The following is a 56,358-nucleotide window of genomic DNA, read 5'->3' on the forward strand; positions in this document are numbered from 1 at the left end:
AGCGGAGCTGCACACCAAGATCCTACTACAATTGGTCTCATGGATGGTCGGAACGATTATAGACGTGGCAGGCATGTTGTTTCGGCGATGCATGTGCATTTGGTCTTCGTGACGAAGTACCGGCGCGGGGTGTTCAACGACGAGATGCTGACGCGCTGCGAAGAGATCATGCGCAAGGTCTGCGAGGACTTCGAAGCAGAGCTGAAGGAGTTCAACGGCGAACTCGATCACGTCCACCTCCTGGTGCACTACCCGCCCAAGGTCGCCGTCTCGAAGCTGGTCAACAGCCTCAAGGGCGTCTCCGCTCGCCGGATACGGCAGGAGTTCACCGGCCGGACCAACCGCGCCATCATGCACGGGCACCTGTGGTCGCCCTCGTATTTCTCCGCATCGTGCGGCGGAGCACCGTTGGCGATCGTCCGCCAGTACATCGAGCAGCAAAAACGTCCGCTCTAAAGTGCACGTCAGAGCAGCCTTGAGATGCATTCATCCCTGATCGCGGCGGTCCGGTAGGTTGATCTTGTGACCTCGCCCCCGCTGCCGCCCTCGTACGAGGAGTTGGCCGCGCTGGTCGGGCAGTTGAAGCTTCTTGTGTCCGCCCAGGCCGCGACGATCGAGCGGCTCGAAGCCCGGATCGTTGAGCAGGAAGCCGAGATCGCGGAGTTGAAGCGGCGGTTGACCACCGACTCGCACAACTCGCCCAAGCCGCCCTCCGGCGACGGCTTGCGGAAGAAGCCGACGCCGATGTCGCTGCGGAAGGCCACCGGCCGCAAGCCCGGCCGCGCCGAGGGCGACCGGGGCAGCCGGCTGGAGTTGGTCGCCGACCCCGACGTGACAGTCGATCATCATCCGGCCGCCTGCGGCGACTGCGGCGACGATCTTTCCGGGGCCGTGAGCACGGGCTATCGGGCCCGACAGGTCTTCGATCTGCCCGAGATCCGCCCCCAGGTGACCGAACACCGGCTGCAGCAGGCCGTCTGCGACTGTGGGCACACCACCTCGGCGACGGCTCCGCACCAGGTGACGGCCCAGGTCGTGTACAGGGTGGGAGTGCGCGCCGTGATCGCTTACCTGTCGGCCTACCAGCATCTCCCGGCCAAGCGCCTGGCCGAGGCGATGGAGAACCTGTTCGCCCTGCCGATCTCCACCGGCACCGTGCTGTCCGTGCTGGGCCGCGCCCACGAGCACCTGGCCGACTTCGAGGAGCAGGTCAAGGAGCACCTGTCCGCGACTCCCGTCGCACACGCGGACGAGTCCGGGGTCCGGGTGGCGGGCAAGCTGCACTGGCTGCACGTGATGTGCACCCACCTGGTCACCTACTACGGCATCCAGGCCAAACGCGGCCGGGAGGCGATGGACGACCTCGGTGTGCTGCCCGCCTTCACCGGCACCCTGGTCACCGACGCCCTGGCCTCCTACACCATCTACGGCAATGCCCAGGCCCTGTGCGGCGCGCACGTGCTGCGCGAACTGATCGCGGTGACCGAGGACACCCGCCGCGACCCCGCCTGGGCCCAGTCGATGATCGACGTACTCCTGAAGGCCAAGGACGCGGTCGCCCACGCCGTGGCCGGCGGGCATGACGCCCTGCCCGCCGGCGTCCTCGCCGACCTCCAAGGCCGATACCGCCAGGCGACGTTGTGCGGTATCGCCGCCAACCCCTACCCCGGCACCGGGCCCCGCTCCAAGGCCAGAGCCCTGGCCGAACAGCTCAGGGACCGCACCGAGGAGTACCAGCGGTACATGGTCGACTTCACGGTCCCGTTCGACAACAACGCTGCCGAGCGCGACCTCAGAATGATCAAGGTGCAGCAGAAGATCTCCGGATCCTGGCGGACACTGACCGGCGCGAGGCGCTTCGCCCGGATCCGCTCGTACATCTCCACCGTGCGCAAACACGGCATCAACCCCCTCACCGCCCTACGCGACCTCTTCGCCGGACGGCCCTGGATGCTGCCTGCAACCACCTGAAAGCCCTAAACAGTCACCATCATCGCCCCGAACTTCTCACGGGCGTTGAGGACTTGGCCGTAGATGCTGAACACGCCGTAGAAGAAGATCTGCGGCAGCAGGAAGCGGGCGAAGACCACCGTGAGTTGGAACGCCTGGTGACTGTGGGGGGTGTCCCGCATATAGAGGCCGACGATCTGCGGCGCTGCCCACACCACCAGCGCCGCCCCCACGCCCAGCACGGAGACCACCATGGTCACAAGACGCTGCTCGTACGCCCGGCCGCCGTCGGGATGCGTGGCCCGGGCCCGTACCATCTGAGGCACCAGGACGGCATTGAGCGCACCGCCGATCAAGAGGGTGTACAAGCTGGTCGGCACGGTGTTCGCCGTGTTGTAGGTGCCGGCGAACAGGCCCGTGCCCAACGCGGTGGCCTGTAAGACCTGACGGATGAGGCCCGTGGCTCTGGACACGACGGTGCCGAGCGCCATCAGCAGGGATGACCGGGCCAGCCCTCCTCCTGCCGGGTTCATCCGCCGAGCGGCGTGGCGCCGCCCCGCTGCTTCCCGACCCGATGACGCGGCCCCCGTCATGGACTTCGCCCCCTCCATCATGTGCCCAACCTACGCCGTCGTGATCTTCGATCCCGCTTCGGGAGTGTGCCGCCGCCGTCGGGGCGCTCCAATTCCTCTGATTTCGTGGGAGGTTCGACGTCGTGTGCGCCATTTCAGCGGGCTTTGCGCGGAGTTCTCGACTCATGTCGATGACGGTGGGCCGGGGTGCGCCCTGGCCCTCGCCATCCTGTGGGGCCTCGGCGCGACGGTGCGCATCGACTCGGGACCGCCGCCGGTGGCCTGAGACGGTGTCATCGAACGTATGTCTACGTCATGTCCCTGACGGCAGGGGCGCTTGTATGGCCGCATACGGCGATCTGGCTGATCGAGGATGGGGCCGACCGGGTTACTTTTCGTCCTGGAGGCACTCGGAGGGAGTACGGGCTCGCTCCCTTTCCGTGTCCTTCAGGGGTGCGAGGCGGGGGTCGGGTTGAGGGTAATCACGTTGCTGCTGCGATTCCGCTGTGCCGGCGTGGTGCCGGCCTTCGCGGCGGCGGCGAAAGGACGACCTCATGCGAGTGACCCGGACCATGTTCGCCTCCGCGGCAGTTGCCGCGGCCGTCGCGTTTTCCGCTCCCGCCGCGCACGCCACGTCGCCGGCCGGGCTTCGGGTTGCGGACGGCGGTACTTCGTACGGCAGCCATCAGCACGACCCCAGTGGGGACCACCGCGGCGGCAAGCGCCACGACGAGGGCGAGGACGCCCAGGGCGAGGCCCAGGGCGGATCCGAGGCCGACAGCGACGCCCAGGGCCAGGGCGGCGCCGAGGACGGCAACTCCGAGCAGGGCGAGCACGGCGAGCAGGGCGGCCGCCACCACGAGGCAGGCGGCCAGGAAGCCGGCCAGCAGGCAGGCGGGCAGGAAGCCGGCCAGGAGGCCCGGCAGGCGCCCCGCGGCGGCGTCCGCGCCGGCGGCGGGTTCCTCGCCCTGGCCAGGGACCACCACGGTGACAAGCACGGGGGCAAGCACCACGAGGAGGGCGAGGACGCGCAGGAGGACCCGCAGGGCGGACCCCAGGAGGACGCTCAGGGTGGCGGGCCTCAGGAGGACGCGCAGGGCGGGCCCGAGGCTGACAGCGACGCCCAGTCCCAGGGCGGCGGCGAGGACGGCAACTCCGAGCACGGCGAGCACGGCCAGCAGGGCGAGCACGGCTGGCAGGGCGGCCGCCACCACGAGGCAGGCGGCCAGGAAGCCGGCCAGCAGGGAGGCAGGCAGGGAGGCGGGCAGGAAGCCGGCCAGCAGGCCCAGCAGGCGCCTCGCGGCGGCGTCCACGCCGGCGGCGGCGCCCTGGCCCAGACCAGCAGCAGCACCGGCCTGGCGGCAGGATGGATCCTGCTGCTCGGCGGCCTCGGGGCGGGCGCCTACATGCTGCGCCGCCGCAACGCCTCCGGCATCGCGGGAGCGTGACCGGCTGACCCCCACCGGCAGTCGTGCGGTCGCGGTCGCGGGCTGCTGTCGCTTCGGGAAACGGCGACAGCACCCGCGGCCGTCCTGCCGCTTCGGGTGCCGGTGCCCGTGCCGACCGGCGGTCGACCCGCCGGTGCCTGACCGCCGCCCCCGCTGATGAACAGGCGCGCTGCCATGACCCCCTCACCGCCGGCCCCGACGGCCCAGCCCTCCGCCGCACCCGCCCGTACCGCCAACCGCGCCCTGCTGTGGCCGGCCGCGGCCGTCGCGCTGGGCGGCCTGCTCATCCACCACTCGCTGGCGCCCCCCGCCGATCCCAAACCCCCGACCCCGCCCGCGGCCGCTCTCCAGCCGGCGGCCGGTCCGCCGCCCGCGGCCCTCCCTCCGGTCCAGCCCGCTCCCCGCACGACCGTGCCCTCCGTCCTGCAGACGCTGCCCCGGTCGGCACCGAAACGGATCGTCATTCCCCAGATCGGGGTCGACGCCCCCTTCACCGACCTGTCCCTGGACGCCTCGGGACATCTGAAGCCGCCGCCCGCGGACAACCGGAACCTCGCGGGCTGGTTCAAGGACGGTGCCTCACCCGGTGAACGAGGCACGGCGATCGTGGCCGGCCATGTCGACACCACCACCGGTCCCGCCGTCTTCGTCTTCCTGCGCTTCCTCAAACCCGGCAGCACCATCGACATCACCCGCGCCGACGGCACCACGGCCCGCTTCCAGGTCGACTCCGTCGAGACCTTCAGCAAGGCCCACTTCCCCGACGAACGGGTCTACGCCGACGCTCCCACGCCCCAACTGCGCCTCATCACCTGTGGCGGTGCCTACAATCGGGCCGCCCACGAGTACCTGTCCAACACCGTCGTCTTCGCCCACCTGAGCATCCCCGTCCGCCCCCGGAGCACCGCCACACCCAGCGCCTCGACGGCGCCCACCGCACCGACCACGCACGGGGCGCCCACCGCGCCTCCCCCGCACAAGAAGCCCACCGCGCCTCCTCCCCACACGACGCCCACCGCGCCTCCCCCGCACAAGAAGCCCGCCGTCCCGACCGCACCCGCGGTGCCCGCCGTGCCCCTGGCGCCGAAGACGCCCACGCTGCCTGCCGCACCCGCCACCCCTGCCACGTCCCACCCGCGGCCATCGCCGCCCAAGGCGGTCCCAGGACACCCGAGCGGCCCCGCCGTGGGGTCGGTCCGGACGGTGCGTCCCGGCCGCATGGGGTTGACCATGAGCACTTGGAGGCAGACCCGGCCGTGAGGGCTACGGACCCGACCCCGGCAGCCGCGCGTTCGGGGGCCGGCCGGCTCCTCACTCCGGCGGCCGGGGTCCGGCACGGCCGTTCACCCGCCGAAGATGTTCACCGAACGCGCGACCACCAGGGCCAGGATGAGCAAGGAGATCAACGCCTGTACCCCCATCAGCAGCTTCGCCCAGCGGGACAGCGGCATGGTGTCGGTGGGGCTGAAGGCGGTGGCGTTGGTGAAGGAAACATACAGGTAGTCGGCGAACGCCGGCTCCCAGTCCGCCTGCGTCAGTTCCCTGCTCTGCATCTGGGGGAAGAGGAAGTCCGGATAGTCGGCGATGCCCTCGGCACGGGCCACGGGTCCGCCCCGGTCCCACTCCCAGTACCAGAGAGCGAAGACGATGACGTTGGTCAGCCAGATGGCCGCCGCCGCCGTCAGCAGCGTCCTCGCGTCGCTTCCCTCGGAACCGCGCACCAGGCCCCGGATCAGGAGCACCGCGGACCAGCCGTTGGCCACGCTGACGGTGCCGGCCAGCGTCAGCCCGCCGCCGCGCAGCAGTGAGGTCGTCCGTCTCTTCCGCGCCCGGGGGCCCGGGAAGAGCAGGACCAGCAGAAGCAGTTCCAGCGCGGGCAGCAGCCATTCCGGATGGAAGGCCAACCGCTCGGGGAGCAGCAGTTGCAGGGCGACCGCGCCGAGCACCGCCGCGCTGACGGCCCAGCGCGACTCACGGGACGTAGGCCGACGCCAGGCCGGCTCGGCGGGCTTCCTCTGGGCCGCGGTGAGCAGTTGCTCCAACCGCGCAAGTCGCTCGTGCAGAGATCCGACCTCTTCGTTCACACACCCAGTGTGCCGTGGGGCGACGGGAACCCTCAGGAGGCTCCGGTGAACCGGGGCGGGGCGGCGCCTGCGGAGCCGTCGGGCCGGCAAGCACCGCCCTCGTCACCTGCCGTGCGGGAGCGATGAGCGGCGGTGCGGCGTCACTGCGGCAGCGAGCCGGGGGGAAGCGCGGAGTTCGGCCGTAGGTGTGCGGGGGGAGCGAACAGATCCTGCCGGGAAGGGCCGGGTGGCTGCCCCGTTCGCATGACTCCCTCCAGCTCGCGACGTATGCTCTCGGCCGCGTCGCGAACTCGCGCGGGCACGTCACCGCGCTCTGCTACGAGCCGGTGATAGATCGGGGCATCCTGGAACACGTGCAACGGCACCTTCCTCTAGGCGGGTTTTACAACCGTATGGGCGACTGCCGAGTGTACGGGCAGTCACCGGCATCACCGGCCACGCCATGTGCCGCACGGCCGGCCCGTCCTGCGCCCCGGGACTCGGCGTCCCGACGGCCCGGCGGTGCAGGGTCCCGGTGTTCCTCTCCCCCGTCCGGTCACGACAGGTCCAGGCCCATCCTGTGGGCCAGGCCGGTGGCGAGCGAGGAGTCGAGGACCGCCAGCCGGGAGCGGAGTTGGGTGCGGTGGTGGGGGCTCGCCGGGCGTGGGTGTGGTGCCATGGTCCTCGTGGCCGCCCAGCAGGCCCGCCAAGAACGTGGTAGTGCGGACGTTGGGCAGGATCCAGCGTGCCGGTGCGCCGGGCAGGACGCCGGTGGCGGTCCGCCGGTGGGTGAGCAGTGTCTCCACCGGCGAGGTCCACGGTGAGAACGTCCGCGGTGACGCCGCCGGGCTGTTTCCGCGTGATCTCCGCATGGCCGAAGACGATCGCGGAGGGGTCCCCGTGGACTCTCAACGACCGTGCGCTCACGGGGAGGAAGAGACCGCCCGCGGGCTCCTCACCTGCCGGCGGCGCCACCGCCGACTGGGCGCACAGGTCCACCAGGAGGCCCGTTGAGGGGGCGTCACCGCCGCTCTGGTGAGACATCGTCGAGGGCGTGCATGCCGAGGGGCGTGCAGGCCGCGGCCACACTCGCGGCCCGCGAGGCACAGGCGTCACTTGGAGGCGCCGGAGCGGGCCGCGAGCGCGCCGGCCCGCGTGGCCGGCGGACACCGCACACACGGCAGCGGTCAGGGCGCGCTGTCGACCTCCCGTACCAGTTCGATCGCCCGCGCCAGCGTGGTGAGCCGGGCTTCCAGCGTCTCCCCTGCCGGGTAGAGGCGGACGGTGTCCACGCCGGCGTCACGCCATGTCCTCAGCCGCCGCCGCACCATGGACTCGGTACCGATCAGCGTCGTGCCCAGCACCATCTCGTCGGTCACCAGGCCCGTCGCACCGTCCCGGTCGCCGGCCTGCCAGCGTGCGCGGACCTCGGCGGCGACCTCGGCCCAGCCCTGGCGGCTGTAGGCGTTGTTGTAGAAGTTGGTGGACGCCGTACCCATGCCGCCCAGGCTGAAGGCCAGTTCCTTCTTCCGCCGGGCGATCATCTGGCGGAGTGCCTCCTCGTCAGGGGCGAAGGCGACCTCGGCGCCCTGGCAGATGTCGAGATCCGCACGGGTGCGCCCGCTGCGGTCCAGGCCTTCGTCCAGGTGGGCGAAGTAGGCGTCGGCCGCGCCTTCGGGTACGAAGCTGGTCCCCAGCCAGCCGTCGGCGACCTCACCGGTCAGTCGCAGCATGGCCGGCGACAGTGCGGCCAGGTAGATGGGGATCTCGTGTTCCGCCCGCGTCGACAGCCGCATCGGGATGCCGTCGCCGCCGGGCAGCGGAATATGGAACTCCGATCCCCCGTACGAGAGTTTGCCGCCCTCGAGTACTTGCCGGACGATCTCCACGGTCTCGCGCATACGCCTGAGCGGCCGGGCGAACGGGACCCCGTGCAGGCCCTCGATCACCTGCGGACCGGAGGCACCCAGGCCGAGCAGGAACCGCCCGCCGGACAGGTTGGACAGCGTGATCGCGGTCTGCGCCACGGCCGCCGGGGTGCGCGTGCCGAGCTGCATGACACCGGATCCCAGCAGCACGCGGTCGGTGAGCGCGGCGTAGTAGCCGAGTGCGGAGGGCGCGTCCGAGCCCCAAGCCTCCGCCACCCAGCAGATGTCCAGGCCCAGTTTCTCGGCCTCGACGACGAAGTCGGCCGGCTCCGACCACGATGCGCCGCCGGACGCCTCGATCGTTGTGGCAGTGCGCATCAGGCCTCCGCCCTCTCCTTGATCTTCCCCAGAGTGGAGGTGATGGCATCCTCGAACTCACGGAGCCGCACAAATACGATCTTCTGTTCCTTATCCGGCATCCGGTCGATCGCCACCGACAGACCGGAGCGGCCCGGGCCGAGTTGCATCCACTGCGACAACTCGGTCCCACCGTCCTTGGGCCGGAGCCGGAAGCGCCAGACCGCGGACGGATGGGCCGGGTCCTCCACCGCCCAGGCGAGCACCCGCCCCGGCTCGTACTCGACGACATGCGAGGTCGTCTCCCACTCCCCGAACGCCTCGTGCTTGCTGCGGCCGAGGAATCTGGCCCCCACCGCGGGTCCGGTGGCACCGTCGAGCCATTCGACCGACTGGAGTTCATCGCTCATGGCCGGCATCAGCGTGATGTCGCGGACCAGGTCCCACACCCGTTCCGGTGGGGCGTCGATCCAGGTACTCACCTCGAGGGTGGGTTTGTCCGCGTAGCGCGCGCCCGTCCACTCCAAGTCGGTCAACCTCCTCCGCATTAGGGGCTTTGAGCACCAGAGTTGCTTTATGAGACTCACATGTCAAGAGACCACGCGCTCGCGATCACTCAGGCAAGGCCGAACCGTCGCCGCACATCCGGCCGCCGCTTCAGGCGTTCCGGATAGCCGGGCCCCATCCGCATCGAGGTGTCCTCGGCCTCCAGCGGCTTGTGACACGCGGCGCACACCACCTCGGCCTGGGTGTCATGACCGCACACGTCATGGTGGAGCACCACGGGGACGCCCTCCTCCCCCGCCAGCCAGCGGTCGCCCCACCGCGACATCGCGGCGAGCACGGCGAAGAGATCCCGCCCCTTCTCCGTCGGCAGATACTCGTAGCGCCGCGGCTCGCTCTGGTAGAGCCGCTTCTCCATGACCCCCTCGTCCACCAGCCGGTTCAGCCGGTCGGTCAAGGTGTTGCGGGCGATGCCCAACTCCTGCTGGAAGTCGTCGAAGCGACGGATCCCGTAGAAGGCCTCGCGCAGGATCAGGGGCGTCCAGTGGTCACCGAGCAGATCGATGGTCCGCGCGATGGAACAGGGCCAGCCGGAGAATGAGGTCCGTTTCATACATTCACGATAGCCAGTATCGCGAAAAAACCCAGCAGATGAGCACCCAGCTGTCCGGCGGAGCCAAGGCCCATCTCGTGCCGGTGATGCTGGGCTTCGGGCTGTTCAACACCTTTATGAACCTGGGGCCCAACGCCACCACGTTCGCCCTGCCCGCCGAGGTGTTCCCGTCCGAGATGCGCGCGGCAGGACATGGCTTCGCGGCCGGCTGCGGCAAACTGGGCGCGGCCCTCGGCACCTTCCTCTTCCCGGTGATACCGGCAGGCATCGGGGAGGCCGCACTGCTCTACGCGGTGGCGGCGGCCTGTGCCTGCGGATTCCTCATCACCCTCGTCTTCCGCGTCGAGACCCGCGGCCATTCCCTCGACGGACTCTCCGGGGTCCAGGCCAGCATCCTCGCCCCCCGTGTCACCCCACCGTGACCTGCGATCCCGCGCCTGCCGGCCGCCGCTACAGGGGAGGGTGTCCAGCCGGCGGACCGTCCGGGTCGTCCCACAGGGCCATGCGGGCGCTGACGCGTTTGCCGCCCGGTTCCCGCCGCACCTCGAACCGTTGGGCGACGGCCCTCACGATCTCCAGGCCGTGCCGGCCCACTCTCCCCGGATCCGGCGCCTGGGCCACCGGCAGCACCGGGTCGCTGTCCCACACCATCACGTCCACCGCGGCGCCGACGACCCGCAGCTCCAGCAGCACGGGACCGGGAGCGTACTTGCGGGCATTGGTGACCAGCTCACTCACCACGAGCTGGGTGAGGTCCATCGCCCGGACGGACACGGGAATCCCATGTTCCGCCTGGACCCGGGCCAGGAATGCCGCGGTGAGATGCCGCGCCTCGGCGATGCACGCGCCGCCGCCATCCAGCGCGATCGTGGTCCGGATGAGGCCGTCGTCCGGCCTCGTACGGCTCTCGCCCTGCGGAAACACATCCATGCGGACCGCCTCTGCCACCCCGTTCACCCCCGGCGTCTACCCGAAGCCGGGCCGCGCACGCCCCACAGGCCCGAACAGACTTCACGCGGAGAGCATTCCCCGCCGCATCCAGGGCAGCCTTCCGCACGGAAGGACTGGCCGAGAGCGTCACCGACTGCCGGTGGGGGAAGCGTGACAGAGATCGCAGGACCAGCCGGTTCCGCCCGGCTGTCGATCGTCCGTACGACCGTCGAGGGCATCCGCGTCATCACCCTGCGCGGTGAGATCGACCACGACACCGCCGACGGGCTCCGCCGGATTCTGATTCCCGCCGGCGGCTCCGGTCCGCGGCACACCGTGGTGGACCTCGACGCCGTCACCTTCATGGACTCCAGTGGCGTCAACGCCTTCATCGCCGCCCATCACGCGGCCCATCGCGCCTGCGGCTGGCTGCGCCTGGCCAATCTCACCGAGCCCGTGAGGCGGGTGATGCAGATCGTCGGCCTCGACACGGTCATCGAGTGCTATCCCACCCTGCACAAGGCTCTGACCCACTGACCCGGGGTCGCGGAGCGATTCAGAAGCGACTCCGCTGAATCCGATGAAAAGGAGCTATTGGACTTCAGGATCACGCGGAGGCAGTGTGGGCACGTCCCCTGTCTTCCGGCGGGGCACCCCTCACCGAACCATCCGGAGATCACCCGATGAACCACGTCGCGGATCCTGAGCGTTACAACGGCACCATGCGCTACCGCCGCACCGGGCGCTCAGGGCTCGACCTTCCCGTCCTGTCCCTCGGCTACTGGCACAACTTCGGGGACGACAGGCCGTTCGAGACACAACGCGAGATCGCGCTGCGCGCCTTCGACCTCGGCATCACCCACCACGACCTCGCCAACAACTACGGCCCGCCCTACGGCTCCGCGGAGATCAACTTCGGGCGGCTGATGAAGCAGGACCTCGCGCCGTACCGGGACGAACTGGTGATCTCCACCAAGGCCGGCTGGGACATGTGGCCGGGGCCCTACGGCCAGGGCGGCGGCTCCCGGAAGTACCTGCTCTCCTCGCTCGACCAGTCGCTGCGCCGCATGGGGCTGGAGTACGTGGACATCTTCTACTCCCACCGCCTCGACGCCACCACCCCGCTCGAGGAGACGATGGGCGCGCTCGACGCCGCCGTCCGCCAGGGCAAGGCCCTCTATGTCGGCATCTCCTCCTACGACACCCAGCGCACCCGTGAGGCGGTCGCCATCCTCCGGGAGCTGGGCACCCCGCTCCTCATCCACCAGCCGTCCTACAGCATGGTCAACCGCTGGATCGAGACCGAGGGTCTGCTCGACGCCGCCCAGGAGGAGGGTTTCGGGGTCATCGGCTTCACGGCGCTGGCTCAGGGCCTGCTGACCGGCCGCTACCTCGACGGCATCCCCGAGGGCTCGCGTGCCGCGCAGGGCACGTCGTTCGACACCGCCTGGCTGTCGGAGGACATGCTGCACCGGCTGCGCGCCCTCAACGACATCGCGGCACGCCGGGGGCAGACCCTCGCTCAGATGGCCCTTGCCTGGGCCCTGCGGGACGAGCGGGTCACCTCGCTCGTCATCGGCGCCTCCCGTGTCGAACAGCTGGAGCAGAACGTCGCCGCGCTGGAGAACCCCGACTTCAGCAGCGAGGAGCTGGCCGAGATCGACAAGTACGCCACCGAGGGCGGCGTGGACCTGTGGCAGGACGCCCGCCTGGGCAATCTGCGCTGAGACCGGACCGGTGCCGGCCGGGTCGTCGCCGCGCATTCCGTGGCCACGACCCGGCCCTCGGGCCACCGGCCGCCGGGCCGCGGCCGGACGCCTCGCCGGCCTCGACGCGTTCCGAGGCACCGCGCGAGGCCACTCCTGCCGGTGCGTGTCAGATCCGCCCGCCGGTGAGCCGGGTCAGAGGGCCCTGGGGACGGTTCCCCGCGCGGCGGCCCACCGCGTACGACGCGGCGCTCAGCGCGGTCAGACCGGCCCCGACGCCCGCGGCGACGAGCTTTCGGTGGGCGATGACCGTCCAGGCCGTCTTGGCCGTCGCCGCGACCTGGCCCGAGGTCGCGATGATCGCCTGGCGGCCCACTTCCACGCCCTTGGCCGCGGCGTGCACGGCCCCGGACGCCGACTCCGCCGAGCGCTCGGCGCCGGACTTCGCCGCCGACGCCGCGTCACCCGTCGTGGCAGCGGCCTTCTTCGCGGCCCGTGAGGCCGGAGCGGTGGCCTTGTCCGCGGTGCGCCTGGCCTTGGCCGCGGGCGCCCGCCTGCTGTCGGTCTTCTGGCTTGTTCCGCTGTTCGGTTCACTCATGGACATCGCGTTACCGCTCGGGCCGACGGCAAACACCTCCGGGCGCGCGGCGCGTGGCCGACGGCTGTCCGCGGCCGGGTTCCCTCACGGGAGGTGCCCTCGGGGACGTGCGGCGCGGGATCAGGCCCGCGCCCGGGCGATGAGCAGGGCGACGTCGTCCTCGCCGCCCGGCGGGCGGAGGATCGCCAGCAGACGGTCGCAGGTCTCCTCCAAGTCCTCGTACCGGGTGGCGGTGAGGGCGTCGAGGAGGGTGTTCAGGCGGACGTCGATGGGGTCGCTCCGGGTTTCGACCAGACCGTCGGTGTAGAGGACGAGCTGGTCACCGGGACGGAAGACGATGGTGGTGGTGTCGAAGGGGATCCCTCCCACGCCCAGGGGCACGCCGGGGGGCAGGGTGAGCAGTCGCGCCGGGTGGCCGGGGCGCATCAGGACCGGTGGCAGATGGCCGGCGAGGGAGATCTCGCACTGGCCGCGATGAGGATCGTAGACGCAGTAGAGGCAGGTGGTGATGGCCCGTCCCATGCCCTCGCTCAGATGGTCGAGATGGTGGAGGGCCTCGGCGGGTGCCAGGTCGAGTTCGGCGAAGGCGCGTGTGGCGCTGCGGAGTTGACCCATGGTGGCGGCGGCGTTGATCCCGCTGCCCATCACGTCCCCGACGACCAGGGCGGTCTTGTCCCCGTGCAGGGGTATGGCGTCGAACCAGTCTCCGCCGATCTCACTGGCGGCGCCGGCGGGCTGATAGCGCCAGGCGACCTCCAGGCCGGGCCGCCTGGACGGGAGTTCGGGGAGCAGACTGCGCTGGAGGGTGAGGGCCGCGTGGCGCTGGGCCTGGTACCCACGGGCGTTGTCGATGCAGACGGCGGCGCGCGCGGCCAGCTCGGCGGCGAGGAACACGTCGTCCTCGTCGAAGGGGGCCGGGTGGTGGGTGCGCTTGAGGGCGAGCGCGCCGAGGACTTCACCGCGGGCCACGAGGGGGACGGCCAGACAGGAGTGCAGTCCGGCCGCGGCGAGGCGAGCTGCGGCGCGGGGGTGGCGTGCGATGCGCGGCAGGTCCGAGGGGGTGGTGTGCGGCAGCAGAACCGGCCGGCGGGTCTGTACGCAGCGCGTGATCAGGTGGTCGCTCTCATAGGTGACGCCCGGCCCGGGCCGGTCCTCCGGGTGGAAGGCTTCCTCGGGGCGGGCCGCGCCGACGGCGAGGACTTGGAAGCGGGCGGGCCCCGCGGGCGGTGCGGGCCGGCCGGTAAGAGCGCTGTCGAGCACATTCACCGTGGCCACATCGGCGAGGACCGGCACGACGACATCGACGAGCTCGCGCGCCGTGGTCTCCAGGTCGAGGGTGGTGCCCACGGACGCCGAGGCACTCGCGATCAGGGCCAGTCGCTGACGGGCATGGGCCGCCTCCGTGGCCACCCGGTGACGCTCGGTGATGTCAACGACGGAAAAGGCTATGCCCAGCACCCGGCCGCCCGAGTCCTCCAGCCGGAAGTGCGAGACGGACCAGGCGTGCTCATGGTCCGGGTCGGCCGGGGGATGGCACACGATGTGAAGGTCGACCACCGGCTCCCCGGTGTCGAGAACACGAAGGAGGCGTTCCTCGACGTCCGCGAGGTCGAGGAACGCCAGCACCTCGTGGATCGGTCTGCCGAGCTGCGCGGCGGCGGGCAGGCCGACGATGCGCTCCAGAGCCGGGTTCACGGTGAGGAACCGAAGGTGCGTGTCCAGCACGGCCAGCCCGATCGGGGACTGGGACACGAGGCGGGTGGACAGGGCGACGTCCCGCTCGACCCGCGCGACGGTGGCCTGGTCGGCGGCGAGGCCCAGCGCGTAGGTGTCGCCCAGGTCGTCCAGCAGCCGCATATTGCGGAACTCCACCAGGCGCGTGCTGCCGTCCTTGTGCCGGATCGGGAAGGCCCCGGCCCAGTCGGCGCCGGACTCCATGACCGTGCCGAACAGGCGGACCACCTCGTCCCAGTGTTCCTCGTGGACCATCAGCCGCGCCGCGAACCGGCCCAGCGCCTCCGCCGCCGTGTAACCGAACAGTTCCTCAGCGTGAGGGCTCCAGAAGACCACCCGGCCCTTCGAGTCCAGCACCACCGCGGCAACGCTCAGCAGGTCGAGCAGGCCACTGGGCGGCGCGGCGGGGCCCTCCGGCGACGGGCGCCGGCCGGGCCGGAAGGAGTCCGTCGTCCCCATGCACCGATTCCCCTCTTCCAGTGGGTCACGGCCTGTGCCGTGCCTCGGTGGCCGCTCTGCCTCCTTCCATAGTCGTCCCAAACCAACGCGGCACATCTGGAGCAGAAGGCGGGAGCGGCCCACCGGGACGGCTGACGCGGGCTGCCCGACAGCCCGGGGGCCCATGAGGCCGACCGCCGTCGCGCCCTCGGCGGTGCGGCCGGTGCCCCGCTGCCGGCCGTCCCCCACGGATGTCACGGGGACTCGGCCACGACGCGCTGGGTGACGGCCAGGGCCGCCGCCATGATGCTCAGCTGGGGATTCACCTCCGGACAGCTGGGCAGCACGGAACCGTCGGCGATCAGCACACCCCGGATGCCACGCAGGTGCCCGTCCGGGTCGGCCGGTGAGCGCTCGGGGTCACTGCCGGCGGCGGCCGTGCCCGTGGGGTGGAAGGCGGAGACATGGAGGCGGCTCGCGGTCACCGTGTCGAGCAGCGCCTCCAACTGGGCGGGGGTGCGAGCGCGCGGGGCGTGCGGCACTCCGGTGAGCACTTCCTCGGCGCCCGCGGCGAACAGCAGCTCCCCCATGGCTCGTTGGGCGCGCAGCAGGCGACCGGCGTCGTCCGGTGCCAGGTCGTAGCGGACCAGAGTGCGGTTCCGGCCGTGGACGCGGCCCGAGGGGCGGTCGGCGATCATGGCGCCGATGGTGGCCAGCCGCTCCGCTCCCTCCAGTTCACGGCGCAGCTCGCGTCCCACGCCGGGCAGCACGAAGGAGCTCATGCCCGGGGGCGCCGCGGTGGCTTCGATGAGGATACCGTCGGCGCGCAGGTGTTCGACCCCGACGCTCTGGAGCACGCCCTTCCAGCTGGTGACGGGCCGGCTGAAGCGGCCCGCGACACTGAGGGCCGGGTGCACGCTGAGGTTGCGGCCGAGCCGGTGGTGCCGGCCGAGGCCGGAACGGCGCAGCAGCGGCGGGGTCTGGAGGGCGCCGGCGGCGACCACGACCAGCGGGCTGAGGATCTCCAGTTCACTGCCGTCCGGGCGCCGCACCAGCACCCCCGCGGCCCGTGGACCGCCGGGCCGGTCGGGGTCGGTGAGGATCCGCCGCACACGCGCGCTCGTCACGATACGGGCGCCGGCCGCACAGGCCTGGGGAAGCACGGAGAGCTGGACGCTCTGTTTGGCTCCGGTGGGGCAGCCGACCACACACTGGCAGGAGCCCACGCAGCCCGGAGCGTTGCGGCTGAGGGGTGACGCGGCCCAGCCGAGCCGCCGTGCCCCGGCCAGCGCGAGCAGCCCGTTGGTGCCGAGGACGTCCGCGGGCTGGGGCGCCACCTTCAGGGTGCGCTCGACCTCGTCGAGGTGGGCGTCGAAGCCCTCGACGGCCGCGAAGCCATGGCGACGCAGCCAGCGGGTGAGGACGTGGCCCGGTGTCCGGTAGCAGGTCCCGGAGTTGACGACGGTGGTGCCGCCGACCGCGCGGCCCACCGGCAGGACCAGCGGCGGATTGCCGACGGCGATCGTCGCCCCGCCGTCCCGGTAGAGGTCGCCGAAGCGGTCGAGCGGGGCCCGTCGCGCGAACGACGCGGTGGTGTGGTGCTCGCCTTCCTCGAGGACGACCACGCTCAGCCCCGCGCGGGCGAGTGTTCTCGCCGCCATGGCCCCGCCGGCGCCGGATCCGATGACGACGGCGTCCGCTGTGGACCGCGTGGGCCAGTGGGCGGAGGGCGTGCAGTCGAGCGGCGGATCGTCGGGCGCGGAGTCCGCGGACCGGGTGGACACCCCCCCCGTGCCGCAGGGTCCGTTCGGTACCGGCCGCGAGCAGCAGCGGTACCTTCACCGCGTCCAGGAGGGGCAGCAGGGCCCGGTGGGAGGCGAGCGAGGCCATGATGTCCTCGCGCTGCGCGGGGCTGAGGCCGGACAGCCGCCCCCCGGCGCGGGCCACGGTGTAGGCGTCGATCGCCGCGGCCGCGCCGCGCACCGCCGTCCTTGCCGGTGCGGGCATGGCGCCGAGGAGGGTGTCGAGCCGCGCCGGCACTGCCCGTGCCCAGCCGGCGGTGCCGTCGTCCGCGAGGAACGCCGCCACAAGTCCCGTCCATGCCTGCGGTGCTGGATGCCTCATCGCCCACCGACCTCCGCGTGGGCGGTGCCGGACAGCCGCCATGTGGCCTCCGGCCGCCAGCCGCCCCACCAGCGGTCCACGCGGATGACCGCGTCCGCCGTCTCGCTGTTGCGGCAGACCGCGAGGGAGCCGTCCGGATCGGTGTAGTCGAGTGCCAGCGTCCGCTCGGGCGGCTGGGTCACCGTCACCCGTATGCGGCGCCGGCCCGCGCGGCCTTCCACCCGCCACTCCGGCAGGCCGATGTCCGCGCGGAACCGGCCGACACCCGCCCAGCCCACGGCGGAGCGCTCCACTCGCCGGGGCCAGGTGCGGCCGTCGCGGTGCAGGCGCAGGAAGACGAGCGGGGGCAGCCGGTCGAGTCCCCGGCGCATGGAGACCGCGGCGATGATCTCCAGGATGTCGCCGCCGCCCAGGTCCGCGTGGAGCCAGGCCCAGCGGCGGGCGTTGCCGTGGCCGTAGATACGGGCGCTCGCGCCGGGCGCGCCGTCCAGGGACAGTTCACCGGTGCCGTACCGCACCATGCCGGTGTAGCGGGCGCGGGTGGCGGGCAGCATCTGCGCGGCCGGCAGCCGGGGTCGGCGCCATGACCAGCGGGGGAAGGTGTGCAGGGGCGGGCCCTCGGGTGTCTCGGTGAGTGCCCAGGCGAAGGGGCCTGCGGAGCCGGTGAGCCGGCCGGGGACGGCGCTGATGCCCTCGGCGGTGAAGCCGTCGGGGCCCGCCTCCCAGGGGACGGGGCCGAAGGTCGCGTGCTCGACGGGTCCGTCCTTCGGGAAGACGGCGGCCCACCCGTGCGCGTAGGCGCCGGAGCCGTCGGTGGGCGCGACCAGTTCATGGTGCAGCCACACCCCGCTGCCGGTCGCCGGGTCGGTCACAGTGGTGTACCAGACCTCGGTCCGCCCCGGTGTGCCGTCCCAGCGTGACGCGTGATGGCGGTCGGCGTCGGGCACGCCGGCGCGGGGAAACCGGAAGCTGGTGAGGAACGGCAGCAGCCCGGTGCCGATGGGGAAGCGCAGGGTGCCGTCACCGATGCGCTCGCCGTCCTCGTACAGGGTGTACGGCAACACGGTCAGCGAGGCGATCGGGCGCCGGGGGGACACCGACTTCCAGCCGTCCAGTGTCAGGCGCCGGCCCTCCAGGGCGAAGGTGATCCGGTAGCGGATCCTGCGGCGGGCCAGGGGCGAGATCTCCAACTGCCCGACGGCCTCCGGGTCGTCGGCCCGTCCCGCGATCCGCACGCGGCCGGTCAGCCGCGCCCGTGTCGTACGGTGCGGCAGCAGCACACGGTCGGCCCGGACCGACAGATCGATCCGCATCGGCAGGTCGCTGTCCTCGGCGACGAGGCGCACACGGCCCAGCATGGTCTCCTCGAAGACCGTTCCGCGCGAGGTCACCGGACACCGTCCCGGCGTCCGCCGGTGTGTGCCAGCCCTTCGAGCATGATGCGTTCCGTGGCGGACAGATAGTCGCCCGCTGCCGTGCGGGCCGCCGCCTGGTCGCCGGCGGCCACGGCCTCGACCACCGGCGCCAGCCGGTCCCGCGCGGCCCGGGAATCCCGGAAGGGGCCGACCAGCGCCGCACGCACGGGCAGATACGCGTTGAACAGGGTGTTGGTCAGCAGCACATACACCCGGTTGCCGGTGGCGCGGGCGAGCGCCCGGTGCACCTCGGCGTCCGCGAGCTGCGCGGCGTCACCGCCGGCCGCCTCCCCGACGGCCGCCAGCAGGGCGCGCAGTTCGGCGATCTGCGGGGCCGTGGCACCGGCCGCGGCACGCTCTGCGATCAACGCGCCGACGCTGCGGCGGACTTCGAAGATCTCACCGATCCAGTCCGGACTGTGGCGTACCAGCATGGGCAGGAGGTCCGCCCCGCCGAGGCGCAGAAAGTCACGTACGCGGGTCCCGACGCCGTGCCGCGTCTCCAGCAGCCCGGCGTGCACCAGCCGCCCGAAGGCGTGCTTGAGCGAGGTGCGGGTGACGCCGAACCCGTCTGCCAGTTCGCGTTCGGGCGGCAGATAGCTTCCGGCCGGATGGCGTCCGTCGAGGATGTCCTCGCGCAGCCGCTTTTCCAGAGCGTCGACGATCGTCTCGCGTGGCAGTGGTTCCATCTGGGCCCCAGGCGGATGAGTGGTTGAGTGGCTGAGCCACTGAACCACCGGAGATGACGCTACGTCAACCGGTGCGGAGCCGGCGGGAACCACCCGGTCATCCCACCGCACCGGACACGGTGGCCGGCCCGGACCGGCGGTGATTGCGACAGGGCGACCCGGATCTTGTCACCGCCGTGTGACAGCCGGCCGGGCGGCGAACCCGCTGTCCGACAGCCCCGTCTGAACCGGCGAGTGCCGGTGCACGACCGGTATCCGCACGATCCGAAAGTCGGGGGATGTCATGCCGTACGGGAAAACTCACCGCAGAGCCGCGCTGGCGACGGCCGCGGTCGCGACCGCGCTGCTGGTGACCGCGTGCCAGCCCGGTGGTGGGCCGAAGGCCGCCGGGCCGGCGTCCGGGGCGCCGTCGAGGGCGTCCTCAAACGTGTCGAGCACGGTGGCGTCGTCAGGCGCGCCGGGCTCCGCGGCTCCGGGGGGTTCCGGTACGGCGCCGGGGGCTTCCGGTACGGGCGTCCCGGCGGCGCCCGCGGCCGTCACCTCCCCGGCGGTGAAAACCCCGGGGAGCACGGCGAAGGCCTGTACGGCGAGCGCCCTGAACGCGGCCGTGTACCCGGCTGCCCATCGCCCGTCGGGTACGGGAACCGGAGCGGTGATCGTCGAGTTCACCAACGTCACCGGGCACCCCTGCGTCCTGGAGGGCCATCCGACGGTGGCGGGGGCGGGCAACGGCTCCCCGCAGCACAGCCTCCCGCTGTCGGTGACCCGCACGGGCACGGCCTCGCCGGTGCGGATGGCGCCGGGCGGCAAGGCATGGGCGAAGCTGACCTTCGTCCAGGTCCAGGGCGAGGCCGACGGCTACTGCGTGTCGGGGTCGAAGCCCGTCGTGTACCCGACCCTGGTGGTGGGACTGCCGGGCGCCGGGGCGCACCAGGTTGCCCTGGCCGACGGCGAGTTCGCCGAATGCGACAACAAGGTGACCGTGACCGCGGTGTCGGCGGCGAAGCCCTCCTGAGCATGTCCCCCTGTGCCGGGGGGCCGTCGCACACGGCGGCTCCCCCGGCCCGGCGGCTGTCAGACGCGGTGCACCGTGTGCAGCTTCTTGGCGTACGTACCCGTGCCGTCCAGCACCGAGGCGCCGCCGAGGTCGGACATCGTGGGCCCGTTGACCGTCTTGCGGCTGGAGAGGAACCGGCGCCTGCCCGTCGTGTCCCGGCCCAGACAGATGCCCACGTGGTCGACCGTGACGGTCGGATTGTCGTCACCGGAGTCGGCGTTGAACAGCACCAGGTCACCGGGCTGAAGCAGGGCGGCGGCGGGCGGGTTGGTGCCGTCGGTCCGGTCGATCAGCACCCCCGGGCGCGTAGTCGGCCATATCGCGGGACTTGCGCGGCAGCCGCTCCTTGGAGGTGTCCTGCGCCGCGGCCATGGGCACGCCCATGTGGTAGCCGTACACCATGCGGGTGTAGCCGGAGCAGTCGAGATTGCCCACCTGTCTGCTCGAGGGCCCGGTGTGGATGCCGTCGTCGAAGGTCCAGCCCACGTCCATGTACTCGTGGAAGTCGGCGCCCTCGTAGCGGTAGCCCTGCGGATCCGGATAGCCGTAACCGGCCTCCCCCAGCACCTGCTTGCCCTGCGCGGGCCCCGAACCGGCGCTCACGGCGGGGGCGCCGCCGAGGAACATCGCGGCATACGCGAGGACATCCGGAGCCGTGGAACCGGCCCAGGCGCGGATCGTCTGCTCCAGTCGGTCGTTCCAGGTGCCGTCGAACGGCTGGGGAAGGACGCGCACCCAGTCGCCGTGGGTGACGGTCGGCGGAGCCTCCCAGTTCGCGGCGTCCACCTCGAAGCTGCTCGCGGAGAGCTTGACGGGCAGGTTGGTGCAGCCGTTGTTGGCCAGGGCGCGCACGCCCACCCGGCCCTTGGCGAAGGTGGAGTCGGTGACGTCGACGGACCACGCGGACGGCTCGGCCGAGCCCGCGCGCCAGGCCTTCGCCTGGATACGGGAGCCTTTCCGGCGCACCCGTATCGTCCAGTCGGAGCCCGCGGGCACGCCGGCGGCAAGGGTCAGGGCCGAGGCCAGCTGGGTGACGGTGTCGGAGACCTCCTTCTCCACCCGCAGTTCGACCGCGCCGGTGGTGAGGAACGACAGCCGGGCCCGGTAACTGTTGTGGGTGTCCTGGTAGCCGAAGGACAGGGCGAACGAACACGCCTGCCCGGTGGGCACCTTGTCGAAGCGAGCCACGCAGCGCACATCGACATCCGTGATGTCGTCGTCCCTGAGCGTGGCATGACGGCTGGCGAAGTCGGTCGTCAGGCTGATCACGCCGGCACCCGGGACGACCGCGTAGTCGGTGTCCGCCGGCCCGAGGGTGGACCAGCTTCCGCCCCCGGGTGAGGCCCCCCGGTACTGTCGGTTGGCGACCGGCAGGGACACATCCGGCAGGGTGCGCTGGAAGTCGTCCACGAAGGGCCGCTTGTTCTCGGCGAACGTCCGTTGCGGACCGGGCACGACGACCGTCCGGGCACCGTGGGTCAGCAGGGCGACGCGCCGGCCGCCGAGGTGACCTCGGTGCGGGCCGGGGTCCCGGGCAGCACCGTGGCGGTGAGCGGGGTGCCGAGCGTCACCGGCATGAAGTAGGAGGCGTCCAGCGGGGGCAGAGTCACCGAGGAACGGGCGGAACTCAGACCCGCCGGACCGGGGAAGGGCGGCACGGTGACGGCGGCAGCGCCGGCGGCACGCGCCGGTCCCGCGGCCAGCCCGCTGAGCGGCACGGACGCGGCCGAGGCCACGAGGACGGCGAGAAGACCGCGTCGGGAAGTGTCAGGCATGCCCCCGTGATCACGTCGACCCCGCGCGCCCAGGACACCGCCCCCGTCCGGCGGCCGCGCCGCTCCTGGGAAGCGGCGTACGCCTGTTGGCCCGCCGCGCCCCGCCGGTGGGAGCGGCGAGGCGCGGGTCACCGGGCCCGGCGCCGAGCCGGGGTGAACGAGACGCGGCACAGGGACCGTTGGAGGTCGGGGGTGAGCGTCGTGGGGATGTGGAGGGTTTCGGTGAAGAAGCTCTGCGTGGGGCCCTTGCAGACGCGCAGGCAGATCTCCGGCGAGGTGCCGTCGAGAAACCTGCACCGCTCCACCACCAGTTCGGTCGGGCCCGTGCGCCGGATCGGGCCGACGAGCCAGCGGAACAGGTGCGGTGTCACCAGGGTGAGGGTCCGGGCCGCCGCGCGGGGCGCCAGGCGCCCGAGACGGCCCATGACCCCGACCGCCCGGCGTCCGCCCATCCAGCCGGTGTACGAGCCGTGCACCGCCCTGACCAGTTCCGTGTCGGAGAGCCGCGCATGCTCGTACTCGGTCTGGTCGACGAGCGCGGCATAGCCTGTCGCGGCCGAGCGGTAGCCGATCCGGCGCGCGTGGACGCGAAGGAACCTACGGAGCAACAGACCGTCGATCATGTGCGGCTCCCCCTTCGTCACACCCCGCCGGTCAGGAGGTGTTCCTTCACCCCGGGCCACTCGGCGCGCAGGACGCTGTAGAAGACGGCGTCCCGACGGCGCCCGCCGGGCATGTAGTTGAAGCTCCGCAGGACGCCCTCCTCGGTCGCGCCGATGTTGCGCAGCCCTCGTCTCGCCTGCTCGTTGAGCACGTCCGTCTTGAACTCGACCCGCTCCGCGCCCAGTCGCTCGAAGGCATGCTCCAGGAGCAGGTACTTCACCCACCGGTTGACGCCCTTGCCACGGAAGTCGCGGCCCAGCCAGGACCAGCCGATCTCCAGCCGGGCGTCCGCCTCGGCGAGATTGCCGTAGCACATGCTGCCGGCGATCCGGCCGGAGGCCTTGTCGGTGACGACGAACACGATCCGGCGCCCGGCCGCCTGGTCGGCCAGGCAGGTGTCGAAGAAGACCTTGAAGTCGGCCTCGTTCTCCACGCGGGAGACGAAGTAGCGCCAGATGTCCGGGTCCATGGCGACCGCCTGGATCCCCTGGCGGTCGGCCTCCGTCACCGGGTGAAGGCGTACATGGTCGTTCTCCAGGACGGCTGCCGCCTTCTGTGCCCAGGTCATGTGTCAGGATCCCTCGGTCGAGTGTCGGGCCAGTGCTTCTACGACGTCACGCAGGGTTCGCATCCGGTCGAGGTCGTCCTCGGTGAAGTGGGCGAGGTCGACGCCGGTAGCCTCGCACAGCTCCGTGAGGAAAAGGACCTTGTTCAAGGACGTCAGGGCGTAGGAACCGGCCATGTCGGCGTCGAGATCGAGGGCCGCCGGCGCGATGTCATGGGTCAGTACGGCGGCAAGCTGCCGGCGGGCGGCGCTCTCCATCTCGGGCAGCGTGGATTCAGACAGCATGGATTCCCTCCTCGGGGTCGTGGACGGCGTCGTGGTAGGCGTCGAGGATCCGTCCTCGCTTCGGCTTGTACTGCGAGGTGAGCAGGCCGTTGTCGATGGAGAACGGGGGGTCCGCGACGATGGCGCGGCCGATCCGCTCGTCGGCGGCGCGTGAGGCGTTGGTCCGGGCGAGGCGGGCGGCGATCGCCCTCTCGTCGGCGGGGTCGGTGGCCGGGGAGACCACGGCCACCAGCTCGGTCTGGGCCGGGCAGAACAGGACGCACTCGGCGATGGCCGGATCGGCCTTCATGTCCTCCTCGATCGGCCGGACGATCACCTTCTTGCCGTTGTCCAGGACGATCACGTCGTCGGCCCGGCCGCGGATGAACAGGAATCCGTCCTCGTCGAGATAGCCGAGGTCGCCGGTGCGAACGGTGCCATCCGGGGCGAACACCCGCTCGGAGTCGCCCGGCCGGCAGTAGGCGTAGTGGTCGTTGACCGGATGCTCGCTGCGGACGCTGACGACACCGTCCTCGCCGATCAGCACCTCCTTGCCGGGCAGCACCCTGCCGACGCTGCCGTCGCGGTGCGCCTTGGGGTGGTTCTTGGTGACGATGCAGGTCTCGTTGAGCCCGTAGCCCTCGTAGATGGGCAGCCCCGCCTCGGTGAAGAACCGCAGCACGCTGGAGGCCGCGGGCGCCGATCCGGTCCACAGATAGCGGATGCGGTCGCCGAAGACGGCCCGCGCGGCCTGCCCCGCGGTCCGGCCGTCGCCGTCCCCGCGCATCCTGGCCTGGATCTGCCGCTTGGCGGTCTCGTAGAAGGCCGGCACGCCCATCACCACGGTCGGCCGCACCCGGCGCAGCGCCGCGAACGCGGCCTCGTAGGTGCTGACGGTGATGTCGTGGCCGTGCAGAAGCGCCGAGTACACCCAGTAGCGCTGCTGGAGCAGGGAGAGCGGCAGGAATACGAACAGGTCGTCGCCCGGGCCGTGTTCGAAGATCTCCTGCACCGCCCGCAGCGAGCTGTCGATGCTGCCCGCGGTGGCACCGAGCCCCTTGGGCTCACCCGTACTGCCGGAGGTGAACTTGATGGTGGTGACGTCCTTCGGACCCCAGGTCACCGGCGGCAGCGACGGCCCGTCCAGGTCCGCCCGCTCCGACACCTGGGCCACCTCGCCGATGGGGACCATACCGGCCGGCTGGGCCGGCCGGTCGGTGAAGAGCAGCCGGATGCCGTAACGGTCCATCAGATCGGTGGTGGGCGCGAACTTGCCCGGCTCGAACCCGGCGGTCTCGGCCTTGAGCCGCAGCGCCGCGAGGTCCAGCAGGACCCATTCCAGACTGTTGGCCGCGAGGATGCCGATCCGGTCGCCGGGGCGGATCCCCTGCTCCAGCAGCCACCGGGCCACCCGGCCGGAGCGGCGGTACAGCTCGCGCAGGGTGAGGGTCCGGGTGCCCAGCAGGCTGGCGACGCGGATGTGCCCGTCCCCCGGCTCGCAGGAGACGATGCGGCCCAGCGTGTCGTGTGTCACCGCTCCCCCTCCCCCGGTGCCTCCTCGGCCGGCCGTGCGCCCGTGCCGGATGTGTCGGCCGGCTTGAAGAACACGGTCTCGGCGAGCCGGATCTCCGTGCCCGGCGCGACCAGTTCGACCGTCTGGGGCCAGGTGGTGGGCTCCGGCAGACCGAGCGCGGCGGCCAGCCGGCCGGCGAAGCGGGGCATCACCGGCGTGGCGACATGGGCGAGCAGCCGGGCCGCGGCCAGTTCCAGCGCGATGGCGGTGCGGGCCTCGTGCTGCCAGTCGGTGCTCTGGGCGGTGAGCCCCTCGAGGGCGGAGAAGCGGACCGTGTCCTCGACCAGCCCGTGGAGCTCGGCCGCGGCCTGGTTCAGCGAGAAGCCGTCCGCGCGCAGGCTGCCGCCCACGCCGGCGAGGCGGGCGCCGAGCCGGGCGAGGAACGCCGAGTGCTCCGGCGTCCAGTTGCCGGCGTCGGGCGCCTTGCCGTCGTAGTGCTTGGCGACCCGCGCGCCCAGGTCGTGCAGCCAGCGCTGCCAGGTGCCGATCAGGGTCTCGTCGAGCGTCCTGGCGTAGTCCGCGCGCCGGAAGTTGGTGCGCTCGCCCTCGGGCCGGGTCCGGGAGAGGAAGTAGCGCACGGCGTCGACGGAGTCGGGGGTGAGGATCTCCTTGCCCCAGATGGCGTGACGCCGGCTCGTCGAGAACTTGCTGCCTTCCAGCAGATAGAACTCGTTGACGTGGTAGTCGATGTCCGGCTGCCAGCCGGGGTGGGCCAGCCGGTAGAGCACCGGGTAGAGCACGGAGTGGTAGAAGCTGTTGTCGTAGCCGAAGAAGTGGACGATCTTCCAGTCCTGGCCGGGCTCGGCGGCCTTCCAGTCGCGCCCCAGCCGCACTCCCAGGGACTGGATGCCGTGCAGGAAGCCGTAGGACATCTCGGGCCAGACCCAGATGACCTGCCCGTCGACGTCCGTCTCCGCGGGCGCGACGCCCCACGAGGAGGGGTGGGTGAGGGGGATGTCCAGGGCGGGGCGGGCGAAGAGCCGGTCGCCGAGCTCGCGCAGCCGGGCCGGGACGCGGCCGAGACGGTGGTGGGCGGCGACCTCCTCGCGGAACACGTGCAGCGGCAGCGAGTAGCGGGCCAGCGGGGCTCGCCGCGGCTCGGCGGCGGAGCCGGCGGAGCGGGGCTCGGCCAGGTCCGCCACGGTGTTGGGCTCGCCGCACTCCTCGCAGATGTTGCCGCTGGTGCCCGAGCCGCATCCGGGGCAGCCGCCCTTGACGTCGACCTCGTAGAGGTACTGTCCGCTCTCGGCGTCGAAGAGCGCGTCGCTCTCGGTGACGGTGGCCCAGCCGGAGGCGACCACACGGGAGAAGAAGTCGCGCAGCCCGTCCCGGTAGCCGGGCTCCGCGTCGGTGACGGTGTACTGGTCGGGCCTGATGTCCATCAGGTCGAGGGTGCGGGCGATCTCGGCGCTGTAGTGCGCGGCGGTCTCGGCGGGCTCCCGGCCCTCCCGGCGGGCGGCGCCCACCACATAGCTCTGGTAGTCGTCGCTGCCGGTGAGGTGCCAGGCCTCGGTGCCGTTCATGCGCTGGAAGCGGACGAAGGCGTCGGCGCCGAGGTACGGGCCGGACAGATGGCCGAGGTGGAGGTCGCCGTTGGGCGTCGGCGGCGTGGAGAAGACGAACACCGGGCGGTCGCCGAAGGCCCGGCGCTCCGCGTTGTCGGCGGACGTCAGGGCGCGGCCCGCGTCACGCCAGTACTGGGTGACGAAGATCAGGTCGGTGTCGCCGGTGTTCTCCAGGACATGGGTCTCGAAGGGTTCGAAGAGGGCCAGCGTGCCAGGCTCGGCGGGGTGCCTGCGGCCGTCCACGACGAACTCGCCCCGGCCCGCCACGATGACGAAGAACTCGGTCTCGTCGTGCTGATGACCGGTGGAGGCCTGCCCCGGGGCGACCCGCCCCCAGCCGGCCCCCACGCCCAGTCCCTCGATGCTGCTCATGCGGATGCCGAACGCGTCGTGGAGAGCACGCGCGTCGTAGCGACTGAAGATCATGTCGGTTCCTTTCGGGAGGACGTTCCGAGGGCTCGGCAAGGCCGTTCGGAAGACGCCCGGGAAGGCTTCGAGAACCGGGAAGGCTTCGCGAAGGCGTCGGTCAGGCGGCGTGTTTGGACAGCAGGCGGACGCTCTCCGCGGCGATGGCCGGTGCCAGGCGGTAGCCCGAGCCTCCTGCGGCACCCGCGAAGATCAGGCGCCCGTCCTCGGTGAGCGTGCGCACCAGCGGACCGCCGCCCGGGTTGTAGGCGTCGCAGAAGACCCGTCCCGACCGGATCCGGTCGGCCAGCCGGGGCGCGTAGCGGGCCAGCACCTCGACGGCCTCCGCCCGGTTGACGGAGGTGAGACCGGGCTCGACGGTGTCGGGGTCCACGTCCCACTCCGTGCAGGTGTAGCTGAACAGCCAGTGGCCGCGTTCCCGGTACGGCAGCAGGAAGGCGTCCTCGTCGTGGAAGAGGACCGCGCCGTCGGCGTCGGACGGGGCGTCCTCGATGTGCAGCGCCACGATCTTCTTCACCCTCGCCCCGAGGGGCGCCACCAGCTCGCGCCAGGCGGGGTGGGCGAGCCACGGCCCCGGAGCCAGCACCGCCTGCCGTGCGGTGAGCACGTCGCCGGTGCTCAGCGTCAGCCGGACGCCGTCCGTGTCCGGTTCCACGCCGGTCACCGTCACCCCTTCACGGAACTCCACGCGCGGGCGCAGCTCGGCGGCCAGGTCCTGGGTGAGGGCCGGCACGTCCGCGTACTGGCAGCCGTCCCCGGCCCAGGCCGCAGCGCCCGCCGGCAGGGTGACGGCCCCGGACGGCACCTCGTCCACGCGCCGCAGGTTCGCCTCGGGCAGGTACACCTCGCCGATGCGCCGTGCGGCCGACTCGGGCGCGACGACGGTCATCGCGAGCGGATGGATCGGCAGCTCGGGCCGCTCCGCGGCGAGTTGGGCGTAGTAGCGCTGGCTCTCGGCGGCCATCGCCCGCACCGCCGGGGTGGCGCCGCGCGGGAAGTGCAGGCCCGCGGAGCGGCGGGTCGCGCCGGAGCCCACCAGGTCGCTGTCCAGGACCGTCACTTCCGCGCCGGGGTCGGCGGCCAGCACCTCGTGAGCGGTCAGGCAGCCGATCACCCCGGCGCCGATCACGGCGATCCGCGTGCTCTGCGCCGGGCTCATGTGTCCCTCCCGGCCCGGGCGCCCATCTTGGTCGACCACTCGATGAACGACGGCAGCTGATCGTTGCTGGACACCTTGCCGAGCCGGTCCGCGATGCGCTGGCTGCGCCAGGCGTTCAGGCTCAGGTTGGGGTCGGCGAGGCCGCGCTGGCCGCGTGCCGCGTTCTGCACGAAGATCCGGCGGTCGTCCGGCCCGTCCCAGTAGACGGCGTAGTCCTCGTCGATGCGCAGTTCGTCGCCGTCCTTCTCCAGCCGGTCGGCGACGGGGTCGAGGAAATCCATCCGGGTCGGCCGGAAGCCGGTCGCCCAGATCACGACGTCCGCCTCGAACATCTCCACCGCCTCGCGGTCGTCGTTGTGCCGGGCGGTCACCTGCCATCCGCCGTACAGGCCGGTGGACACGTCGGTCACCTCACGGTTGGGGTACAGGCCCACCAGGTCGACGTTGCCCTCGACGAACCGGTGCAGATAGGCACGCTGGTAGATGTCGCGCAGGGTGCTCTCGGAGATGCCGTCGCTGGTGAGGACGTGCCGCTCGTTGAACGCCTGCCGGCTGTCGCGGTCGAGGCTGTAGAAGTACTCCGCGTGCGAGGGCATGTAGTAGTCGTTGGTGAAGGGCGAGTCGTCGATCGGGAAGTAGTTGCCCCGCCGGGAGATCCACGAGACCCGGCGCGGCAGGGCCTTGCCGGGCTGGGAGATCATGTCGAGGAAGGCCTCGGCGCCCGACTGTCCGCCGCCGATCACCACGACGCGCTTGCCGCCCAGGCTCCTGGCCTGGTGGAGGTACTCGCTGACGTGGAACTGGGTGGGCCCGAGGGCGCCTTGCACCTGCGGCGGAACCCAGGGCTCGCTGCCCACGCCGACGACCACGTTGTCCGCGGTGACGGTGCGGCGGTCCGTGCGGACGGTGAACACCCCGTCGAAACCGACCTCGCGGACGGCCTCGCCGAAGACGATGTTCTTGTTGCAACGGCTGGCCCACGCCAGGTAGTTGCGGAACTCGACCCGCGGTACGGCGTCGAACTGGGCGTTGAGGAAGTGGTACAGGCGGCCGTTGTCGTGGAGGTAGGACAGGAACGAGAACGGGTTGCGGGGGTCGGCCAGCGTCACCAGGTCCTTGAACAGGGAGACCTGCAGGGTGTTTCCGGGCATCTGCTGACCGTCGTGCCAGCTGAAGGACTCCTTCCGGTCCAGGAACAGATTGGTCACGTCCGTCCGGCCGTACAGCAGGGACGCGAGACTCAGGTTGGCCGGGCCTACGCCGACTCCCAGGCAGCGGTAGTGCGTCGGGCCGGAGCGAGTGGGCTCATGAGCCATGGGGTATCTCTCCTTCGGGCGGGTCGCCGCGCTCGATGGTGTGAAGCGGTTCACGTGCGGTGCCCGGCGGACCGCCGGACGCGTGCCGAGCGGCCGCCACCGCTCGGCGTGGGCTCGGCGACGCGGTGCCGAGAGGTGTGTGCGGGCGGGCCACGGGGGTCATGGTTCGACTCCCCGGCCGGTGGGCGGGGTCTGGGTGAACGTCGTGGGCACGCCGTGGGCCGCGAGGAAGCGCAGCCAGCGGGCGGCCTCCTCGGTGTCCTCGGCCGCGCGGTTCAGGCCCGCCGGCAGGGCGCCGTCGAGGATGCGGGTCACGCCGTGGGCGAGCGGCAGCGAGACGCAGCGGGCCATCGCGCTCTCGGTGTCGTCGCCCGTGAGGTCCAGCAGCCGTGATCCCTGCCACCGGGTGCCGCCGTCCGCGTCCTTGACGGTCAGGCCGACGGAGAGGACCACGCGGTCCCGGTCGGCCTCCGTGGTCGGATGGCGGTCGGCCAGTTCCTTGGCCAGGGACCGGATCCGGGTCTCGTCGTCGGTCAGGACGGTGTCGAAGACCTCGGTCCAGGCCGCGCGCCAGCCGGCGTTGCGCAGGGTGCCCCGGACGAAGGTCTCCAGGTGCCAGCCGTCCGGGATGCGGTACTGGGAGACGAACGGCAGACTGTCCCGGTTCGGGTAGACCTCGAACGGCTCTCCGCCGAGGACCACGGTGCGGGTGGCCTGCCAGGGGCGCCGGACCGTGCGCCGCCGGCCGCCGTCGATGTGGTGGGCGGGCGAACGGAGCGCGGCGAGGACGCCGTAGGGCGCCCAACTGAACCGGTAGCAGAAGTCGTTGGGTTCGGCGGGGATGCCGCCGCAGTACGAGGTGAAGGTCACGGACGCCGCCCGGTCACCGATCTCCTCGCGGGCCCGCTCGACCAGCAGGTGGCTCATGAGGTGGTCGATGCCGGGGTCGAGCCCGGCCTCGGTCAGGACGACCAGGCCGGCCCTGGCCGCGGCGGCCGCCTGCTCGGCGAGCGCCTCGGAGGTGTAGCTGGTGCAGGCGAAGTGGGCTCCCTGGCCCGCCGCCAGCAGGAGCAGGGCCGGGTGCTCGGTCGCGGGCAGCATGGAGACGACCACGTCACCGGGGCGCACCTGGGCCTCCAGGGCGCCCGGACGCAGGGCCCGGGACTCCGCGCGGCCGGCGAGTCCGAGGGCCGCGAGCCGACGGTCGGCGCGCTCGGCGGTACGGTCCCACACCAGCAGCCGCCCGGCACGTTCGCTCAGCAGTCCCAGACCGCTGCGGCCGGTGGACAGCCCGGTGCCGATCCAGTGGACGACGCCGCTCGCGGGCACGATCCGGTCACCGGACACGGAGGGCCTCCTCTCCGTCGGCACCGGTCGTGTCCGCCCCCGCCGCGGGGGCGGCCCCGGCGCCCTGCCCGCCGGAGCCGGCCTCCTGGCGGGCCACCGCCTCGCCGAAGACGCGCAGGCAGCGGGACCAGGGCCTGGAGTGTGCGCCGAGGCCCGGCAGATGGGGCCACAGTTCGGCGGAGAAGGAGTGGCTGGCCTCGGCGGGCAGCAGGGAGGGCAGGTTGTCGAGGGCGATGAGGTCCAGCGGACGGTCGCCCCCGCGCAGCCGCCGTACCGGATGCGCCCAGTCCGTCACGGCGTCGTAGAGGGGCAGGACGTTGCAGTCGGAGCCCACGTCGCAGGTGACGTCGACGACGACGGACAGGCGCCGCCCGGGCGCGTCGAGGTCCTCGGGGGTGAGGAACGGCCGCACCGGGCGGGTCACCAGCACGGTGTTGACGAGGATGTCGTGGTCGAGCAGGGCGTCCCGGTCCAGGGTGCGGGTCTCCGCCAGGTCCCAGCGGACCGGCTCGATCCCGGCGGTCTCCAGCGCGTCGCACGCTCCCCGGCCGCTGCGGCCCAGGGCTCCGATGACCAGAGCCGTCGCGCCGGCGCGGTCGTCGCGTAACAGGGCGTCCAGTTCCCTGCGGTGCAGGGAGCGCAGCGGTGTCCGAAGCGTGCCGCGCCGGTGCAGGACCGCCAGTGCCGCGCCCAGGTAGCCGGCCCAGTAGCCGAAGGCCGCGAGGCGCCGCCCGTCGTCGTCCGTGAGGTACTCCAGGTCGAGCAGCGCGCCGCCGCCCGCCGTGAACCGGCCGAGCAGCTCCCGGGCGCCCTGCTGGCCCTTGTAGGCGTGGCCGAAGTACACATGCCGGTGGCGCAGCGGTCCCGGCACCGGGGGCAACTCCTTGAGCCCCAGGACGTGATGGTCCTCGGGGGCCCGGGCCCAGCTGCCGGCCGGTGCGGTGGCACAGCCCGCGCGGACGTACTCGGCGAGCGGGAAGACGCGCTGCGGCGACTCCTCCACGGTGATCTGGACACCCTGGCTCACCAGGCGCGCGGCGTCGCGTGGCACCAGCGGCGCTCGGCGCTCGGTGGGGCGGCTCTCGTGCCGCAGCCACAGACGGGGCAGGTCCGACATCAGTGCTGCTCCTCGAAGGGGGAACGTCCCCCCGGCCCGGCGGACACGGGCCGGATGGGCCCGTGTGCGGGTCGGGGTGGTGGGGCTCGTGCTCCGTACGGGTGGACGCGATCCGGCGGCGGACCCGGGATGGTGGGCCCTCATCCGGCGAGGGCGGCGCGCCGTACGTCCACGGCGTCGGCGATGGCCAGGCGCAGCACATCGGTGGCGCCCTCGTAGATACGCAGCGAGCGGATCTGCCGGTAGAGGCGTTCGGGCAGGCCGCCCTTGACCACTCCGGCGGCGCCGAAGAGCTGCACGGCCGTGTCGACGACGTTCTGGGCCGCCTCCGTGGCATGGACCTTGGCGATGTGGGAGTGGCGGGCGAAGCCCCGGCTGCCCCGGTCGCAGTCCCAGGCCGCGCGCGCGACGAGCAGCTCGGCGGCGTTGATCCGCACCTCCATGTCGGCGAGCGAGCCCTTCACCAGCTGGAGGTCGAAGAGCGTGCCGCCGTAGGCGTCCCGGTTCCTGGTGTGGGCGAGCGCGGCGTCGGCGGCCCGTCGGGCGAAGCCGACGGCGGCGGCGCCGACGGTCATCCGGAACCGGTCGAGCAGGTCGGCGGCGACGACGAAGCCGCGGCCAGGCCGGCCGAGCACGGCCTCGGGGGGCACCCGGCAGTCCTCGAAGGCGAGATGGCCGAACGAGCGGGGCGCGATGGCCTCCAGCCGTTCACTCACCCGCACGCCGGGGGTGTCGGCGGGGACCAGGAAGGCCGTGAGGCCGAGCGGCCCCGGGCCTTCCCCGGTGCGGGCGATGACGACGAACAGGTCGGCGATGGTGGCGTGCGCGATCCACGCCTTGCCGCCGTCGAGGACGTAGCCGCCGCCCTCGACACGCCGGGCGCTGAGTCCCACCGCCGCGAGGTCCGAACCGGCCTCCTTCTCGGAAACGGCGAAGGCGCCGACAAGTGAGCCGTCGGCCATGCCGGGCAGGTAGCGCTTGCGCTGGTCGGCGTCGCCGAACCGGATGATCGGCGTGGCGGACAGCGACTGGATGGAGTACGCGAAGTCGGCGAGGTCCTCGGCGTAGGCGAGCGCTTCCCGGCCCAGGCACAGGGCGCGCAGATCCCCGGGCAGCCGGTGCGGCGCGGCGTGGGGGTCGAGCGCGGCGAGCCAGCCGTCCTCGCCGAGCAGGCCGACCAGGCGGCGCCCGGCCTCGTCCGGGTCCATCCGTCGCACGGCCTCCCAGAGCGGGCCGTGGCCGTCGCACCAGACGCCGATCTCCTCGGCGAAGCGGCGGTGTTCGTCGTCGTAGAAGGGAAGTGCGAGTACCTCGGGGTCGAAGCTCGTGGTGATGTCCACTGGGGAACTCCGTGCGGGTGAGGCCGGGGCCGCGGGGCGGCCCGGCCGGTTCGGATGACCGGGTCGGGCGTGGGGCCGGCCGACGGGTCCGGGCATGGGCCGCACGGACCGGCGGGCCGGTGACGTCCGTCAGGGAGCCAGTGCCGCCCGGGCGATGGCGTCGGCGTCCTCGAGGATCACCGAGCCCACCCCGGGGCGGATCCCCGCGGCCGTCGCCCAGTGCACGAACTCGGTGGGCACCCCGTAGGCGAACCGGCGCGGATGGGGTACGCCCGCGGCGTCCACCACCCGGTAGGGGCGGCGGGTGACGTCGAGTCCGCCGGTCTCGTAGGCACCGTCGGGGTCGGGGATGCTGTGCGACCGGCACTGCCCGGTCCTGAGCAGGTGCCGCAGCAGCGGGTTGCCGCTGCGGCGCAGGTCCACCTCGGGGATGCGCGCCTCGATCAGCGTGGTGGCGCGCGCCTCCGAGCCGGGTATGGCGTCGGAGCCGATGAGGAAGCCTTCCCGCCGGGGATCCGGCCGGACCCGGGTGCGGGGGCCGACGACCTGGAGCACGCCGGCCTCGACGAGGGCGGTCATCTCCTCGATGCGGGACACGGGCGGGCCGATGGACAGATACGCGTTGAGCGGCGTGAACCAGCCCACCACCTCGTCCCGGTAGGAGGTTCCCGTGATCCCGGCGTGGTCGATGGCGAGCCGGACCTCGTTGCGCAGGTCGCGCAGGACGTCCAGGGCCGCCTTGAGCGGGTTGTCCACATTGCCGCCCCGGGCCTGCCGGGCGTCCTCGCGCAGATGGTCCAGCAGCCATCGGGTGAAGTCGGAGCGGTCGGTGAACTCGCGCCGGCCCCAGGGGCGTTCGACGCGGTGCCAGTCCCACTCGTCGGCCTCGGTCACGCCGTAGCGGCGCAGCACGGCGGTCCGCCCGGACGCGGCCGCCAGATACTCGGCCAGGAACCGGTCGGCGGTGCTCCGGTCCGTGCGCTGCGCCACGAGCGCGTGGTGGTAGACCGTGCGCACCTCCGCGTCCAGCAGCGGCCAGACGTGCTGCCGGAAGGTCGCGCCGGTCATGGCGCGGATCCGGCGGACCGCGTCGAGGGTGAGGAACAGCGGTTCGTGCCTGCCGGTCGGCCCCTTCTGGTTCTCCCCCCGTGCCTGGTAGGGCACTCCGCGGCGGGATCCCGCGTACAGCACGGGCTCCTGGCCGGAGGGGAGGTACTGCAGTCCGTCGGGGGTCGCTACGAACTTGCCGCCCCGGCCCTCGGTGAGCAGGGCGAGGACGTCGAAGAACGCCAGCCCGAGGCCGCGGAGGGCGACCGCCTCGCCGGAGGCGATGCCGTCCAGGTCGAGGTCCGCGGGGTTGGCCGCGGGCAGGTAGCGCAGCCCGTGGCGGTCGGCGAACGCCGTGAGCCGGCGCTCCTCGGCCGCCGGCTCGTTGGGGCCGTGTCCGAGGGCCAGCACCACGGCGTCCAGGCCGGTCAGCCGGGTGCCGTCGTCGAGGGTGAGGCACTGGCCGATCGGGTCCTCGTCCAGCGCGACGGCCGTGGCCGCGTGCACGACGATGCGGAGGGTGTCGGGGGCGGTGGCCACGAGGTGGGCGAAGACCCACTCCAGATAGCGGCCGTACTGTGCCCGGGAGGGGTAGTCGTCGGGTCCGAGCTCCTCTGCCCCCGCCCAGTCCTTCGTGGTGCCGGCCTCGGCCCGCTGGAGCCAGTCGTACAGGCTGGGGCCCGGCCGGATGGGTCCGGCGCAGTGGACGCTGTCGTCGGTGAACTGGCTGACCTGCGAGGTCACCGTGTTCATGAGCAGATGGGGGGACTGCCGGGTGCGCCACGTGCGTCCCGGCCCGGGCGGGCAGGGGTCGACCACGTGGACCGACAACCGGCGCTCGCCGGCGTGGTTGGCACATAACCGCTCAAGGACCGCGAGGCCTCGCGGACCGGCGCCCACGACGCAGATCGTCCTGGTCGGCTGCGGCAAGGTCACATCTCCTTCCTTCGGTCCGCCCGAGCGAAACGAGCGCCGGGGCACGGTACGGTGAGGACTTCTCTACTTCGCCGCAGCGCGCCGCGCGGCTTCTTCGGCGAATTCACCGAAGGTCATCGTCGGCAGCTTTTCCATCTCCTCATCGGAGAATTCGACACCGTGGTTATCGAGCTGCATCACGAGTTCCGCTATCGAGAGCGACTCCAATTCGAGCCCACCGTCGCCCAGCGGCGTGTCGTCGGTCACCGACTCCGTGTCGAAGTGCATGTCCCGAAGGGTGTCGATCATTACTTTCCGCAGGTCAGAGGACATACTGCAAACCTCCTGTCGAGAATGTGGGGGCACCACGGGGAACGCCTCGGTTTTTCGCCGGGCACAAAGGGAGATGAACTCCGGGAAGCTCCACAAGAGCTTGGGAAGCGCACGGAGGAAGGTGGAGAGTTTTCACCTCCTCCAGCCAAACCGGCCGGTCGGTGTGCTGTCCCATCACATCACATTCCGGCGGGGATCTGAAGGGATGTGGAGCATTTTTTCGGACAGGTTCCGACCGTCCTGAAAGGACGGCAGAGCGCTAGAAATCGATTTCGAGGTCAGTGAGCGGATAGGCGACACAGCAGTGCGCGAAGCCGAACTCCCGGTCGGAGGCGCGCAGTCGGGCCTCCTCGGCGTGGAACACCTCGCCGGAGCACACCCGTACGCGGCACAGGGCGCACTCCCCCGAGCGACACGAGGCCTCCGGGCGCAGGCCGTTGTCCTCCAGTGCGTCGAGCAGCGGCCGACCACGCGGCACGCTGATGGTCCCCCGGCCCCGGACGGTGACGGTGACCTCCTCCTCCGGGTCGGCTTCCGCCGGCCAGCGGGGGTCGGCCGGTGGCGGCAGGGCAACGCTGTTGGCCTCCAGGCGGATCCGGCGGCGCGGGTGCCCGAGCGACTCCAACTGCCGTACAAGATAGGCGTACTTGCCGGGCGGCCCGCACAGATAGGTCATCCGCCCGGCCGGCGGTCCGGCCAGCCGGGAGATCAGTGCGGCGTCGAGCGGCCCGACCTCCCCCGTCCAGTCGGGGCCGGGGTCGGAGATGACATGGTGCACCGTGATGTGCGGGTGCTCCCGTGCGATGGCGTCCAGTTCGTCGCGGAAGATGATGTCGTCCGCGCGCCGGGAGCCGTAGACCAGTGTCATACGGCGGGACAGACCGTGGTCGACGATGTCCCGGATCATGCTCATGGCCGGTGCGACCCCGGAGCCGCCCGCGAGGAAGACGACGTCGTCACCGTGGAAGAGCGGGTCGTGGTAGAAGGTGCCGATCGGCCCGCCGCTGGTGAACCGGTCGCCCGCCCGGACGGTGTCGATCAGATGGTTGCTGACCCGTCCGCCCCGCAGCCGACGCACCGTCAGATCGTAGTGGTCGAGCACCGCGGGGCTGGAGGAGATGGACAGCGCACGGCTCGTCAGGACATCGCCGACCGTTACATGGAGGCTGACGTACTGCCCGGCGAGAAACGGCGGCAGCGGCTCGCCGTCGGTGCGCCGCATCCGGAACGTCTTCGTCGTCACGGTCTCCTCGACGACCTCCGCCACGGTCAGATCCAGGAGCTTCGGGTGGTACGGCGTGATCTCCTCCCGGGCGTCGGCCGGATGGTCCGCGCCGGCCGCGCCACGCCGCTCGATCTCCGCGACGACCTCGTCCGCCCCCTCGAACAGGTGGGCCAACGGATTGGTGGACGTTGACATGTCTGACTCCGCTCGATGGGGGGTCACAGGACGGCCAGCAGCCGCCGGCACAGCCGGGCCGCCGTCACGATGGTCGAGTTGTAGCCGCCGGCCGTGACCCAGTTGCTGACCAGGACCAGTCCCGGGACATTGGGCTTGAGGTCGTCCTCGTGGAACAGCCAGCTGTCCATGGCGTCCTGGTCGAACCCGTAGATGGCGCCTCCGGGCTGGCTGAGATACCGCTTGAAGGTCAGCGGGGTGGCGATCTCGGCCTCCTCGATCACATCCCGCACCCCGGGCGCGATGGCCTTGAGCAGGTCGAGCAGCGAGGCCGCGTACGCGGACTTCGCCTGCTGGTAGTCCCGTACCGGGACCGCTTCCCAGGGATCGGCGTACTGGATGGTGACCAGGTTGACCTGTGAGGCGCCGGGCGGGGCGAAGCCGGTCGGCCGGACGTCGTAGCAGCTGGCGAGCAGGAAGGGGACCGGCTCCAGCGACCGCATGCTCCGGGCCACGGTCCGCTCGTCCAGATCGGCCGTGAGGAAGTTGGTCGCCGTGGAGAAGCCGAGTTCCGCCGCGGGCGCGTCCAGGCCCAGATACAGCGCGGTCGCCGACGGCCCCATGCGCCGTGACCCCAGGTCCCGCAGAACGCCGGCCGGGACGTCCGACGGGTCGAGCAGCCGGGTGTAGGTGGTGCTGGACGGCGCGTTGGAGACCACCAGCCGACAGGAGACGGTCTCTCCGTCGTCCAGGCGGACCCCTACGGCCCTGCCGCCCCGGGTGACGATCCGGTCGACGCTCGTGTGGAACCGGACCTCGCCGCCGGCCTCCAGGAAGGACTCCAGCATCGCCGAGGACAGCGCCTGGCTGCCGCCGGCGATCTGGTACGGCTTGGTCTCGATGAACAGCGCGAGCAGCCGCGCCATGTCCATGAACGACATACGGGACGGGAGCTGGCCGTTGTAGCTCCAGTACGACGACAGCACGAACTTCAGGCGCTCGTCCGTGAAGAACTCGTCCAGCACCTCGCGGTAGGTCCGCAGGCCGTAGCGACGCACGTCGGACAGGCCGGACAGCCACTCCAACTGCTCCTTCGGCCGGTGCAGATTGGCGCGGGCGGTCAGCTGCCACAGGCCGGTGTCCCGGACGATCCCCAGGAAGCGGGTGAGCGCGGCGCGGTTGCCGGGATAGTGGCTGTCGAGCACGTCCACCGCGCCCTGCCAGTCGGCGGGCAGCGTCACATCGAGCACTCCGGGCACGACGGTCCGGTACAGCTCGTCGTCCTGGATGAGCCGCAGCCTGCGCGTCACATCCATCTCGTCCAGGATTTCGCGCAGGGGGCCCGGGCCGCCCATGCCGCCGAGCTGGTGCAGTGACACCTCGAACTCGAAACGGCCCCGGACGAACGAGGTGGCCGCGCCGCCCGGGACGTTGTGGCGCTCCACCAGCAGCGTCCGTTGGCCGCCACGCTGCAGTGTGGCCGCGGCGGCAAGCCCGGCGTTGCCCGCACCGATGACGATCACGTCGTAGTCGACGCTCATTGCGATGTCTCCCTCCGGTGACCGCGATGGTCCTCGCTCCGGCGACCGGGACGGCGGGCAGGCCGGCTCCCCGGTCAGGGCGCGGTGCCGGTCAGCACCCGCCGACGATGGACTTGGCCTTGTCGCGCACGATGCGCTTGAGGACCTTGCCGGTGATGCCGACAGGGATCGTGTCCTCGTCCACGACGACCGCGCTCGCCATCTCGGGCAGCCCGTACTTGGCCAGCGCCGCGTTGACCCAGGCGGTCGGGTCCTCGGGCGCCTTCGCCCCCTCGACGAGGTTGAGGAACACATGGGTCTCGGCCACCCCGTCGTCCTCCCAGCCGAACTTCACGCCCTCCTCGGCCATGCCGACCACCGTGCAGTCGCGGATCTCGGGGTACTCCCCGAGCAGCATCTCCTCGGTGTAGGCGCTGAACACGACGCCCGCCTTGGTACGGATCGCGTCGGTGGTGCGGTCCAGGTGGTAGAAGTTGTTCGCGCCGTCGCGGTAGACGAGGTCGCCGGTGAGGAAGTAGCCGCCGAGCCACTGCTTGTGCCAGCGGACGTTGTCGTTCCAGAAGCCCGGGGTCAGCGACCGGGACCGCACGCCGAGCCGTCCGACCTGTCCCGGCGGCAGGACCGTGCCGTCCTCGGAGAGCGCGGCGGCCTGCGCGAAGCGCATCGGGCGGCCGATGCAGCGGCTGATGTTCTGCCCGCCGGCGCGGTGGGCGAAGTCGAAGAGCACATAGCCCATCTCGGTGGAGCCGAACATGTCGATGAAGATCGCGCCGGGGGCCGTGTGCGGCTTCAGGTCGCGGCCCGTCACGGTGTGCGAGCCCTTCTCCAGCAGACGCTTGATGTGCACCAGGTGCGCGGCGTCCCCGGAGACGTAGTACGCCTCGACGCTCGACAGGTCACGGCCCGCCAGGTCCTCGGCCGCCATCTCCGCGAAGGTGTGGGTGAAGCCGAACACGATGGTGGGGCGGTGCTTCTCGATGGCGTCCAGGACGGCGGGGCCGCTGGGATCGGTCTGGTGCACCAGCGGAGCGCCGAGCGCCAGACCGAGCAGGGTGTTGGACATCGCCGACACATGGTGGCCGGGCAGCGCGAGCAGCCGCTTGCGGGTGCTGCAGTCCTGGCCGTCCTCCAGCCTGCTGAGCGCACCGTGGAACAGCGTCTCGTGCGTGTGGAAGGCGGACTTGGGGATGCCCGTGGTGCCCGAGGAGTGGGAGATCAGGATGGGGTCCGTCGGAGTGTGGCGGAACGGGTAGTTCTCCGGCCGCCGCGCCCGGTGCTCGGTGGTGATCTCGGACTGAAGGGCCACGAAGCCCGGCGCGGGGTCGTCGTCGAGGTGCCGGAGCAGCTCCTTGTGCCAGGGCTCCCGGGTCATCACGCCGACCACCTGCTGGCGTCGGATGTACTCACGGCGCACCTCGAGAGGCATGTTCGCATTCACCAGGGACGCGATCGCGCCGAGGCTGGTGAGCGCCATCAGGTTGAGGGCGAAGTCGGTGATGGAGGTGGACACGATGGCGACCGCGTCCTTCGCCCGCACCCCCGCCTGGTGGTAGAAGCCGGCGTAGGTGGCCACGACCTCCTGAAGCTCGCCGAGGGTCAGCACCTCCGGGTGGTCACCGGAGGGCGAGCGCCACGAGCCGTCCGTCCACAGCACCTGCTCGTCCAGGGACCGTCCGTACCCGGTGAGCCGGTGCAGCACATTGCCCGCACCCAGAGCCCTGTCCGCGAGAATCTTCTGGCGGAGGTCCTCACTGATCATCATCTGGCAGTCTCCTAGTCTTCCCGGTCGTGCGACGAGAGGGTGGGATCGGTGGGATGGGTGTACGGGTGCGGGCTGTCGGTGGCGGCCGCGGTGGCGGCCGGTGACGGGTCGTCGGCGGTCGACGGGTCGTCAGCGGTCGTGGCGGTGGCCCGGTGCAGGGCGCGGTCGGTGAGGGGGACGGCCGCTCCGAGGTAGTCCTCCGGGGCGAGCAACTGCTCCAGAGGCGTGGACAGACGGTCGGCGTGTCCGGTCTCCTTCAGCGCCAGCCGTAGCGCCTCGGCCGGCGTAACGCCTGCCTCCGTGGAGCGCACCGCCCGGGTGACGGTCTCCTTGGCCAGACGCCGCCCGAGGTCCGGGGAGAGCGCGACGGACAGCCGCTCGGCGATCAGTGCGGTCCCGGTCAGCTCCAGGTTGGCGCGGACCCGCTCCGCCGACACGACCAGGCCTTCGGCGAGTTCGGCCGCCGTGTGGGCCGCGCCGCCGGCCAGGCGCAGGCACTCGCGCAGCGGCTGCCACTCCGCGTGCCACGCCCCCGCGGGACGCTCGTCCTCGGTGACCACCGCCTGCTGGAGGACCAGCGCGTACACCGGCAGCTGCCGCGCCGCCGCCGCGACCAGGGTACTCAGCACCGGATTGCGCTTCTGCGGCATCGCGGAGGACTGACCACGGCCCGCCGCGGCGGGCTCGGCCACCTCGGCGATCTCCGTACGGGACAGCACCAGGACGTCCGCGGCGAACTTGCCGAGCGCTCCGCCCACGAAGGCCAGTACTCCGGCCAGATCGGCGATCGGGGTGCGGGCCGCGTGCCAGGGGAGCGCGGTCCCCGCGAGCCCCAGTTCGTCCGCGACCAGTTCCACGAGCCGCAGTTCGGGGTGGAACCCCGGGACACCGGCGGCTCGCAGGTGGTCGTGGTAGGCCGACAGTGTGCCGGCCGCGCCGCCCAGCGACACCGGCAGGCGTGCGTCGAGCAGCGCGCCGACCCGGTCGTGGGCGTCGGCGACCAGGGTGAGCCACGTGGCGGCCCTGAGCCCGATCGTGGTCGGCACGGCGTGCTGGGTGAGCGTGCGTGCGGCGGCCGGTGTGGTGCGGTGGTCGCGGCTCAGGTCGGCGAGGGCCGCGCGCATCCGGCCGAGGTCGTGACGCAGCAGTGTGAGCGCCCGGGTGGCGACCAGCATGGCCGCCGAGTCCAGGACGTCCTGGCTGGTGGATCCGGCGTGGACGTGCCCGGCGGCCTCCGGGGAGATGTCCGTGACCACTTCGGTGAGCCTCTTGACGAAGTACACGACCGGGTTGGCGGCCTCCCGCCCCCGGCGTGCCAGCTCCGCCAGAGCGAGCCGTCCGCTCGTCCCCGCCGCTCGGATGGCCGCCGCCGTGCCCTGCGGCGCCGCGCCGAGGCTCGCCTGGGCGGCGGCGAGCGCGGCCTCGAACTCGACCATCGCCGCCAGCCAGGCCTCATCCGAGGTGACCGCTTCGACCGACGTACCGGCCCAGACGGGGGACAGCAGCCCGGAGTCGGTTCCGGGCGCCCGGGTGTCTTCCTCGGCGGACATGTCACCTCCTGCTGTTCTCGTCGTTGCGTGCCGGATCGGTGAAGTGCCTGTCGGTGAAGTTCCTGTCGGTCAAGTGCCTGTTCGGGCCTGTGGCGTCCGGTTCGCAGGGGGCGGCCGGCGCAGGCTGGGCGTACGGGACGCCCGGTCCCGGCGCCGGTGCCGTGTCCGGCGGCAGCCCCGCCTCCGGCAGCCGCCAGGTGTTCAGGCGTACGGCCGGGGCGGTGCGGCCCCGGGTCACCACGGCCGTCATCACCTGCGCCGAGGGGGCGGTACGGCCGGACGGCGGCACCTCGAACTGATCGGTACGACCGCACCACGGCGCGGTGCCGGCGTCGCGGATCCCGGCGAGCGCACAGCGGCGCGCCCCGGGCGGCCGGTACAGCCGTACATCCCGCCCTCCGCGTGCGAGACCCCGCCCGGTCGCCTTGACCGCCGCCTCCAGCAGCGTCCAGGCCGAGAAGAAGGCCTCGGGTTCGCCCAGATCCGCCAGCACGGGGGTGTGCGGGTAGACGGTCCGCAGCACCTTGGCGGGCGACGGGACGGTGCGCATCACCTCGACGTCGACGCCGACCGGAGCGCCCCGGCGCACCGCGACCAACAGCACCTCCCCAGACCGCGACCAGCTGACGTGCCACTGCGGGTGGTCCGGCAGGCGGGGTCCGCCGCCCGGTGCGGCCGCGATCCGCACCGTGGCGGGGTGCTCGCCGAGCGTACGGGCCAGCACCCGGCGCACGGTGGAACGCGCCCGTACGTAGGCGACCGCGGCGGCGGGGCTGCGGAACCGCTCGGCCCGCCGTGCCTCCTGCGCCGACAGCTCACCGCGGCGGGCTTCGTCGTCCCAGGCGTGCTCGGGCGCGCGCAGATGGACGAGCCACCCTTCGACACAGGCCTTTGCCGTCCGGTGTCCGGTCGTGTCGTCGTGTGCGGGGCGTCCGGTCGTCATGTGCCCGCCGCCCCGCTCATCTCCCCGGCCCTGAAGACCTGGGGCAACGCCGACGGCCGGGAGCCCAGCAGATGCAGGTCGCCGATCGCCGGCCGCATCGCCACCACCGCGACCGTGCGTTCGCGGCGGATGTCGCCGTTGTCCGGCACGAAGATCGGCGGCGTCGACAGCAGGGCGAGATGGTCCCGTGGCGACGCCGACTCCGGCAGGGCGCTCAACCGCACGGTGCACGCGTCCAGCCGGCGCAGCGAGGAGTTCTTGGCGAAGACGTTCAGCTCGTCGAAGGGAATGAACTCGGGGTGGAGGAAGTGGTTCGTGTGGACGGTCTGCGCGGCCCGTGCCACATGCATCCGCCCGTCGAGGAATTCCGCGCAGGCGGCGCCGGAGGCGTCGCAGAGCGTCAGGGACCGGGAACTCGCCAGCCGCAGCCGCGAGAGCACCTCCAGCGCCTCGTCCACCGACCCGGCGCTGTCCAGGACGTGACGGACGGCGAGGTAGGGCGGCAGGCCCGGCCGCCACTGCCCGCCCAGCACGAGATTGATGCCGACGGCCAGGCCGTCGCTGTTCATCCCGAGGTAGCCGAGCAGGCCCCCGAAGCTCAGCATCAGCACGTCCCGCCGGGCCCCGGCCCTCCTGAGGGACAGGACACAGGTCTGGTCGTCGAGGTTGCCGTTGAGGTCGACCGTCTGCGCCAGGACGGTGTGCGGGCCGGCGCCGTCCACCCGGGCGTAGGTGGTGCAGTCGCCGTGCGGCCGGCGGGTGCTGCGGTAGCCGGTGATCTCTCGGCGCAGTTGGAGCAGCAGGGCCTCCGCGTGGCTGATACCCGCGCCGGCGGCCAGGCCGCGTATCTCCTCGGCCAGTTCGGGCGTGGCCGCCTCGATCTCCTTCTGGAACTCCGTGAGCGCCGGGCTCAGCGAGGTCAGGGAGACGGGGGTGTCCAGAAGGTGGTTCAGCCGGGCGAGACCGTCGCCGAGGAAGGCGCGCAGCGCCGTGGCGCGGGCGGCGCCGTGCTGCCGCCCGAGTTCGAAGGGGTCACCGGTCAGCCGGAGGAAGGGGGCTGGACCGGAAGTGGTCACGGTCACCCCGCCACCCCCAGGGCGGCGCGGCCACCGGCCGGCGTACGGCCTGCCGGCCCGGAGGCCGCGGCGGTCCTCATCCCGACCCAAACCATGATCGGACACCTCTTTTCGACGTCAGGCGAGCTTGCGGAGCAGGACGCCGTGCCGGGCGCCCGGAACGCTGGAGGCCAGCAGATACAGCCCGTCGGGCTCCTCCTCGCCCGCGGCGACAAGGTCGACGAGGTTGATCAGGGGGTCGGCGGCGAAACAGTGGCCGATGCGCTCGATGTTGCCCGTGCGCATCTGCGCGGCCACAAAGCCCGCCTGACGTTCCTTCATCGTCACCAGCGGCCGGACCAGGTTGGCGGGAAGCAGCGCGGTGATCTTCTCCGGCGGTATTCCGGTGGTGCGTTCCAGCTCCTCGTTGACGGCCACGGCGAGCCGGGAGTCGATCTGGTCGCGCAGCCCGAGCACCTCGGCGTCCTGTGCCGAGGCCGACGCGAGGACCGCGAAGCCGTCGGGGCCCTCCTCGGCGCTCACCAGGCAGCTCGCCGCGCCATCGCTGAACAGCGCGAACTTCTCCAGCCGTACGGCCTCGTCGGCGATGCGGTCCGCGGTCACCACCAGGATCCGGCGCTGGCTGCCGGCCCGGACGAGCGACGTGGCGACATGGAGGGCCGCGAGCAGGTTGTTGCACCGGTTGAGCGTCATGCCGAAAACGAACGGCACCGCGGACAGGGCCAGTCCGCCCAGCACCGCGCCGAGGAAGCCGGCGTGGTCGTCGACGGAGCCGGGGAAGGAACTGGTGCACACGATCACTCCGTCGACCGACCCCCGTGCCGCGCCGGACGCCTCCAGCGTGGCGTTGCCGCTGGCGACGGCCAGCTCCACCGTGCTGCGTTCGGTGCGGAAGTAGCTTCCCCAGCCCCAGGTGCGGGGGGCCATGGGGATGCCGTAGTGCGCCGCGCGGGATGCGAGGTCCGTGAGGGCGGTGTGGGGTTCCTCGATCTCGCCCAGGACATAGCGGGGCGCGACGAGGAAAGCCGGTGAACTGCTCATCCGTCCTGTATTCCGTTCGCTTGGCAGTCGAAGAGGGAGCGTCGGCCGCGCTCGGCACGCGTCCCCGTGAGTCGTGGGTTCGTCGTGGAATCGGGGTGAGTGGGGCTGGTCCGGTGAGTTCGCGGGGCCGTGGGCCGTCACGAAGGCAGCCGTACGACCGCCCGGGCCTCGCTGAGCACCTTGGTGCCGCCGCTGGTCACCACGAGGTCGATGCGGACGCGGGCGTCGTCGAGCTTGGCGGCGACCCGGCCGCGGACCTCGACCGTCGCGCCGTGTGCGTCGTCCGGCACCAGGACCGGCTTGCTGAAGCGCGTGCGGTACTCGAGGATCGCGCCCGGGTCCCCCACCCACTCGGTGACCGTGCGAGCGGCCACGGCCATGGTGAGCATGCCGTGGGCGATGACGTCGGGCAGGCCGGCCTCCCGCGCCACCCTCGGATTCCAGTGGACGGGATTGAAGTCCTCGGAGGCGCCCGCGTACCGCACGAGGTCGGTGCGGGTGAGGGTGACCGTCCTGGCGGGGAGTTCGGTCCCCACCTCCACGTCCTCAGCGCTGAGCGTCACGCTGGTCGTCATCGCGCTCACCGCCCTCCACGGCGCTCAGGGATACGAAGGTCATGTGCGTGGTGACGACGTGGGAGCCGTCGGTGTCCGCGAGGTCGGCGCGCAGACCTAGGACGTCCCGGCCGCGCAGCGTCTGGGCCCCGGTGATCTCCAGTGTGGTGACCAGGCGGTCGCCCGCCCGGACCGGCCGGGTGTAGTCGAACCGCTGGTTGCCGTGGATGAGGTAGGTGGGGTCGAAGCCGATGTCCTCGTAGCGGAACACCTCCTCCATCGCCCGGGCGACCACGATGAACGGGAAGGTGGGCGGCGCGAGCACATCGGGGTGCCCCAGGCTCTGTGCCGCCGCCGGGTCCGTGTACACGGGGGCGGGGTCGCCCACCGCCTCGGCGAAGCGCCGGATCGTCTGCGGCTCCACGGGGTAGGGCTGTGCGGGCGGGTATGTGGTCCCGACGCACTTCGGGTTCAGCGCCATGTCGCTCCATCGGTGGGAGGTCGGACAGGGTGTCGAGCGGAATGCGACGGTCGACCGGTGGATCCGGTCGTCGCGGAGTGCGGTGCCAGTGGCCACAGCCGCGGCCGGCGGGTGTGCCTTCGGCCGGCCTGCGTGGTCAGTCGTCCCAGTGGTCGATGACCTTGCGGCGGACGTCGGCCGGGTACGCCTGGGCGAAGGAGCTGTGGTGGAGCCGGCCCTCGCCCCAGGCGGGGAGCAGACCGTCGTGGACGACGCTCGGGCCGCGCATCGCCTTGCGCTCCTCCTCCGAGTAGCAGGCCATGAACGGCAGGACCACGCCGTCCCAGGCCGCGCGCCGGTCCTTCGGATGCAGGCGGGTGGCGAGCGCCCACAGCAGGTCGGCCTCGCTCGCGGGATCGATGTCGTCGTCGAGCACGAAGGTGACGGGCATCATCGCGCTGGGGCCGCCGCTGTTGTGGATGACCTCGCCGATGCGCCGTACGAACTCGGTGGAGTCGACGCCCGGCAGGGCCCCACGCCAGTCCTCGGGCACGGTGACCACGGTCCAGTGCATGGCCGCGAGAAACGGCATCCACACGGTGGTGACCGGCAGGCCCGCGCCCCGCAGGGCGTGCAGCACATTTGCGGCCCGTCCGGTGCCCGTCACGGTGTGGTACTCGTCCGCCGGCCGGCCCTCGGCGACGACCGGCCAGATCGGCCGGTCGCGGTAGGTGATCGCCTCGACCGAGTACACGGGCTGAAGCGAGGTCTGGGTCGAGGCGTATCCGGCGTACTCGCCGAACGGCCCCTCCAGGCTGTCCCGTCCCACCGAGAGGTGACCCTCGATCACCACCTCGGCGTGGGCGGGGACTTCCAGGTCGATGGTCTCGCAGCGGACGACGTCGACCGGCTCGCCGTGCAGCGCGCCGATGTAGCCGGCCTCGTCCACGCCCCTGGGCAGGGGGATGCCGCCCACGAACGGGATGGCGGGAGCGCCGCCCTGTACCAGGGCATAGGGCATCGGCTCACCCCGCTCCGCCCAGGCCTGCCAGACCAGGCCGAGATGCTGAGGGGGCACCACCAGCCCGGTCATGCGCTTGCCGTCGAGTTTCATGATCCGCGAGATGGACCAGTTGGTCCACGCTCCGTCGGGCGTCTTCGCGATGATGACGCCCCAGGTGTTCAGATAGTCTCCGCCGTCCCCCTCGTGGATGCGGGGCACGGCGAAGTGGTCCAGCGTCGCCGCGTCCCCGAGCAGCACGTTCTCCTTGCACGGAGCGTTCTCGCGGGGCACGGTACGCGGAGGCACGGGAGCGGCGTCGCGGGTGCGCACCAGATGCTCCACCAGGGCCACGGCGTCGGCCTCGGGCGGCAGGCCCACCGAGAGCGCCAGCCGGGCCAGCGGCATCTCCGGCCGGGCGCTCACCCCGGCGGGCGCGCCGAACAGCCGCATCCCGATCCGGTCCTCGATGACGTCGGTGAACAGGGGTGCGGGGGCGCGCAGTTCGTAGGAACGCCGCGTGTGGGCCGCCGCTTCCAGGTCCGCGCTCACCGGCCGGCTGATGGTCTTCAGATCGCCGAGGGCGGCGAGGGCGTCGATGTACGCGCGCAGGTCGACGATATGGCTCATGGGGTCGGCCCTCCGGGGGAGTTCGCGATGACGGGCTGACGGTCGAGGCCGGCCGCGGGCAAGGCGGCGTCCGGGAGCCCCCGCCACCGGCGGGCGCGGTGCGAGGCGATCCCGAACTGGTCGAGGACCCGGGCGACGATGTGGTCGACCATGTCGTCGACGGTGGACGGGTGGTTGTAGAAGGTGAGCATCGGCGGCAGGACCACCGCGCCCATCCGGGACAGCGCCAGTAGGTTGTCGAGATGGATGTCGCCCAGCGGGGTCTCGCGGGGTACGAGGACGAGCTTGCGCCGCTCCTTGAGCGTCACGTCGGCGGCCCGGGCGACGAGGCCGTCGGCGTACCCGGTCCGGATGGCGGCCAGGGTCTTCATGCTGCACGGAATGACGACCATGCCGTCCACGGGGAAGGAGCCGGACGCGATCGCGGCTCCCTGGTCGTCCGGAGCGTACGACACATCGGCGAGCGCGCTCACCTGGCGTGCCGTGAGGTCGCTCTCGGCCTTCAGGGTCGCGCGCGCCCACCGGCTCATCACCAGGTGCGTCTCCACCTCCTCGTGGAGCCGCAACTCCTCGAGCAGCCGGACACCCAGCATCACTCCGGTGGCACCGGTGACGGCCACGACCAGTCGCATCGCCTGTACCTCGCTCCTTCGCTGTGGCTGTCGGACCTGTCCTCCGCCGTCCGGGCTCCCCGGCACCTGGGCCTGGTGCGTCCCGCCGGCGGTTCGCCCGCTACTTCAGACAGGCGCGGAAGCGGCAGGCCGCCGCCCCCTCGCGCATACACGAGACGACCTCGTCGTCGGCCTTGACCTTCAGGCCCTCGAACCACCCGGCACGCAGCTCCAGGCACGGGCACTGGTAGCCCTCGAGCGACCGGCCGGCCGCGAGCATCTTCAGCGCGAAGTGCTCGCTGACGACGGTCTCCCAGGTGCCGTCGTCGTCGAACTCGGAGGAGTCGAGCCGCACCATCGAGGAGAACATCAGGCGGGCGAGCGCTTCGAGGCTCTCGGCCACCTCCTTCGGCGTGCTGTCCGGGGGTACGGGGTGGCGGCGGCCGTAGAGGGTGGCGACCCGCCGGGCGACGAACTTCATCACCTCGGCGTTGAGTTCATTGGCGACGTCCTGGCCGAACCGGGCCTTCACCGCCTGGTACCAGCGGGCGTCATGCAGCCACCAGGACTGCCGCAGCATGGCGATCTCGGTGGACAGCGGGAACTCCAGACCGGTGTCGGTCATGCCGTTTCCTCCTGTGCGTGCGGTGCGGGAGCGGTCACGAGCAGGGCCTCCGCCCGGTCCGACTCCCCGTCGCGCGTGGCCAGTTCGACCAGCACCACCAGCACGTCCGACGCGCTGCCGTCCTCCATCAGCAGCTCCGCGAGTTCCAGTCCCTCGGCGAGCGGGTCGCCGGCCGGGCTGATGCAGATGACAGGACCCCCGAGCCCCCAGCGCGACGAGACGACACCGAGCACGGCGCTGGGCACCGACTGGTAGAAGAGCAGCGGCGATGCCTTCGTACCGGAGTCCACCGACCCCGTGACGGCGGCCTCGGTGGCCATGTCCCCGAGTCGCGAGACCATGACCATCCCGGTACGGCCGGCATGATGCGGCGGCGCGGGCGGCTCGCCCCAGTGAGCGCTCAGACAGCGGTCCGCGACATGGGCGATGATCGGGCCGAAGGGCGAGGCGGTGAACCCCGGGAGGTTCGGCGGCTGTTCGTGGTCCCCCTGGGCGGGCCAGACGACGCGTTGCAGGGTGATGGGCCTGGCTGCCGTGGTCGTCATGCCGCGCTCACCACCAGCGCGGTGTTGGCGCCGCCGAAGGCGGAGTTGAGGCTGATGACATGCTGTGCCTCGCGCTCCCTCGGAGTGTCGAGGACGAGGTCGAGCCGACAGTCCGGATCGGGCCCGAGGTAACCGGAGTTGACGGGAAGGCGCCCGGACCGCAGGGTGAGGACGCTGATGACGAACTCGACCATGCCCGCCGCCTGGAGGGCGTGCCCGTGCATCGACTTGGTCGAGCTGACGGGGATCCGCTCCGCGTGTTCCCCGAAGGCGCGGTGCAGTCCCGCCGTCTCCGCGGAGTCGTTGTACGGGGTACCGGTGCCATGGGCGTTGACGTAGTCCAGGTCCTCGGGCCCCAACCCGGATCGTGCCAGGGCGAGTTCGATCGAGCGGGCCATGCCGAGGCCCTGGGGGTGCGGCTGGCAGACATGGTGTGCGTCGCCGGCCATGCCCCAGCCGTCGAGGTAGGCCAGCGGACGGATCTCCTCGCGGCTGTCCGCCGCCTCCAGGACGACCGCGCCGGCCCCGTCGCCCAGCAGCAGCCCCTTGCGCCCGGAGCTGAAGGGCCTCAGCCGCCCGTCGAGGGCCAGCGCCTTGCCGGCGTTGAAGGTGGTGAAGGACTCGGCGTCCACCAGGTGACCGGCGACCACGACCACCCGCTCCCGGCGGCCGGAGGAGATCAGGGCGCCCGCCTCCGCGATGGCGGCGCTGGCGGCGACACAGGCGTTGATGTAGGTGCGTCCGGCGGCGCCGAAGCCGCATTCACGTGCCAGCCGCTGCGCGGTCTCCCCGATGGGGCGCGACTCCTGTTCCTCCCGGGGCAGGCGGGACACCGCGGGATCCGCGTGCCGTGCCGCGACCAGGAGCGTGTCCGCGCGCTCCCGCTCTCCGAGGCCGGCCTGCTTGCAGGCCTCCTCGGTCAGCGTCCTCAGCTCCGTGTCGAGGTCCAGCTCGGCCGCGCCCTGGGCGGCGACGCCGACCCGGTACCTGCTCGTGTCGAACCGGGTCACGGGAACGAAGGCGGGGACTCCGGAGTAGATCCCGTCGCGCAGCACGTCCACACCATGCCCGTAACCCGTGGTAACCGCCATCCCGGTGACGGCCACCCTCCTGCCGGTTCGGCCGGATCCAGTTTGCGGGTTCACCTGTAGCCTCCCAGCGTCGGTGCGATTCGCCCGTGAGTCATGTCGGCCGGACCGAGGAAATGTCCTCGTCTGTTTTCGGCCGGGCGAAGCCGAATTCTTTGTCGGCCCTTGGGGGAACAAAGACGTCCGGTAACCGGGACTTTGCCGCTTCCCCCGCGAGGGATCCCGAGGAAAGGTGACCGGAAACACATCAGTGCCCCATTCCCATGCCGCCGTCCACGGGGATTACCGCGCCCGTGACATAGGCGGCCTCGGGTGAGGTCAGGAACTGGACCGCGGCGGCCACCTCGTCCGGGTCCGCCATCCGGCCGAGGGGGACCTGGCCCACGATCTTCCTGCGCTGGTCGTCGGTGAGCGCGGCACTCATGTCGGTGTCGGTGAGCCCGGGCGCGACCACGTTCACCGTGACGCCACGCGGGGCGAGTTCGCGGGCGAGGGAGCGGGCCATGCCGATCAGGCCCGCCTTCGAGGCCGCGTAGTTGACCTGTCCGGCGACGCCGCTGAGCGCGGCGGTGGAGGAGATGATGACGACCCGTCCCCCCCTGACCCGCACCAGGCGCCGCACGGCCCGCTTGAGCACCCGGTAGGTGCCGGTGAGGTTGGTGTCGATGACCGAGGTGAAGTCCTCCTCGGTCATCCGCATCAGCAGGCTGTCCCGTGTGATGCCCGCGTTCGCGACCAGGACCTCGACCGGGCCGTGGGCCGCCTCGGTCTTCTCGAACGCCTCGTCCACGGCGGCGGGGTCCAGCACATCGCAGGGCACCGCGAACAGTCCCTCGGGGGCCTGGCCCGAGCGGCTGGTCACCGCCACCCGGTCACCGCCGGCGCTGAGCCGCCGTGCCACGGCCAGACCGATTCCGCGATTCCCGCCGGTAACCAGGACAGAACGGCTCATGAGCAAATCTCCAGCCTGATGGTCGTGATGGTCGCGAAAAACATCCGGAATGTCGCCCGATCCCCACCGCACGGTGAAACTCGCGCCTTTGGCGTACGAGGCCTTCGGGGTCCCTGTGGCTCGGCGGGGCGGCCACCGAAATCTCATCGCAACGTCCCGGAATTTTCCACATCCGCCCGTGTGCTTCGGGCGTGCCTCGCGGCCGGGCGGCTCCACCGGACACCCCGGAAGCACATTGCCCCGGCATTGACTTGACGCCGGGACGGTTGCTACAGAGCGCTACGACGGTGCGCGGGTCGCCCGTGTATACCGGGCCGTCGGGGTCGCCCGGTCGCCCGTGTGTACCGGGCCGTCGGGGTCGCCCGGTCGCCCGTGTATACCGGGCCGTCGGGGTCGCCCGGTCACCCGTGCATACCGGGCCCCCGGGGTCGCCCGGTCACCCGTGTATACCGGGCCGCCTCCCGCCCCCGTCCCCGCGCCGCCCACCCCCGAAAAGCACTCGGCCGCCCAGTGCGTGCCGGGCGGCCGAGTTCCGTGTCACCACGGGCGCCGGGCTCCCGCCCCGCGACCTCCTCGTGGTAGGTGGTGCTGCCTGTCGTGTCCCCGTTCTGCTCCTGCCCTGGCCGGGCCCTCCGATACTCCGTCAGGCGGAGTCGAGGAAACGGGTGACCTCCGGCAGATGCGCGTACGCCCGCAGGGCGAGCCGCACCCGCTCGGACGCCGCCGCCCGCACGCCTCCGAGCAGCGTCGCCGCCCTGGTCGCGGACTCCGCGCCGGCGGTGGCGTCGCCGAGCGCGACCTGGGTCTCGGCCGCGCGCAGCAGGTACATGGCGTGCACGCACGGGGGCAGTTGCAGGTTCGGATGCTGGTGCTCGGACAGGACCGGCTCGAAGTGCTTGATGGCGCGGTCCGGCTGGTTGAGGTCGAGCAGGGACACCGCGTCCATGCAGCTGAGCCACTCCTCGGACCGCAACGGCAGAATCCGGATTCCGCCCGACGAGGCCGCCGTGGTCAGCGCATGGCGGCCCACGGTCAGCGCCCGCCTGCGGCCCAGGTCGTCGCCGCGCTGTGCGTGGACGCGGGCGGACTGCGTCTGGAGGAGCGCCAGCAGGGTCGGGTCCTTCACCTGCACCTGGTTGCAGCGCAGCAGCTTCTTGACCGCCTCGAGCAGTTCGGCGGCCTCCTCGGGCAGGTGCAGATCCAGGTACTGACCGACATGCAGGGTGACGATCGCCGCGGCCGTCTCCGGATCCTTGGCGGCGGTCGCGCACCGCAGCGCCGCGACGTAGTACCGCTGCGCACCGACGTGCTGGCCCTGCAGCCGGGCGATGAAGCCGCACACCGCCAGCCCCTCGGCCGCGAGGATCAGCAGTTCCCGGCCCTTGTACAGGGCCTCGGGAGCGGCCAGGAAATGGTCGGCCAGATGGCGCAGTTCGAGTTCACTGGCGGCCACCAGCCAGCCCGCGGAGAAGCTGGCCGCGAACCGGTGGAGCGTGCGCAGCCGGGTGCAGGCCTCCAGCACGGATTCGGTCTCGCCGGCCAGACCGGGCCCCCGCACCCGGGCTGCTGCCGGGTGGGCGGCATCCGCAGGAGTCGTGCCCATCTCCTCGGCCATGGCGTCGAGCCAGTTCTCCATCAGCGACCTGGCGGCCCAGCCGGTCGCGAGCAGGTACTCCTGCTGGGTCCCCTCACGCCCGGCGATCGCGTCGAGTATCGCTTCGGGGACGGCTGATGTCGTCCACGGTAATTCCAGTTGCCGTGCGTCCCCGTTGGCCAGGTGCAGCCAGTCCGGCCAGTCCAGTCTCAGCACCTCCTCGTGGGGAACCGCGTGGACGTGCGCGATGGCGAGCTGGGCGGTGCGCTCCGGCACGGCACGGCCGGACTCCCAGCGGGAGACCTTCTCGCGCCGCGCGGCCATCTGGCCGAATCCGAGTTCCGCGTGCGTTCTGGCGATCAGGCGCGCGTACTCCGCGTGGGTGAGTCCGGCCCTGGAGCGCAGAACGGCCAGAGGATGGCGGTGGCGGTTCGTCGAAGCTACAGTTCTTGTCTGGCTGTACATTGCGTGGTACCTCTCGGTTGAAGCGTTCTTCGTTCTACCGACGCCTTCGCCGATCGGGCGGTCGCATCGAAGTCGTCGGCGGTGGTACGGAGCACGGGACTCGACTTCACGCAGGGCGGATCGGTGTCGTACGCGGCGCGCGTGAGGGCGCTGGTGAGGGACCGCTCCCGCGCCGAGATCGAACCGAAGCCTTCTCGGAACCGTCACGATTCAGCCGCGGCCACAGCGAGAACCCCGGTCCGACGCCGGCCCAAGCCGGAACCGGTCGAGGCGCTGGAGCGCGGCGTCACCGGGTGGGCCCCGGCCATCGGGGACCGCGGCGCAGTCCCCCGTCCGTCCCCTTGGCACGCACACTCTCCCTCCTCAACCGGCCGGAAAGGCCAGGTTAGTTCGTCATTACCGATCGGTAGAGGGGCCATGCGAACAGACTAGGATCGGGCATGCCCTCCATGACAGAGGAATAGGGCCTTCCTGATCAACCCCCCGGTCAGTGTGAAGCTGAAGACTCCGGAAGGGCCTTCACGAAGTGTGCACGTCCCGCATCTGTACCGTGTCACTTACCGGCTGGTAAGGTCCGCTTACGGCTGGTTCCGTGCGGGCCGTCGCAAACCAGCCCTCGACACGGCCCAGCCGACGCCGCAGCCGACACCGATGTCGACGCCGACAAGGAGCAACAGCCTTGCGCGAGTTCAGCGTTCCGGCCTTATACGACGTTTCCCCGGACGGCAATATGACGCAGGTCGTCGTCCGCAACGCGGCCGAGTTCCCCAACCGGGCCGTGCTCGCCCGCAAGGTGTCCGGACAGTGGCGGGACGTCACCGCGGCCGCCTTCCTCACCGAGGTGCGCACGGTCGCCAAGGGGCTCATCGCCTCCGGAGTCCAGCCCGGGGACCGCGTGGCGCTCATGTCCCGGACCCGCTACGAGTGGACGCTGCTGGACTACGCCATCTGGAGCGCCGGCGCGGTCTCCGTCCCCGTCTACGAGACCTCCTCCGCCGAGCAGGTGGAGTGGGTCCTCGGCGACTCCGGGGCGGTGGCCTGCGTGGTGGAGACCGAGACCCACCAGGCGATCGTGGAGCAGGTACGGGAGCAGGTCCCCCTGCTGAAGAACCTCTGGCAGATCGATGCGGGCGGAGTCGACGAACTCATCGCGCTGGGCAGCGATGTGACGGAGACTCAGGTAGATGAGCGGATGGCGTCGGCCGGTGCGGACTCGCTCGCCACCATCGTCTACACCTCCGGCACCACCGGTCGGCCGAAAGGGTGCATGCTCACCCACCGCAACTTCCTGGCGGAGTGCGGGAACACCATCGCCCGGATGAAGCCCATCTTCGCGGAGGACTCCTCCGTACTGCTCTTCCTGCCCCTCGCACACGTCCTCGGCCGGGTCGTCGAGGTCGGAGCCATGATGGCGCCGGTCAAACTCGGACACGTCAGCGACATCAAGGACATCACCGGAGAGCTCGCCTCCTTCCGGCCCACCTTCCTGCTGGGCGTGCCCCGCGTCTTCGAGAAGGTGTACAACTCGGCGCGCGCACAGGCCCGGTCGAGTGGCAAGGGGAAGATCTTCGACCAGGCCGTGGACACGGCCATCGAGTACAGCAGGGCACTGGAGACCTCGTCCGGGCCGGGCTTCCCGCTGCGGCTGCGGCACAAGCTCTTCGACCGACTGGTCTACGGCAGACTGCGCGCGGTCCTCGGCGGACGCGCCCGTCACGCCATCTCCGGCGGCGCCCCGCTCGGCGAACGCCTCGGCCACTTCTACCGCGGCCTCGGCTTCACCGTGCTCGAAGGCTACGGTCTGGCGGAGTCCTGCGCCGCGACCACGCTCAACCCGTGGGACCGGCAGAAGATCGGCACGGTGGGCCTGCCGCTGCCGTGCAGCTCGGTGCGCATCGCCGAGGACGGCGAGATCCTGCTTCAGGGCGAGCACATCTTCACGGGGTACTGGAACAACGAGGAGGCGACCGCCGCGTCACTCGTCGACGGCTGGTTCCACACGGGCGACATAGGCTCCCTGGACGAGGAGGGCTACCTCCGCATCACCGGCCGGAAGAAGGAGATCATCGTCACCGCGGGCGGCAAGAACGTCGCTCCAGCCGTGATCGAGGACCGGATCCGGGCGCACGCGCTGATCGCCGAGTGCATGGTGGTCGGCGACGGCAAGCCCTTCGTCGGTGCCCTGGTGACCATCGACGAGGAGTTCCTGCCGCGCTGGGCCGAGCAGAACGGCAAGCCCACAGGGGCGTCTCCGGCGGAACTCCGCGACGACCCCGATCTCCTCGCCGAGATCCAGCACGCGGTGGACGACGGCAACGCGGCGGTGTCCAAGGCCGAGTCCGTGCGCAAGTTCCGCATCCTGGACCACCAGTTCACCATGGACTCGGGCCATCTGACGCCGTCCCTGAAGCTGAAGCGCCACGTGGTGCTGCGGGACTTCGCCGACGAGATCGAGGCCCTCTACACCACCTGAGTGGGGCGACGTCCCGTCGCAGGCAAGCGGCGCGAAGGAGCCCTCGGGGAGCGCCCCGAGGGCTTCTTCGCGCGGTCCGGGGACACAGCGGCCACCCGTCTGTCTTCACTCTGAGGCACGAAGCCGTGCGCTCGTGAGGCATAGGGCGGGCCGTCAGGTCCCTACGGTGGGCCGACGGGAATCGCACCATGACCTCGACGTCGCCGTCAGGTCGGCGCTGTCGGCGGGTGCCGATGTCGAGGTGGCCCCGTTCGACGATCCCACTCCTCGGGCTCGGCATCGGGTTCTGCGTCCGGGCCCCCCGGCAGCTCCCGGGCCAGCGTCATCCGGACCCCGCCGATGACGGCCGACGACCAGTTGAAGAGGAAGGCGACCAGCGTCGCCAGCGCGGTGATCAGGGCCACCTCCCCCACCACGACGATAACGGTGAGGCCGAGGGTGGTCTCCCAGCCCAGCGACAGCACCGGTTCCTGGCCCAGCACGCTCAGCATGATCGCGACCACCCCCACGCACCCGATCACGCACAGACCGAGACCCGCCGACACCAGGAAGCTCGTCGTCATCACCGACCAGGGATC

The 56,358-nt window shown here is 71.7% G+C and carries 53 protein-coding genes and 2 pseudogenes (1 of these 55 only partly in view); 9 read left to right on the top strand and 46 right to left on the bottom strand.

From position 1 onward, the window contains the following. Positions 1-39 precede the first annotated feature (39 nt). Together tnpA and tnpC are read left to right on the top strand one after the other, a co-directional pair. On the top strand, positions 40-456 hold the full coding sequence (gene tnpA, locus ACIP94_RS18435) for an IS200/IS605 family transposase (RefSeq protein WP_402426269.1): 417 nt from the start codon (positions 40-42) through the stop codon (positions 454-456). A 66-nt stretch (positions 457-522) separates the two neighbouring features. Next, positions 523-1,971 carry an IS66 family transposase gene (gene tnpC, locus ACIP94_RS18440; protein WP_402426271.1) on the top strand — a complete coding sequence of 483 codons (1,449 nt, stop codon included), beginning with the start codon at positions 523-525 and terminating at the stop codon, positions 1,969-1,971. Positions 1,972-1,982: 11 nt separating this feature from the next. Here tnpC and ACIP94_RS18445 read toward each other — a convergent pair. After that, a pseudogene (locus ACIP94_RS18445) lies at positions 1,983-2,564 on the bottom strand (lipid II flippase MurJ); the annotation flags it as partial. 512 nt (positions 2,565-3,076) lie between these two features. Here ACIP94_RS18445 and ACIP94_RS18450 point away from each other — a divergent pair. Next, positions 3,077-3,970: a hypothetical protein gene (locus ACIP94_RS18450; RefSeq protein ID WP_402426273.1), complete on the top strand. Its 894-nt coding sequence runs from the start codon at positions 3,077-3,079 to the stop codon at positions 3,968-3,970. A 156-nt stretch (positions 3,971-4,126) separates the two neighbouring features. Beyond that, positions 4,127-4,849: pseudogene (locus tag ACIP94_RS18455) on the top strand (class F sortase); the annotation flags it as partial. Between the two features lie 464 nt (positions 4,850-5,313). On the opposite strand, the gene ACIP94_RS18460 reads toward ACIP94_RS18455, so the two are convergent. The 6 genes from ACIP94_RS18460 to ACIP94_RS18485 form a co-directional block, all read right to left on the bottom strand. Continuing rightward, positions 5,314-6,054 (bottom strand): hypothetical protein, encoded by a 741-nt coding sequence (locus ACIP94_RS18460; protein WP_402426275.1) that lies wholly within the window; start codon positions 6,052-6,054, stop codon positions 5,314-5,316. A 140-nt stretch (positions 6,055-6,194) separates the two neighbouring features. Next, entirely contained in the window at positions 6,195-6,407 is a 213-nt protein-coding gene (locus ACIP94_RS18465) for a hypothetical protein (RefSeq protein WP_402426277.1), read from the bottom strand. 182 nt (positions 6,408-6,589) lie between these two features. Then, entirely contained in the window at positions 6,590-6,712 is a 123-nt protein-coding gene (locus ACIP94_RS18470; RefSeq protein WP_402426279.1) for a hypothetical protein, read from the bottom strand. 508 nt (positions 6,713-7,220) lie between these two features. Beyond that, positions 7,221-8,279, bottom strand: coding sequence for an LLM class flavin-dependent oxidoreductase (locus tag ACIP94_RS18475; protein ID WP_402426281.1), 1,059 nt, complete (start codon positions 8,277-8,279; stop codon positions 7,221-7,223). Further along, positions 8,279-8,785 carry an SRPBCC family protein gene (locus ACIP94_RS18480; RefSeq protein ID WP_402426848.1) on the bottom strand — a complete coding sequence of 169 codons (507 nt, stop codon included), beginning with the start codon at positions 8,783-8,785 and terminating at the stop codon, positions 8,279-8,281. The genes ACIP94_RS18475 and ACIP94_RS18480 overlap by 1 nt, the downstream gene beginning before the upstream one ends. Positions 8,786-8,874: 89 nt before the next feature. Further along, positions 8,875-9,375: a winged helix-turn-helix transcriptional regulator gene (locus ACIP94_RS18485; RefSeq protein ID WP_402426283.1), complete on the bottom strand. Its 501-nt coding sequence runs from the start codon at positions 9,373-9,375 to the stop codon at positions 8,875-8,877. 38 nt (positions 9,376-9,413) lie between these two features. Here ACIP94_RS18485 and ACIP94_RS18490 point away from each other — a divergent pair, with 38 nt between their 5' ends. Then, complete coding sequence (locus tag ACIP94_RS18490; protein ID WP_402426285.1) at positions 9,414-9,797, top strand: MFS transporter; 384 nt, start codon at positions 9,414-9,416, stop codon at positions 9,795-9,797. 28 nt (positions 9,798-9,825) lie between these two features. On the opposite strand, the gene ACIP94_RS18495 is transcribed toward ACIP94_RS18490, so the two are convergent. Further along, positions 9,826-10,305, bottom strand: coding sequence for an ATP-binding protein (locus ACIP94_RS18495; RefSeq protein WP_402426287.1), 480 nt, complete (start codon positions 10,303-10,305; stop codon positions 9,826-9,828). 171 nt (positions 10,306-10,476) lie between these two features. On the opposite strand from ACIP94_RS18495, the gene ACIP94_RS18500 reads away from it, so the two are divergent. Together ACIP94_RS18500 and mgrA are read left to right on the top strand one after the other, a co-directional pair. Further along, on the top strand, positions 10,477-10,842 hold the full coding sequence (locus ACIP94_RS18500) for an STAS domain-containing protein (protein ID WP_402426289.1): 366 nt from the start codon (positions 10,477-10,479) through the stop codon (positions 10,840-10,842). A 146-nt stretch (positions 10,843-10,988) separates the two neighbouring features. Continuing rightward, entirely contained in the window at positions 10,989-12,032 is a 1,044-nt protein-coding gene (gene mgrA, locus ACIP94_RS18505) for an L-glyceraldehyde 3-phosphate reductase (RefSeq protein ID WP_402426291.1), read from the top strand. A gap of 148 nt (positions 12,033-12,180) precedes the next feature. Here mgrA and ACIP94_RS18510 read toward each other — a convergent pair whose 3' ends face one another. The 6 genes from ACIP94_RS18510 to ACIP94_RS18535 form a co-directional block, all read right to left on the bottom strand. Continuing rightward, positions 12,181-12,615 (bottom strand): hypothetical protein, encoded by a 435-nt coding sequence (locus ACIP94_RS18510; RefSeq protein ID WP_402426293.1) that lies wholly within the window; start codon positions 12,613-12,615, stop codon positions 12,181-12,183. Positions 12,616-12,729: 114 nt separating this feature from the next. Continuing rightward, positions 12,730-14,802 (bottom strand): SpoIIE family protein phosphatase, encoded by a 2,073-nt coding sequence (locus ACIP94_RS18515; protein ID WP_402426295.1) that lies wholly within the window; start codon positions 14,800-14,802, stop codon positions 12,730-12,732. Positions 14,803-15,035: 233 nt separating this feature from the next. Continuing rightward, on the bottom strand, positions 15,036-16,565 hold the full coding sequence (locus ACIP94_RS18520) for a GMC family oxidoreductase N-terminal domain-containing protein (RefSeq protein ID WP_402426297.1): 1,530 nt from the start codon (positions 16,563-16,565) through the stop codon (positions 15,036-15,038). 336 nt (positions 16,566-16,901) lie between these two features. Continuing rightward, on the bottom strand, positions 16,902-18,296 hold the full coding sequence (locus tag ACIP94_RS18525) for a hypothetical protein (RefSeq protein WP_402426299.1): 1,395 nt from the start codon (positions 18,294-18,296) through the stop codon (positions 16,902-16,904). Then, entirely contained in the window at positions 18,293-19,009 is a 717-nt protein-coding gene (locus ACIP94_RS18530; protein ID WP_402426301.1) for a FadR/GntR family transcriptional regulator, read from the bottom strand. Before ACIP94_RS18530 ends, ACIP94_RS18525 begins: the two co-directional genes overlap by 4 nt. A gap of 300 nt (positions 19,010-19,309) precedes the next feature. Then, a complete protein-coding gene (locus ACIP94_RS18535) occupies positions 19,310-19,678 on the bottom strand; it encodes a hypothetical protein (RefSeq protein ID WP_402426902.1) in 369 nt (122 codons plus the stop codon). Here ACIP94_RS18535 and ACIP94_RS18540 point away from each other — a divergent pair. Beyond that, positions 19,617-20,024 carry a DUF4232 domain-containing protein gene (locus ACIP94_RS18540; protein ID WP_402426851.1) on the top strand — a complete coding sequence of 136 codons (408 nt, stop codon included), beginning with the start codon at positions 19,617-19,619 and terminating at the stop codon, positions 20,022-20,024. The genes ACIP94_RS18535 and ACIP94_RS18540 overlap by 62 nt on opposite strands. 59 nt (positions 20,025-20,083) lie before the next feature. Here the strand turns inward: ACIP94_RS18540 and ACIP94_RS18545 are convergent, their stop codons facing one another. From ACIP94_RS18545 to ACIP94_RS18695, 31 genes are all read right to left on the bottom strand, one after another. Beyond that, positions 20,084-20,362 (bottom strand): hypothetical protein, encoded by a 279-nt coding sequence (locus ACIP94_RS18545; protein ID WP_402426303.1) that lies wholly within the window; start codon positions 20,360-20,362, stop codon positions 20,084-20,086. After that, positions 20,301-21,521, bottom strand: a complete 1,221-nt coding sequence (locus ACIP94_RS18550; protein ID WP_402426305.1) for a hypothetical protein — start codon at positions 21,519-21,521, stop codon at positions 20,301-20,303. Before ACIP94_RS18550 ends, ACIP94_RS18545 begins: the two co-directional genes overlap by 62 nt. Before the next feature lie 23 nt (positions 21,522-21,544). Continuing rightward, complete coding sequence (locus ACIP94_RS18555) at positions 21,545-21,841, bottom strand: hypothetical protein (RefSeq protein ID WP_402426307.1); 297 nt, start codon at positions 21,839-21,841, stop codon at positions 21,545-21,547. A gap of 128 nt (positions 21,842-21,969) precedes the next feature. Then, positions 21,970-22,464, bottom strand: coding sequence for a beta-carotene isomerase domain-containing protein (locus tag ACIP94_RS18560; protein ID WP_402426309.1), 495 nt, complete (start codon positions 22,462-22,464; stop codon positions 21,970-21,972). A 17-nt stretch (positions 22,465-22,481) separates the two neighbouring features. Continuing rightward, positions 22,482-23,072 carry a GNAT family N-acetyltransferase gene (locus ACIP94_RS18565; RefSeq protein WP_402426311.1) on the bottom strand — a complete coding sequence of 197 codons (591 nt, stop codon included), beginning with the start codon at positions 23,070-23,072 and terminating at the stop codon, positions 22,482-22,484. A gap of 3 nt (positions 23,073-23,075) precedes the next feature. After that, entirely contained in the window at positions 23,076-23,354 is a 279-nt protein-coding gene (locus ACIP94_RS18570) for an acyl carrier protein (protein WP_402426313.1), read from the bottom strand. Further along, a complete protein-coding gene (locus tag ACIP94_RS18575; protein WP_402426315.1) occupies positions 23,344-24,867 on the bottom strand; it encodes an AMP-binding protein in 1,524 nt (507 codons plus the stop codon). The genes ACIP94_RS18570 and ACIP94_RS18575 overlap by 11 nt, the downstream gene beginning before the upstream one ends. After that, positions 24,864-26,897 (bottom strand): class I tRNA ligase family protein, encoded by a 2,034-nt coding sequence (locus ACIP94_RS18580; protein ID WP_402426317.1) that lies wholly within the window; start codon positions 26,895-26,897, stop codon positions 24,864-24,866. The genes ACIP94_RS18575 and ACIP94_RS18580 overlap by 4 nt, the downstream gene beginning before the upstream one ends. Before the next feature lie 100 nt (positions 26,898-26,997). Continuing rightward, positions 26,998-28,056 (bottom strand): NAD(P)/FAD-dependent oxidoreductase, encoded by a 1,059-nt coding sequence (locus ACIP94_RS18585; RefSeq protein WP_402426319.1) that lies wholly within the window; start codon positions 28,054-28,056, stop codon positions 26,998-27,000. Continuing rightward, a complete protein-coding gene (locus ACIP94_RS18590) occupies positions 28,053-29,372 on the bottom strand; it encodes a lysine N(6)-hydroxylase/L-ornithine N(5)-oxygenase family protein (RefSeq protein WP_402426320.1) in 1,320 nt (439 codons plus the stop codon). Before ACIP94_RS18590 ends, ACIP94_RS18585 begins: the two co-directional genes overlap by 4 nt. Before the next feature lie 159 nt (positions 29,373-29,531). After that, entirely contained in the window at positions 29,532-30,719 is a 1,188-nt protein-coding gene (locus ACIP94_RS18595; RefSeq protein WP_402426322.1) for a saccharopine dehydrogenase C-terminal domain-containing protein, read from the bottom strand. Next, positions 30,709-31,836: a saccharopine dehydrogenase gene (locus ACIP94_RS18600; RefSeq protein WP_402426324.1), complete on the bottom strand. Its 1,128-nt coding sequence runs from the start codon at positions 31,834-31,836 to the stop codon at positions 30,709-30,711. Before ACIP94_RS18600 ends, ACIP94_RS18595 begins: the two co-directional genes overlap by 11 nt. A gap of 140 nt (positions 31,837-31,976) precedes the next feature. Continuing rightward, the gene (locus tag ACIP94_RS18605) at positions 31,977-33,176 is read right to left on the bottom strand and encodes an acyl-CoA dehydrogenase family protein (protein ID WP_402426326.1); all 1,200 of its coding nucleotides are present in this window, start codon (positions 33,174-33,176) and stop codon (positions 31,977-31,979) included. 129 nt (positions 33,177-33,305) lie between these two features. Continuing rightward, a complete protein-coding gene (locus ACIP94_RS18610) occupies positions 33,306-35,159 on the bottom strand; it encodes an FAD/NAD(P)-binding protein (RefSeq protein WP_402426328.1) in 1,854 nt (617 codons plus the stop codon). A gap of 63 nt (positions 35,160-35,222) precedes the next feature. After that, positions 35,223-35,426, bottom strand: a complete 204-nt coding sequence (locus ACIP94_RS18615) for a phosphopantetheine-binding protein (protein ID WP_355916273.1) — start codon at positions 35,424-35,426, stop codon at positions 35,223-35,225. Between the two features lie 304 nt (positions 35,427-35,730). Next, positions 35,731-36,891 carry a 2Fe-2S iron-sulfur cluster-binding protein gene (locus ACIP94_RS18620; RefSeq protein WP_402426330.1) on the bottom strand — a complete coding sequence of 387 codons (1,161 nt, stop codon included), beginning with the start codon at positions 36,889-36,891 and terminating at the stop codon, positions 35,731-35,733. A gap of 23 nt (positions 36,892-36,914) precedes the next feature. Continuing rightward, positions 36,915-38,411, bottom strand: coding sequence for a phytoene desaturase family protein (locus ACIP94_RS18625; RefSeq protein ID WP_402426332.1), 1,497 nt, complete (start codon positions 38,409-38,411; stop codon positions 36,915-36,917). Positions 38,412-38,502: 91 nt separating this feature from the next. Continuing rightward, positions 38,503-40,173: a class I adenylate-forming enzyme family protein gene (locus ACIP94_RS18630; RefSeq protein ID WP_402426334.1), complete on the bottom strand. Its 1,671-nt coding sequence runs from the start codon at positions 40,171-40,173 to the stop codon at positions 38,503-38,505. A gap of 11 nt (positions 40,174-40,184) precedes the next feature. Then, a complete protein-coding gene (locus ACIP94_RS18635; RefSeq protein ID WP_402426336.1) occupies positions 40,185-41,723 on the bottom strand; it encodes a lyase family protein in 1,539 nt (512 codons plus the stop codon). Position 41,724: 1 nt separating this feature from the next. Then, a complete protein-coding gene (locus ACIP94_RS18640) occupies positions 41,725-42,666 on the bottom strand; it encodes a 4'-phosphopantetheinyl transferase family protein (RefSeq protein ID WP_402426338.1) in 942 nt (313 codons plus the stop codon). After that, the gene (locus ACIP94_RS18645; RefSeq protein WP_402426340.1) at positions 42,663-43,748 is read right to left on the bottom strand and encodes a C45 family autoproteolytic acyltransferase/hydolase; all 1,086 of its coding nucleotides are present in this window, start codon (positions 43,746-43,748) and stop codon (positions 42,663-42,665) included. Before ACIP94_RS18645 ends, ACIP94_RS18640 begins: the two co-directional genes overlap by 4 nt. A gap of 111 nt (positions 43,749-43,859) precedes the next feature. Next, on the bottom strand, positions 43,860-44,783 hold the full coding sequence (locus ACIP94_RS18650; RefSeq protein ID WP_402426342.1) for a 3-oxoacyl-ACP synthase: 924 nt from the start codon (positions 44,781-44,783) through the stop codon (positions 43,860-43,862). 137 nt (positions 44,784-44,920) lie between these two features. Further along, positions 44,921-45,358: a MaoC family dehydratase gene (locus tag ACIP94_RS18655; RefSeq protein WP_402426344.1), complete on the bottom strand. Its 438-nt coding sequence runs from the start codon at positions 45,356-45,358 to the stop codon at positions 44,921-44,923. Continuing rightward, on the bottom strand, positions 45,330-45,818 hold the full coding sequence (locus tag ACIP94_RS18660) for a MaoC family dehydratase N-terminal domain-containing protein (RefSeq protein ID WP_402426346.1): 489 nt from the start codon (positions 45,816-45,818) through the stop codon (positions 45,330-45,332). Before ACIP94_RS18660 ends, ACIP94_RS18655 begins: the two co-directional genes overlap by 29 nt. A gap of 136 nt (positions 45,819-45,954) precedes the next feature. Next, the gene (locus ACIP94_RS18665; protein ID WP_402426348.1) at positions 45,955-47,427 is read right to left on the bottom strand and encodes a UbiD family decarboxylase; all 1,473 of its coding nucleotides are present in this window, start codon (positions 47,425-47,427) and stop codon (positions 45,955-45,957) included. Further along, entirely contained in the window at positions 47,424-48,059 is a 636-nt protein-coding gene (locus ACIP94_RS18670; RefSeq protein ID WP_402426350.1) for a non-oxidative hydroxyarylic acid decarboxylases subunit B, read from the bottom strand. The genes ACIP94_RS18665 and ACIP94_RS18670 overlap by 4 nt, the downstream gene beginning before the upstream one ends. A gap of 100 nt (positions 48,060-48,159) precedes the next feature. Continuing rightward, positions 48,160-48,663: a hypothetical protein gene (locus tag ACIP94_RS18675; protein WP_402426353.1), complete on the bottom strand. Its 504-nt coding sequence runs from the start codon at positions 48,661-48,663 to the stop codon at positions 48,160-48,162. Next, the gene (locus tag ACIP94_RS18680; RefSeq protein WP_402426355.1) at positions 48,660-49,208 is read right to left on the bottom strand and encodes a beta-ketoacyl synthase chain length factor; all 549 of its coding nucleotides are present in this window, start codon (positions 49,206-49,208) and stop codon (positions 48,660-48,662) included. Before ACIP94_RS18680 ends, ACIP94_RS18675 begins: the two co-directional genes overlap by 4 nt. Next, positions 49,205-50,299 (bottom strand): beta-ketoacyl-[acyl-carrier-protein] synthase family protein, encoded by a 1,095-nt coding sequence (locus tag ACIP94_RS18685; RefSeq protein ID WP_402426357.1) that lies wholly within the window; start codon positions 50,297-50,299, stop codon positions 49,205-49,207. The genes ACIP94_RS18680 and ACIP94_RS18685 overlap by 4 nt, the downstream gene beginning before the upstream one ends. Before the next feature lie 244 nt (positions 50,300-50,543). Then, positions 50,544-51,248, bottom strand: a complete 705-nt coding sequence (gene fabG, locus ACIP94_RS18690) for a 3-oxoacyl-ACP reductase FabG (RefSeq protein ID WP_402426359.1) — start codon at positions 51,246-51,248, stop codon at positions 50,544-50,546. 643 nt (positions 51,249-51,891) lie between these two features. After that, positions 51,892-53,307, bottom strand: a complete 1,416-nt coding sequence (locus tag ACIP94_RS18695) for a transcriptional regulator (RefSeq protein WP_402426361.1) — start codon at positions 53,305-53,307, stop codon at positions 51,892-51,894. A gap of 679 nt (positions 53,308-53,986) precedes the next feature. On the opposite strand from ACIP94_RS18695, the gene ACIP94_RS18700 reads away from it, so the two are divergent. Further along, entirely contained in the window at positions 53,987-55,780 is a 1,794-nt protein-coding gene (locus tag ACIP94_RS18700) for an AMP-dependent synthetase/ligase (RefSeq protein WP_402426363.1), read from the top strand. A 206-nt stretch (positions 55,781-55,986) separates the two neighbouring features. On the opposite strand, the gene ACIP94_RS18705 is transcribed toward ACIP94_RS18700, so the two are convergent. Next, positions 55,987-56,358: the 3' portion of a DUF3566 domain-containing protein gene (locus ACIP94_RS18705; protein ID WP_402426365.1), read on the bottom strand. 24 nt of this gene lie beyond the right edge of the window; the window shows 372 of its 396 coding nt (coding positions 25-396); its start codon lies beyond the right edge, outside the window; its stop codon occupies positions 55,987-55,989.

Source organism: Streptomyces sp. NPDC093261 (genome assembly GCF_044753645.1).
Lineage (GTDB): Bacteria > Actinomycetota > Actinomycetes > Streptomycetales > Streptomycetaceae > Streptomyces.

What these genes read in the sequence shown, in the direction of transcription:
- ACIP94_RS18650 (WP_402426342.1), bottom strand. Translation starts at nt 44,783, where the DNA reads ATGAGCAGTTCACCGGCTTTCCTCGTCGCGCCCCGCTATGTCCTGGGC.
- fabG (WP_402426359.1), bottom strand. Translation starts at nt 51,248, where the DNA reads ATGAGCCGTTCTGTCCTGGTTACCGGCGGGAATCGCGGAATCGGTCTG.
- ACIP94_RS18665 (WP_402426348.1), bottom strand. Translation starts at nt 47,427, where the DNA reads ATGAGCCATATCGTCGACCTGCGCGCGTACATCGACGCCCTCGCCGCC.
- ACIP94_RS18565 (WP_402426311.1), bottom strand. Translation starts at nt 23,072, where the DNA reads ATGACCTGGGCACAGAAGGCGGCAGCCGTCCTGGAGAACGACCATGTA.
- ACIP94_RS18670 (WP_402426350.1), bottom strand. Translation starts at nt 48,059, where the DNA reads ATGCGACTGGTCGTGGCCGTCACCGGTGCCACCGGAGTGATGCTGGGT.
- ACIP94_RS18450 (WP_402426273.1), top strand. Translation starts at nt 3,077, where the DNA reads ATGCGAGTGACCCGGACCATGTTCGCCTCCGCGGCAGTTGCCGCGGCC.
- ACIP94_RS18570 (WP_402426313.1), bottom strand. Translation starts at nt 23,354, where the DNA reads ATGCTGTCTGAATCCACGCTGCCCGAGATGGAGAGCGCCGCCCGCCGG.
- ACIP94_RS18685 (WP_402426357.1), bottom strand. Translation starts at nt 50,299, where the DNA reads ATGGCGGTTACCACGGGTTACGGGCATGGTGTGGACGTGCTGCGCGAC.
- ACIP94_RS18655 (WP_402426344.1), bottom strand. Translation starts at nt 45,358, where the DNA reads ATGACGACCAGCGTGACGCTCAGCGCTGAGGACGTGGAGGTGGGGACC.
- ACIP94_RS18485 (WP_402426283.1), bottom strand. Translation starts at nt 9,375, where the DNA reads ATGAAACGGACCTCATTCTCCGGCTGGCCCTGTTCCATCGCGCGGACC.
- ACIP94_RS18695 (WP_402426361.1), bottom strand. Translation starts at nt 53,307, where the DNA reads ATGTACAGCCAGACAAGAACTGTAGCTTCGACGAACCGCCACCGCCAT.
- ACIP94_RS18470 (WP_402426279.1), bottom strand. Translation starts at nt 6,712, where the DNA reads ATGGCACCACACCCACGCCCGGCGAGCCCCCACCACCGCACCCAACTC.
- tnpA (WP_402426269.1), top strand. Translation starts at nt 40, where the DNA reads ATGGATGGTCGGAACGATTATAGACGTGGCAGGCATGTTGTTTCGGCG.
- mgrA (WP_402426291.1), top strand. Translation starts at nt 10,989, where the DNA reads ATGAACCACGTCGCGGATCCTGAGCGTTACAACGGCACCATGCGCTAC.
- ACIP94_RS18630 (WP_402426334.1), bottom strand. Translation starts at nt 40,173, where the DNA reads ATGATGATCAGTGAGGACCTCCGCCAGAAGATTCTCGCGGACAGGGCT.
- ACIP94_RS18680 (WP_402426355.1), bottom strand. Translation starts at nt 49,208, where the DNA reads ATGACGACCACGGCAGCCAGGCCCATCACCCTGCAACGCGTCGTCTGG.
- ACIP94_RS18495 (WP_402426287.1), bottom strand. Translation starts at nt 10,305, where the DNA reads ATGGATGTGTTTCCGCAGGGCGAGAGCCGTACGAGGCCGGACGACGGC.
- ACIP94_RS18585 (WP_402426319.1), bottom strand. Translation starts at nt 28,056, where the DNA reads ATGAGCCCGGCGCAGAGCACGCGGATCGCCGTGATCGGCGCCGGGGTG.
- ACIP94_RS18510 (WP_402426293.1), bottom strand. Translation starts at nt 12,615, where the DNA reads ATGTCCATGAGTGAACCGAACAGCGGAACAAGCCAGAAGACCGACAGC.
- ACIP94_RS18620 (WP_402426330.1), bottom strand. Translation starts at nt 36,891, where the DNA reads ATGTCAACGTCCACCAATCCGTTGGCCCACCTGTTCGAGGGGGCGGAC.
- ACIP94_RS18490 (WP_402426285.1), top strand. Translation starts at nt 9,414, where the DNA reads ATGAGCACCCAGCTGTCCGGCGGAGCCAAGGCCCATCTCGTGCCGGTG.
- ACIP94_RS18580 (WP_402426317.1), bottom strand. Translation starts at nt 26,897, where the DNA reads ATGATCTTCAGTCGCTACGACGCGCGTGCTCTCCACGACGCGTTCGGC.
- ACIP94_RS18600 (WP_402426324.1), bottom strand. Translation starts at nt 31,836, where the DNA reads ATGTCGGACCTGCCCCGTCTGTGGCTGCGGCACGAGAGCCGCCCCACC.
- ACIP94_RS18530 (WP_402426301.1), bottom strand. Translation starts at nt 19,009, where the DNA reads ATGGAACCACTGCCACGCGAGACGATCGTCGACGCTCTGGAAAAGCGG.
- ACIP94_RS18635 (WP_402426336.1), bottom strand. Translation starts at nt 41,723, where the DNA reads ATGTCCGCCGAGGAAGACACCCGGGCGCCCGGAACCGACTCCGGGCTG.
- ACIP94_RS18640 (WP_402426338.1), bottom strand. Translation starts at nt 42,666, where the DNA reads ATGACGACCGGACGCCCCGCACACGACGACACGACCGGACACCGGACG.
- ACIP94_RS18555 (WP_402426307.1), bottom strand. Translation starts at nt 21,841, where the DNA reads ATGCCTGACACTTCCCGACGCGGTCTTCTCGCCGTCCTCGTGGCCTCG.
- ACIP94_RS18560 (WP_402426309.1), bottom strand. Translation starts at nt 22,464, where the DNA reads ATGATCGACGGTCTGTTGCTCCGTAGGTTCCTTCGCGTCCACGCGCGC.
- ACIP94_RS18475 (WP_402426281.1), bottom strand. Translation starts at nt 8,279, where the DNA reads ATGCGCACTGCCACAACGATCGAGGCGTCCGGCGGCGCATCGTGGTCG.
- ACIP94_RS18625 (WP_402426332.1), bottom strand. Translation starts at nt 38,411, where the DNA reads ATGAGCGTCGACTACGACGTGATCGTCATCGGTGCGGGCAACGCCGGG.
- ACIP94_RS18590 (WP_402426320.1), bottom strand. Translation starts at nt 29,372, where the DNA reads ATGGCTCATGAGCCCACTCGCTCCGGCCCGACGCACTACCGCTGCCTG.
- ACIP94_RS18675 (WP_402426353.1), bottom strand. Translation starts at nt 48,663, where the DNA reads ATGACCGACACCGGTCTGGAGTTCCCGCTGTCCACCGAGATCGCCATG.
- ACIP94_RS18515 (WP_402426295.1), bottom strand. Translation starts at nt 14,802, where the DNA reads ATGGGGACGACGGACTCCTTCCGGCCCGGCCGGCGCCCGTCGCCGGAG.
- ACIP94_RS18615 (WP_355916273.1), bottom strand. Translation starts at nt 35,426, where the DNA reads ATGCACTTCGACACGGAGTCGGTGACCGACGACACGCCGCTGGGCGAC.
- ACIP94_RS18660 (WP_402426346.1), bottom strand. Translation starts at nt 45,818, where the DNA reads ATGGCGCTGAACCCGAAGTGCGTCGGGACCACATACCCGCCCGCACAG.